The organism is Marinomonas ushuaiensis DSM 15871, assembly GCF_000521805.1.
Lineage (GTDB): Bacteria > Pseudomonadota > Gammaproteobacteria > Pseudomonadales > Marinomonadaceae > Marinomonas > Marinomonas ushuaiensis.
The window spans coordinates 1-49,580 of record NZ_JAMB01000018.1; the positions used below are offsets into that span (position 1 = coordinate 1).

A 49,580-nucleotide genomic window follows, 5' to 3' on the forward strand; every position below is an offset into this window, starting at 1 on the left:
CAATGTTCTTTAACATTGAGGCTTTGTTTATTTTGACCATCTAACCTTTGAATGATCTTCATCCACCAAACACACTCACATCTTCTCAACCTTAACCCCTTCATAGTCACTAGTTAAAATCAGACATCCCGAACGTCTTGTTTTTTTCTTTATTTATACTGATCATTTATTGATCCATGTCTACAGTATTAAACTCCAGAAACGATAAAATCTAACTTTCAGGATCCGTCCTTTCGACAGTTCAACTTCAATAAGTAAGGAGTACATTATGTCATTACAAGGTAAAGTCGCATTAGTCACAGGTTCAGGGCAAGGTATCGGTCGAGGCATTGCACTACGTTTAGCAAAAGATGGAGCAGACATTGCCATTGTTGATCTAAACGAAGACAAAATGCGCAAAGTGGCTCATGAAATAGAGGCACTTGGTCGCAAAGCCACTATATTCAAAGCGGATATCAGCGATCAGAAACAAGTCTATGCAGCTATTGATCATGCCGAACAAGTCTTAGGTGGATTCGATATCATGGTCAACAACGCGGGTATTGCACAGGTTCAAGCTCTTGCCGATGTCACTCCAGAAGAACTGGACAGAATCCAGAAAATCAATGTTGGTGGTACCTTATGGGGAATCCAAGCGGCAGCAAAAAAATTCATCGCTCGCAAACAAAAAGGCAAAATCATCAACGCCTCTTCTATTGCAGGCCATAATGGTTTTGGCTTACTTGGTGTTTATTCATCAACTAAGTTTGCGGTGCGCGCCTTAACTCAAGCCGCAGCACAAGAATATGCAAGCGCTGGCATCACAGTGAATGCTTATTGCCCGGGTGTTGTAGGGACTGATATGTGGACAGACATCGACAAACGCTTCTCTGAAATCACAGGCGCGGCTATTGGTGAAACCTACGACAAATACGTTGGCGGAATTGCCCTTGGTCGAGCGGAAACACCAGATGACGTTGCCGGCTTTGTCTCTTACCTAGCAGGACCAGATGCAGACTACATGACAGGCCAAGCACCGCTCATTGATGGCGGCATGGTTTACCGTTAATTCATCGAATAAAGCAGTTCTCGATAAGAATCCTAATACTGAACAATCAGATTAGGGTTCTTTTTTATGTTTGCTTAAAGTAAACGCATATAATCCTCAAACCGCATCAAAACAAACCACACTGAGCGGTTTAACACACCAATTCGTACTACCTCCATTGCCATCCACATATTGGATTTCGACACGCTTTTAGGTATATGCCAACCATGGAAAACACTTCAAGATAGATAAACATTAATAGCAAGTCAGATAACCCGACATGCATGGATTTTATCATTGCCAAAATCTCAACGCCCATTGCAAAAATGGTTGCTAAAGCAATAATAATCAATCCCAGTTTTTCTACCAAACCCAAGAGTTTGTAACTATGGGTATTTAAATTACTCATAAAAGCACCCTAATTTCATGTATGTTACTCCGGTAAAGATCGTTGATATTTGATCCATGCTGTTCAAAAACGTCACCTTGGAGAAACTTTTTATACTCATTATTACAAGCACAAAAAGTACACGGTCACTTGATCTTAGGGCGATTTATTATTTTTTAACAGCGCAAAAAAAGCCGCTTACCTTTCGATAAGCGACTTTAGATCTTTACTGATTTTTTTAAGGTAATTTATACCTTAAAGCTGCCTACTTGATGATCAAGTTCTTGATAGAGTTTAGATATGTCTTTCGATTGCTGTTGGATCAGATCAGCAACGGTTTGCACTGAGTTTGTTTGCTCATTCAATGACACCATGTTTTGGTTCAGGTCGTTGGCAACTACAGATTGCTCTTGTGTTGCTTGGGCCGTTTGCGCGGCCATTTCCTGAACTTTACTGAAGGATTCACTTAATGCTGTGAATGTTTTAGTCACTTCGTCAAAGTTGCTGGCGGTGAATTCTGCATTATCATGACTGTTGCTAATCGCCTTGACAGATTCAGAAACATTCACGTTAAGCTTTTCAATCATGGATTCGATTTCATTTGTGCTGTCTTGTGTGCGAGTAGCAAGGGTTCGTACTTCGTCAGCAACAACGGCGAAACCTCGGCCTTGTTCACCAGCTCGTGCCGCTTCAATGGCCGCATTCAATGCCAATAAGTTGGTTTGCTGAGCAATGTTGCCAATCACTTCCAAAACAGAGGTAATGGCTTCTGAGCTCTTTTGCAATTCATTCGAGCGAGCAAGTGCTAATTGAATGTCTGCTACCAATTCTTGTATGGCTTTCTGCGAATTCGTTACTGCCAACATACCGGTTTTAGTCAGTACATTTGAATTATTCGCTTCATCAGCCGTATCACGAGCAACAGACGCCATTTGCTGGTTAGACATGTCCATTTCATGGCCTGCACTGACAATAAATTCAGAGGCATTGGCTAACGCAGAGGTAATGTCAGATGTTTTTACTGAAGCGTCTTTAAGGTTGGTGGTCATTTGACCCAATGCATCGGATTGTTGATGAATACTACTAATGATTCCTCTAAGTCGATCCATAAAGCCATTAAACTCATTGGCTAGGTCGCCCAGTTCATCTTTAGTAGAAAATACGATTTTTTGTGTTAAATCGCCATCGCCTTCGGATATCTCACGGATGCGCTGACCCAAATAACGAACTTGATTACAAAGAGTCTTTGGAACTTGGTAACTTAACCAAATTGAAATCAGCAAACCGATGATAATAACCACTAGGAAAAAATTTCCGAAGGTTTCAACATGTGTTGCTACTTCTTGCTGGGCTTCACGGGAGCGTTGATTAACCAATTCACCCGCTTTATCTAAAATGTCTCTTAGCGCTGAAAAATCTGCATCTGTTTTGTCTTTCGCTGCTTGGAATCCAGATGAATTAACATTCATTTCAACCAAGGCGTTTGAAGAGTTTAGCCAAGTAGAGAAAGCCGCGTCGAATGGCTCTATCATTTTATTAAGACTAGGTTCGTCTTTAAGGTAGGTACGATATTGTTCTACTCGATCTTTAACCTGTTGGGCATTTTCTAATCGATCTTTTTCTTCACTTTGAGCATCCCCTACACCAGAAGTGAGACTCTGCTCTGCTAGCTTCGCTTGATAGAGATCTCTATCTGCATTAAGAATTTCTGACACAGACACCGTGTATTTATCAACTTGGGCAATTAAAGCACCTTCTAGTCGATTAATAATATGAGTCATTGCTGACAAGGCAATAATAAAGGTGATTGTCATAATGACAATGGGGACAGAGCTCTTAACTCGAATGGAATTTAAACGCATATTTCAATCTCCAACAAAGCAGCTAGACACAGCATACATAGGTCATATTAAAGTTAATTGTTATTATCGATCAATCAAGCTTAACAATTACCTACATATTTTTTGCATATTTCAATCATTTAAATGACATTTGTCTAATTACCTTTAAAAAAAACATTGCTTGTACATTATTCGTTACTGCTTTTTTTAGATCGTAAGATACCACTAGCAAATACGACGCCCACGCCGACTAAAACTAAGCCAACAACGACTTCGAACGTGAGGCTTTCTCCTAACAATGGAATAGCCAGTAAAGACGTAAGTACTGGCGTAAGTGCGCCAACCGCTGACGTTCGCTCTGCACCCAATTGATTAATCGCAAAGCCATAGCTAAAACCTGCGACGATACCCACCAAAATAGACTGTACGAACATTTGTTTTACTATCACATCAAAACTGACCTGACTGATTCCTGAATCAACAACGCCAAACAAATATAAAGCCAAAAGCAGAATCAATGACACTAAGCCCAATAAACCACTGGCCGCTAACGGAGGTAAACCTGCTACTCGCAAGCTAATCGTATATAACGCCCAGCATAAGCTCCCGCCGAGTAAGAATAAATCACCTAACCAAACTTGCCCTTCTGTTACCAACAAAGACATTAATAACAACAAAACAATGCCCGAAAAAATACCGATCAAACCACATAAGCGTGAACGACTTAATGACTCTTTATAGAAGAAGTAAGCAATCGCACTTACAAATAAAGGGAAGGTACCGGGAAGCAGAAGACCAGCATGGGAAACAGGTGCAAGTGTCATCCCAATTGAGCTTAAAAAGACAAATGGCACACCTGCGCCGAAGGTAATGCCAAGTAAATATTTCAATGGTACGGCGAGTATTTGTTTTCGCGCCTGCCAAGCAAAAGGCAATAACACAAAACAAGGCACACCAAATCGAAATAGTGCTAAATCATAAGAGGTTAACGCGGTTTGTGTACCCAGCTTAATGACAACTAACCAACAAGCCCAAATACAGACAGTAAAAAACGCCGCGCCAATGCCTAAATACAAGGCCTTACCTCTGGCGATAGTGCGATAAGAAGGCTCTTCTATTGTCTTTACTTCAACCGCTCTTTCTTCGACAAGGTATGACATCTTCATTCCTTAATTAAACGAAGCAGTATTATGCTGATGAGGCGTCGAGCATGTCCTTGCCAATTACATCTTTAATTCGCTATATTTTGGCATATACCATCAATTAGCCATTAAAAACTTAACGGATATGCCAATACAATGTCAGATAATACAGATTCACTCATTTTACAGCGATTACAAAATGACGGCCGCTTAAGTAATGTTGATCTCGCAGAGCAAATTAATTTGTCTGCTTCACCTTGTTTACGTCGTGTAAAAGCATTAGAAGCTGCAGGCTATATCAAGGGCTACAGTGCCAAACTAGACCGTACAAAAGCGGGATTTTCGATGACAGTCTTTATTGAGGTGAGACTCAACAACCATACCACCGAAGGCATCAAAGAATTTGAGAGAGAAGTATTGGATTTAGACAATATCATTAGTGCGTATTTGGTGTCTGGCTTTGCCGATTATCGATTAGAAGCTGTAGCAAGAGATTTAACCGATTACGAACGAATCTTAAAAGAAGTACAAAACCTACCTTTCGTAAAAGGCATTCAAAGTAATTTTGCTATCCGAGCAATAAAAGCAGACGCCCCCTTACCTTTAGCAAACACATTTAGTAAAACAAACTGATCAACACTGTGGCAAACTATCGTCACGACTTGGTATTGATAACGCTTAAAAGAGTAATGCGATAATATGGTTTTTCCTACACAACGTGCCAAACTTGCCCTTGCCGCTTGGTTAGAAATGCATACTAAGTTTCGGCTACCAACTCATGCAAAGGATCTAACGTCTGCATTAGAAGCGCTTGATACATCGCCTCACCCCATCAGCTATTCAATGCAATTATCTCTGTTAAAGCGCTACTTCAATCGCGTTATTTTAGGTATTTTGACTGTTTCTTTTTTGTTAGGGCTCATCGCAGTCCCTTCTGCTTTTGCAACCAGCCAATCAAATCAAGTTAATATTTTTTGGTTATTTATCGTTTTATTAGGCTTTAACTTACTAAACCTTACCACTTGGTTCATTACTATGATTGGAACCATGAAGCACAGATCCGAAAATAAAGGTATTTTGTTAAGTTCTCTGATTTTTCTGAACAAAAAAATAAGTAAACATTCACAGTTAGATGAAGCGACCTCCGAGGCCTACTTACATTGGCAATGCCCTGCTTTGTCAAACAAATGGTTAGTCAGTAGTATTTCGCATGGTGCATGGGGATGTTACTTATTCGCAGGTTGGCTTATGACGTTATTGTTATTGCTGACCAATCAAGTCAACTTTGTCTGGGAAACAACCTTACTAAGTGATGAGACATTTATTCAGCTCACGCAAACATTAAGCATGATTCCGCACTGGTTTGGCCTCTCACTCCCTGATCAACTGGATATTCTGGCAAGTCGAATCGATCTTACTTCCCAGAGTTCATCAACCAGACAACATTGGGCGAACTTTCTACTCGCTAGCATTATGGTTTATGGTGTGCTTCCAAGACTCATACTCACGTTAATTAGCATGAGTATGTATTATTTAAAACGTTCAACACAGTCGTTTAGTACTCAAGAACGTCTTATTAAAAACCGTTATCAACACAAAGAAGACCACAGCAAAACCATTATTGACCACGATTCAAATAAAGCCGCCACAGTCAAAAACACATCGAACCAAGAACCTATAGAAACACTCGATGACAGTGCTTTTTCACAGCCTTGGGCCTTGTTTGAATGGAGCGCACCTCAACCCAGTTACTTGTGTACAGCAAGCGCCTTATGTTTATTAAACAGTCGAGAAGAGCAAGCACGATTTTTAAGTGAGGCGAATTCAACACCTGTATATATTTTAGTGGATGCGACACAAAGCCCAGATCGTGGCAGCAGACGATTTTTCACTCAAGTAAGCGCCTCTTATTCTTCTCCATGTATGGCGATATCTGACGATGACAAGGCTAACTTTATTGAAGACTGGCAACGCCTTGCAAAAGAAACTCAACTACCCTTTACCCGAATCATAAAAAAGGATTAACCCGTGCCAATTTCTCTTCTTGTCGTTGGTCACGCCAATACAGGTAAAACGTCACTGATTCGTACTTTGTTACGCAGGCACGATTTTGGCGAAATTAACGATAGAGCGGGAATCACTCGTCATGTAGAAAGTGTCGAGGTCAACATTGGTCAGCAAACTGTTGTTATGCTCACCGACACACCAGGGTTTGAAGATTCAACCGGCTTATGGGAGGTTCGTCATTCTAACGAGTTTCGCTCGTTACAAGGTTCTCAGTGGATACAGCCTTTTTGTGACAGCCACTTTGCACAGAATGAGTTTGAGCAAGAAGCCAAAATAATTAAACAGCTAACCAATACCGACATCATTCTCTATGTGATTGATATACGACAAGCACCTCTCGGTAAATTTTTAGACGAACTGGCATTACTCGCCAGCGCTAAAAAACCTATTATCCCAATATTAAATTTCAGCGCTGAACCAAGCGACCATTTAAAAGCGTGGCGAGATGTATTAGCAGAACGACACTTACATGCGGTGGTAAAATACGACTCTGTGGCGTTTTATTTTGAAGATGAAAAGCGTTTGTATCAAAGCATACAGAGTTTAATGCCAGAGTATTACGACACCATTAACCAATTAATTGAATCCCGCGAAGTCGCTGCTCAACTACGCCTAACCATGGCAACCAACCAACTGGCTGAACTCCTTATCAAAACCGCCAGCTCTCGTTTTGAATGCACTCAATATCCGCCAAACCAAACAGAAGCTCATTTATTTGAAGACAAAATACGTCAAATGGAACAAAGCCATATAGCCGAATTACTGCACCTTTATGAATTTCAAAAAGAAGACTTAACTGCCTCTCCATTGCCCATCAACAACAACCAATGGCAACAAGATATTTTTGATACTGAAACGCTAAAAGAATGGGGGATTGAAACAGGAACAAGTGCATTAAAGGGCGCTGCAATTGGAGCAGGAATTGACGTCATATCAGCGGGTTTAACGTTAGGAACAGCAACCACTATTGGGGCACTTTTAGGCGCAACATGGAAAACCGGACAACACTATAAAGATACCTTAAAAAGTAAACTGACTAACCATCATTACTTATGTCTAGACACGGCAACATCGACACTCTTGTGTTTACGAGGCTTAACCGCCATTCAGCATTTACATCAACGAGGACACGCTTCACAGCAAGCTTTTCAGCTTGTCACACCTTCCAAACATAACGAGATCATTGAACAAATAAAACCTTTCTGGAAACAGGCACAACAACATCCAGAATGGGAAACGAAAACTTTATCCGACTCCCATCCGGTTAAATTAGGGTTGCAAAAAATCCTGGAAACGTCTCTTGCTCTCAGAAACTAAAGGCTATTTCTGGGAAAGCTCTTGATCCAAACGTGCTTGAGTTTTACGCATTACTTTCTCACAAGTTTCGATAAGATGAACAACATCTGTTTCGCTCAAGCCTGTCGTATCGATTGGATCGAGCATTTCTACGATGACTTTACCATTATGTAAACGATTCAAATTTACTTGTCCGTGGGTACTGCTGCAGATAACAGGAACAATAGGCACACCGGCCTGAATAGCCGCATGGAAAGCACCTCGTTTGAACGGCAACATACCTCGTCCACGGCTACGAGTTCCTTCGGGAAACATCCAAATAGAAAGCCCAGTCTTCTTCATACTGGACACCACTTGGTCAATCGTCTTTATCGCTTTTTTTCGATTATCGCGATTAATTAATATATTGCCGCTTACCCAATAGAGCACACCGAAGAAAGGAATCCACAACAAACTAGACTTACCCACAGTAACAACGCTTTTCGGAAAAATAGCAGCCAGTGTGAATAAGTCGAAATTATTTTGATGATTCGCAATATAAACAGCTTGAGGTGAATCTTGCGATAACGAAGTAACGCGTGCTTCAACCGATAAGCCAAAAAGTGGCGCCACTTTGGCAAAGACTTGGCCAAGGTGGTAAACCCGATTGTTAGAACCAAAAGTAAACAGACAAAAAAGAATACCGAACAAAGTAACGGCAATAATTAAGCAGAAAAGCAATAAAATTCGTATTAAAAACAACATAGTAGACACACCTAGACAATACAGCGCATAGATTCAATTAGGTTTTATGAAAGCCTTCACGCCAATGAAAGAACTCATCAGCAACCAAGGGTTTAGAGAAAAAATAGCCCTGTATTTTATCACAGCCATGCTGTTTCAGTAGTTCAACGCCTTCTAGGTTCTCAGCCCCTTCTGCGGTTACTTTAAAGCCTAATGCATGGGATAAATTAATAGATGCTTTCGCAATAAACTCGTCACATTTGTTGGTTTCTATGTGCTGAATGAAAGCACGATCTATTTTTACTTCATTAACAGGTAATTGGCGTAAATAGGCTAATGACGATTGTCCTGTACCAAAGTCATCAATCGCTAAATGAATTCCCATCGCCTGTAAGTCCTTCAATACACGAATGACCTTCTCTCTATCCTTCATAACCGCGCTTTCAGTAACTTCTAATGCCAATGCTTGATTGGGTAGATTATTCTCACGCAAAGCTCGCTCAACCATGTTAGGCAAAGACTCATCCGTCAAATCATGAGCGGAAAGGTTTACCGCCACTCGAATCTTATGTCCTTGTGTCCACCATTCACTAAGCTGAGATAATACTGTGTTTAATACCCACTTGGTCAGCTCTTGAATACTTCCAGCGTGTTCGAGCAAAACAATAAATTCATCTGGTGGAATAAAGCCCAATTCAGGATGCACCCAACGTATTAGTGCTTCTGCTTCTTGGCAATCATTGTCCGCTACGCCTACTTTCGGTTGATAAACCACAAACAACTGATTCGTTTCCAAGGCAATAGGCAAGTCACGAATAATGACAAGTTGACGTTGGTGGTCTTCGTCTTGACCTTGCTCATAGAAAACACATAAATTACTTTCTGCTCTGGCCTTGTCGGAAATAATTTCTAGACGTCTCATGGCACTTTGAACATTATCTGTTGCATGTTCAAAGTGCAGCACAGCAATACTGACCTCTAAGCGCATACAAGATCTAGCACCAAAGAAGGCTTCCGTCTCAAATTCTGTACTAAACAAACTATTCAATTCAAGACAGTTTTCATAAGAAATATTTTGTTTGGTTATTAATAAAAATTTGTCATCTCCTAACCGAGCCAACATTTCTATGTTTTGATCCCAAGCTCTTAATCTATCAGCCACTTTAGATAGAAGTAGAGTTCCTACATCTGTCCCAAGCATATTATTAATATTCTTAAAGTGACGAATATTGAGCAATACTAAACTACCTTGTTTTTTAGGTAGACTGCCCATCAGGTGTGATTCGATAGCATTTCGGTTAAACAAACCAGTCAACGCATCATGGGAAGACTGGTAAGTCAGCTCTTCTTCGCGGCTTTTAATGGAGTTTTGCATGGTTTCCATCGTACTTGATAAAGTACAAAATTCACCGTTCAAAGCAGGAGCCTTTACTTTCTCTTCACCTGACCCAATCTGATTGGCGTATTCCACTAGTCGATTAATAGGTCGCGTCATATTTCGCGCAAAAGCCACAGCGATGGCTAAAGCAACTACCAAAGCGATTGAAAAAATTATTAAGAGTTGATTACGAGTATTATTATAAGCTTCTAACCATGGTCCATAGGGCAAATGAATCACTCCCCATTGATTGGGTATGCCTAAATCAACGCTCAATGAAAGGTATTTATTATCATTAGAAAAAGCAGGGGAAAGTAGGTTTTCCAATCGACCAACCTCTTCTAAAAAAATCGCTTTTTCAGTAGGTATAAGCGTTGATCCACCGGAAAATATACGCATATTCGTATTTTCATAAACAAAACTGATATCTAAACCAGTAACATTTTTAATTTGTTCCGCTAACGCTTGGTTTAGAGAAAAAGCCATACCAACCCATGCAACTAAATTCGGTGCTTTTACTGGAACAAAAACAAGCTGATAAGCACCGTCTTCAAGCGCCATCATGGTACTAATTGATGCGTTTCCCGACTGCCCTTCGGTGACAACTAATTCAGATATTTGAGAAATGAAAGGTAATTCTTGAGTCGTTGAAATGATATCTCCACTTGGAGAGACTAAAAGAGAAATATCCGCATCAATCCGATCGCCTTGATTCTGCAACGCCGTCTCGACCATGCCCATTTCATGGGTTACAAGAGCGGTCTTGAAAACAAAGTCTGACGCCAGAATTTCAACATTTTGAGTAAGCTGCTCGGCCCGAGATTCTAAGAAAAGGTCAAAGACTTTTCGTGATACATCAATGGCATCCACACCTTGAGCATAATTGTCTTTTTTTAATGAAGATAAAACAGCGACGGCGGTCCCTAACTGAACCAAGGCTAATAACACTAAGAGCAATACTATCAGTCGTGCTTGAAAGCTTTTCAACATGCTAAAATCTCTACAAAAAACAATCTAAAAACTTAACAACATAGATAATTAAGTTAGAAAAACATGCCCATAACGCAGAATGCTAATTCTTAGCCTAAATTAAATGACGAATAAAGTCCCTTAATTTTGCCAGTAGTTATCTCTCCAATAATCAGCCTGACTATCTTCGAGGAAGCTCCAAGCAACAAACCGGCTTATTTTCTGCCCTTGAGCCATCTCTATGGTTTTTACTTGGCGAGCACCCGCTTGCTTTAATGTGCGATATATTGCCTCTAAATTCCCCTGACGGGCAACCAAAGACGTAAACCAAAAACAACGATCACCATATTGAACGCTTTCTTTGATCATTCGCGCGATAAAGCCAGCTTCGCCACCATCACACCATAATTCTGGCGCTGTCCCGCCAAAGTTCAAAACAGGTTTAGCATTGCTACTTAATTTACCTTTTACACCACGCCATTTACGCTGTGACTCATCATTCATAGCGGATTCGCTTGCATGAAAAGGAGGATTACACAAGGTCACATCAAAGCGCTCGTTGTCTTTCCAAACGCCTTCGAATACTTTGGTTGGTTGTGATTGCAAGCGAGCAGAAATCACACCTTTTAAGCAGGCATTCGACTTAATAATGGTTTCACACGTTGCCACAGCGATAGGATTTACATCGGAGCCAACAAACTGCCAGCCATATTCTTGATGACCAATAATTGGATAAACACAGTTTGCCCCCACTCCAACATCCAATACATTTATACTTTTTCCTCGAGGAATAACACCTTGATTAGAAGTCGCTAATAAATCAGCCAAATAATGGATGTAGTCGGCTCGCCCAGGAATAGGAGGACAAAGATAACCAGGGGGAATATCCCAGAAAGAAACGCCATAAAAATGGCTAAGCAAGGCACGGTTTAAAGTTTTAACCGCTTCTGGATTGGAAAAATCAACTGATTCATTACCGTACTGATTCAACTGAATAAAAGCAGTTAGCTCAGGGCAAGAATCCGCCAGCAAGGCAAAATCATAACGCGCACGATGCGGGTTACGAGAGTGAAGCTCTAGTTTATTTGTCCGTTTACTTTTCGTGTTCTTATTTTTTAAAACCACTGTGATGCCGTTGCTTGAAACTGAAACGCGAGTATAACTGAATTCCCTTGCGTGGACTAAATAAGCCTTAGAACCACATCATAAAGGGTCCGATAGAAATCCCAAGAATAAGCGCAACAGCAAATAAAGTGAAAAGTGCTTCGACTGGATTCTGACGAGCATGCTGTAAATAGCCTAATATCCACTGTCCAAATGACGGCGGAACCATGTCTCTCGCTCGTTCTATTTGATCCGCTTTGATTAAGGTCCGAGCCTGTAAAGCTTGCGCCTTGTCTTTGACCCATAAACCCGCCATCGACACTTGCCAACGCCCAGCGCTGGTTTCATAGAAGGGAATATCGTTATCGTTTAGTAATTGACGAATGTCATCTGCTTCTTCATCAGGTACGTATTTTAATCGAAAAACCAATGTCGCCATGGAGTAGAAAACCTTGAAGAGGGAAAATAAGACGGTAAAGGGTAAGAGAAGCCAGCTAGGAATACAATCTTCAGAATGTAATCTTAAAAATACACTCTCGTGCTGGCCTCTATTTATTTAGCATCATTATCTTCAATCCAAGTGAGAACTTGTTCTGGAGGAAGTGGTGCACAGAAATAATAACCTTGCACACTGTCTATACCTAAGGCTTTCACGGCGTCTAGCTGCTCTTTGTCTTCCACACCTTCAGCAACGATTTTCATATTGAGCTCTTTTGCCAGTTTAGTAATAGACGTTAATATTTTTTGAGTACATTGATCGTCTTTCAAGTTAGCAATAAAAACGCGGTCGAGCTTAAGTGTGTCGTATGAGAAACGTCGCAGAAAATCCAGCCCTGAGTAACCTGTGCCAAAATCATCCACAGAAAGACGAACACCCAATGCTTTTATATGTTCAAAACGACTCACCATTAAAGATAATTCTGTTTCCGTTAATGCGCTAGTCTCTGTTACTTCTAGGCACAAGCGCTCTTTTAACTCTGGATACTCTTCAAGAATTTTCACGAGCATCGCAATAAAACCGTCATTTAATAAACAATATCGATCAACATTAACGGCCGTCGTAATATTATTAAGCGATTTTGAGTTTTCTCGATAAAACTTCCCAACGTTACGAACCACCATCCAAGTAAGCTCACTGAGGAGATTTAAACGTCCTGAAAGTTCAACGGTAGACAGCGCTGACACTTGACCATGGTGAGGCGATCGCCATCGAATTAAAGCTTCTATAGCATGAACCTTATTATCCACCAGCGAAACAATTGGTTGGTAATAAACCTCCATACCGTTGTTTTTTATCGCTTTTCTTAGCCCTCTAGGTAAAGAACGGCAGTAATATAAACAACAACTGTGAAGTAAATAAAAGACAGCCCAAAGTACAACCCATAACGTAACGACAAACGGTAATAAAGCCATGGCTTTATTAAAGTAAACGTTTAAAGGTAAATAGACATCTAACCTCATAGACCAATGATCAAGAGAGACTACTTTTTTATCTAATATTTTTCCCTTCACGCTAAAGTCATTTGATACTAATGATCTTTTACCTATCATTAACTCATAAGGATAATCGGGTAATAAAAGGTGATCAAGATTAATTGATAAACTTCTGGGAGGTGCTAATCCATTGACTCCAATACCATTTTCACCAAGATAAAAAGCCAAAAAAGTTTGTTCGCCAAGCGTATGGGATTCAACTAAAGATACGGTTTTTTTATCTTTACTTTGTTTTATTCGGTCTTTAATTGTAGCGAAAATAGTAAATTCTTTAGGCCCGAAATTCGTACAATAGATTTGGAAGTTATCATTAAAAAGGCCAAATTCTTTAAAAATAGGAGAGTAAAAAGTTCTGTGACGTAACTTCTTCACATCTTCCTTGTTACAAGATAAAGATGCCTCATCAACAGTTTGTTTGAGACTTTTAAAAATATTATCCATTTGATGAATTAAGATTTGTTCTGCTGTCTCAGATTTTCCATATAGATCTTTTAATAGATGAAAATAAAGTCCAGAAGAAAAAACAAGCACACTTAAAAGTAATGAAAAAATACCGTAATAAAACACACTCTTTTTAAACGGTGTGAATGCTATATTTTTTACAAACATAAAATGCCTTATGAATACTGCTAATGTTTCAACCATTACCCTATAAATAAAAATACTAAACTAGTACAATAATTACACACTACGGTTTTTTTACCAATAAAAAAAGACCGCCGTAAAGGCAGTCTTTTTAAGTAACGTAAGAATAGATGCCATATTTTATAAAGCGTATTCGTCCTCATTATATTTGACGGTTAAAACATTTCTTAGCTCGGCATTAAAATCCAGAATCTATTTTTTGAATGACAATAGACAAATAGCCGACTTCGAAACCAAATTTCGTCATTACAGATTCATTCATTACAACGCCTTCCTTTACCATATACATCCGATCATCTACGTTCACTTCCAATAAATCACCGTTGTAAGGAACTTGCAAAACATAATTCATAAACAAAGCATTGCCTGATACTTTTACTTCACCAAAACCAATAACATCATTTGCCGTTGCAATGTATTGTCTATTTTCATCTGGCGTCATGGTCCAAGTTCGATTCTGGATTTCACCATCATCAAATAGAAATTCTTCCGCAAGTGTCCCGATTCCGTTTTCCCAACTGCCTTCTAACGTGGCATTAAAGTAGCGAATCACTTCACCACTTCGATTTTTAAGAATGCCATGGGCGGTTAATGAGCCAGAGAAAAACTCTTGCAGTTCAAACCTCGGTTCATTTTTAGCATATAAAGACACATCTGACGTTGAACAGGCAGAAAGCATTAATAAACACATTAAAGCCAGCACGTTGATTTTTGTTACTTGCCATACATTATTCATACTTCTCCTTTGAATTAAGCCGTTTTGAATTGCATTACTTTAAAAGAATCGAAAAACCAAAATGCCTAAAAGTAACGATACTGAATGTCTACACTTTCATACTTACCTTTAGTGTTAGCTATATTGCCTCGTCCCGTAAAACGTAGAAGTTTTTTTTCTACTGTATCGTAAGCAACAACGATTGGATCTACCGCCAGTTTCACAACCCAAGAAATAGGTGATAAGGAAAAGCACATCGCATCATTTTTTGTTCCGTCAATACAAGCGGTGCGACTAACACGAAAACCAAATGTGTCTTGTTCGCTTGGCACTAAATAATCAACATCAAGTTTCTTACCCGACTCCAATACAGACCAATATTGTTTAATGAAACCATCAAAGCCTGCATCAATAACCATGCCTGCATCGACTTTCAAACGTTCTGTTTTTTGTTTAAATGCCGTGTTTCCTTTGTAACTGACAACGAAATCACCACCTTCTTGTGTAACTTGAATATCTTCGCCATTACGTTCATTTATCTGAGTAAAACTTGGTGCGACCCGTGACTGAGAGAAATCAATGGTTTTACGCCCAAAGACGTTTCCATCAGGTTCTGCATACTCTACTTCATGAAGAACATCGCTGATTTCTTTATAAGTTTCTCGATACAACAAAGACCCTGTTTTTAAGCTATAGGCACTGCCTACAATATTGCTGCCTATTGTATTGCTGTCTTCTGCCTGAACTTGGCTAATAGAGCCAGATGACAAGATAAAAATAGCCACCCCGGCTGTAATTTTTTGTTTTAAATCGATCAAATAAACCATTTAATAATCTCCCTTATAGCATTTGATTTTTTACTTCCAACCTTCATTACTTGATCTTTAGCTCTTGATCATCAAACAAACCCCATTTCTCACTGAGCCAAAAACCAAATGGGAGCACTATGGCCCAAATAGCGGAAACGACGAACAAAGACATTAAAATAGGTTCAGCTAACGTAATGCCAGCGAGTTTGGCGCCTGCAAAATAACTCATGGTTGGTCCAATCATGCCGATTAATGCACTCAAAAAATATCGAGAACGTAGAAACGCCAAGCTATGAACAAACAAGGTTCCTGTACTTACCCAAAGACACAGCAACCACACAGGTGGTATGGCGACAAGACCATTTTCATCCCCGTTTGAAAAGACGCCTAACTGAAATAAAGTGCCATCAATGACTATTCCAAACACAACAAATACAAGCAACAACCGCCATTCTCGACCTGTCGTCATAAAATAGCGGTCATGTAAAAACAAATACAATACGGTGACAGCAAGTCCCCAGCCACTGCCAGCAAGTAAACACACAAACCAAACGATTTGAAACAAAATGGCATTGAGGAAGCGCTTCATATTGTCAGCCAGCTTATGTTCGTTCAGTCGAAACAGGTTGCTCGATAGACAAACGATGCTCAGGTTTTGCAAACACAAACTGCCCAGTGCTGATTGCTCGTTCTTTAAAGCCTCCTTCGCAATAGGCTAGGTAAAAATCCCACATACGACAGAAAACATCATCAAACCCCATATCCATGACATGGTGACGGGCGGCATGGAAACGTGTGCGCCAGTCAGCAAGCGTTTTAGCATAATGCTCAGTAATGTCTTCTAAGCCGACAATTTGCATGTCTGTTTTAGACGCAATTTTATGAGCGATGACTTGGTTAGAGGGCAGGCAGCCGCCAGGGAAAATATAACGTTGAATGAAATCAACAGAACGACGTGCATAGTCATAACGTTGATCAGCAATGGTAATCGCCTGAATCACCATCACGCCATGAGACTTTAATAAGTCACTGCATTTAGAAAAATAACTGTCATAGTATTTGTGACCAACGGCCTCAATCATTTCGATCGAAACAAGCTTGTCATATTGGCCTTCTAAGTCGCGATAGTCTTCAAGTAGCAAGGTAATTTTATCTTCTAAGCCTTCCGCTTTTACTCGCTCTTTGGCAAATTCATATTGTTCTTTAGAAATAGTCGTTGTTGTGACTTGGCAGCCATAATATTTTGCCGCATGAATCGCCATGCCGCCCCAACCTGTACCAATTTCTAGAAGATGATCATTTTTACTTAACTGTAATTTCTGACAAATACGATCCAATTTATGAACAGAAGCTTGTTCTAATGAGGCTTCTTTTTGAGGATAAATCGCAGAGGAATACATCATGGTTGGATCAAGAAACAAGGAGAAAAAATCATTACCAAGATCATAATGCGCAGAGATGTTATCTTTCGATCCCTTCTTAGTATTGGCATTCATACGATGTATTATTTTGGCACCAATACGGCTCCAAATAGGACGTTTAGCGTCCATTTGATTAATCAAATTTAAGTTCGCGACCATCAATCGAATAACAGCGACGACATCAGGCGATGTCCACCAGCCTTTCATATAAGCTTCGCCAGCACCAATACTGCTGTTTAAGAAAATATCTCGATAGGCATTTATGTTGTGTATGTGAACATGCGCGATGTATTGCGCACTCTCTTTTTCTTCACCAAATAAGTAGATGTTGCCATTTTCTTCTAGCGTTAAATGTCCGACCTCTAACCGTTCTAACATAGCAAAAACCATTTTACGGGCTAAACTATCGAACCATGTCGCTGTGTTGTTTTTTCTCACTTTTTGATTATCCATGCTTACGGAGTTCATAATTTTTAATCTCCTTAATGAGTTAACTCGTTTTTAGTAAACGATTAATGACTAGGGTGTGAATAAAAAGGTACTTTTTTTGCCCACAATTTTAATGCTTGCCAGTAAATACCAAACGCCACTTGCATCGTCATCACCGGATAGCTAAAAATCACTCTGGCCATTGATGAAGATGTCATTGGTATACGTGCCAAAGATAACGTGGCGTCAAACACACGTTGTTCACCAAGCAGTTCTTTATTCTGCATATGAACCGCTAACTTCTTAGCTGGAATATTGCTATGCCATTCATAAAAATGATCCATTGGGTGAAACGGCGACACATGCATTTCCTTATTAAATTTAATACGTTGCGTCTGCTGATTTGGATCACATTTCAAAACGTAGGCAATTTTCTCACCCCAAGGCGTATTCGTTACTTCAAGCAACATAGCTTGTAATTGCGCGTTTTCATCAAAGCAGTAATAGATGGTGATAGGATTAATAATAAAACCAAAATAACGACAGTTCGTTAGCATACGAACTGGGCCAGAAAGCGCTAAACCTAGGCGTTTATTTACTTCATCAAGAACCGCTGCTTTGATCGATATAGAAGCATCGCCAAAATAGTCTTTGCGAGAAAATCGCGCTAAAGACCAAAGCTTCTTTGACCACCAAGAACTTAACGTTAAGGCTGTGTCTAGTTCATCTAAGTCAAAATACATCATAAAAATGCGATACTTAAACGAATGGGATCGAGGCGAAAAACGACGGTGTCGCACTGTACCTTGATAAATAGCACTGTGTTTCATTGCACCGTTTTCTGTCATCATGCCAGCGGATGGGCTCACCATGTCACACCCAATCCATTCGCCACTCGAACGCCGCTCCAACAACCATCTTCATGGAAACCATTGCGCCAATAGGCACCACAAAACCAAGTGTTATTCACACCATTGATTTCTGACCAACGATCTTGAGCCTTGATGCCTTCTAGCGTGAAAGTAGGATGCGCGTATTTAAAGCGACCAATAATTTTATCTGGCGCAATCATGTCGGTCTGATTCAGCGTCACAACATAGGTTGTATCACTTGAAAAATGTTGCAGGATATTCATGTTGTAACTGAGAGTTGCGGGCTTATTTTGGTCTGCGCCAAGATGATAATTCCAACTCGACCAAGCTAATGTGGCCTTTGGCAGCAAACTCGTGTCTGTGTGTAAAACTACATCGTTGTTTCGATAGGGAAGAGCGGACAATATGTCTTTTTCGTCTTGGCTTGAATCAGCAAGCAATGATAATGCTTGGTCACTGTGGCAGGCAAAAACCACTTGATCGAATATTTCTTCGGTGCCATCTTCTAATTGAATAACCACACTATCAGCCGAGCGTTGCACTTGTTTGATCTGAACACCTAAACGAATGTCGTCATTAAAGCTCGCAACTAAAGGCTGTAAATACGCAGAAGAACCTCCTTCGATAACTCGCCACTGTGGACGATCACTCACACTTAATAAACCATGATTCTTGAAAAAACGAACAAAAAATACCAAGGGGAATTCCATCATTTCATCGAGCGTAGATGACCAGATAGCACTGCCCATTGGAATCAAATAATGACTCGCAAAGCGTTTCTCGTAACCTTTCTCTTTGAGGTATTCGCCTAATGTAACGCCTTCCCTTAACTCACCACCCTCTAAGTCTTGGATGGCTTCTTTATTAAAGCGAAGAATATCCTTCAACATACCAAGGAAAGGGAAATTGAAAAGGTTACGACGTTGAGCAAACAAAGTATTTAGGTTGTTTCCACCATATTCCAATCCTGTACGCTGACAACTCACACTAAAGCTCATTTCTGTCGCGCGAGAAGAAACACCAATCTCGTCCATCAGTCGAATAAAGTTAGGGTAGGTCCAGTCATTAAAGACAATAAATCCGGTATCAATGGCTCTGGTACGGCCTTCTTCTTGCACTTCTACTGTTGCGGTATGACCACCAATACGCTGAGCTGATTCAAATACGGTAACCTCGTGTGTTCGCTGCAAAAGATATGCGCTGGTTAACCCTGAAATCCCTGATCCTATAATGGCTATTTTCACTTACTTTCTCCTTGACTGTCTATTTTTGATTGTCGGTTTTCGGTGCCAGCATAGACAACCATAATTTAGGAAAATGACGTCCAATCCAAAGCATGGCAGACAGCCGTTTCGGAAAAGCGAATTCGTATGGTCGAGATTCCAATGCGGTATGCATACGTTTTGCAGCGTCATCTGCAGACATTAGAAAAGGCATAGAGAAGGTATTTTTTTGCGTGAGAGGCGTATCGACAAAACCTGGCAGCAAACAAGTAACATCAATATTAAATTGTTTTAGGTCCATTCTAAGAGAGGATAAGAAATATCGCGTTGCTGCCTTACTGGCTCCATAGGCTTCCGCTTGAGTGAAGGCTGCTTGCACCGCTTGAGAACTCACACCAACAAGATGAGGGCGAGACGCTTTTTTTAGTAATGGCAAACAAACATCGACACTATTTACCATGCCAAAAAAGTTAACTGACATAACTCGATCCATCATTTTCCAATCAGGATTTTCATCGGTCATATCTAAATATTCACACGTTCCTGCATTTAAAACAGCGCAGTCTAGATGTGAGGTTAAGGCACTAAGCGTCTCTTTCATTGCATCTATCTGGTTGCCAGCAGATACATCAAAAGGGACAAAGGTCAAATGTTCATAGGCGTCAAGAAGTGGTGCAAGTTCACCTTGTGTTCTTGCACTTGCCAATACTTTCCAACCACCATCTAAATAACGCTTAGTCAGTGAAAGGCCAATGCCAGAGCTGGCACCCGTTATCCAAACAACTCGCTGATTCGCATCCTTCATTAGGCTATCCTTAGGTTAAACCGCTAAACGTTTTTTTAATTTTCTCACCACAGACCCCAACAAAGGCACATGCTCATAAATAAGCTGACCTAAGTCGTAAACATCTTCGTGAAAATAGATGCGTCCATTGAATTGCACCTGACTGACACCACGTACTGTAATGGTTTCTTTACCAAGCTTAGGATGCTTAAAGTGCATATTCCATTTTATGTAAGCGGTATCTTCTGAAACCACTTGGTCTAAGTATTCAAAACGACCACTTTGTACATTCACACTCATATCTGAAAGATAAGCATGAAGAGATTCCGCACCACGTAATTCATGCACAGGATCTTTGAACACAACATTTTCTGTGTATATTTCAGAGATTTTATCTAACTGCGGATGCTTAACATCATGATAAAATGCTTTGAAACGCTCAATTAACAAATAATTAGCATCCATTTTAGAATCCGCCATACGCTTCACTTACCTTAAAATAGGAAATCAATCCATTTTGATTTATCCTGCTTAAACGTTCGGATTTGTGTATCGGATCACATTTATTATGTGGTAATTATCTCCACTAAAAAATCATTACCCTAACGTACTGCCATTTACGTACTGGCTCTATTATCTCGCTGTATTTTTTCCATTCTCTTTTTTTATTTAGGTAAATAGAAAAAAGTGATCCACACTTATCTTTCATGCGTAAATGAATTAAACGCAAACAAAGCGTGATAACAGCCTTCCTTTCTTTACGGAGTTACAAATGGAGCGCGCAACACAATTACAATCTGACGAGCAGCGCATAGATGATATGTTTGCGATTGCTGAGCATAGGGACCAAGCCGCTTTAGCTCGCTTGTTTGATCACTATGTTCCGAAGGTAAGAGCGTTTTGCCTCGCCAAGCAACCGGGTGCCAATTTGATGGCCGATGATATTGCTCAGGAAGTGATGATCCGAATATGGAATAAGGCTCACACATACAAACAAGAGTCGGCTTCTCTCAATACATGGGTTTTTACCCTAGCAAGAAATGCACGTATTGATTATCTGCGTAAGAATAGCCGTCATCAGTCCAACATTGATCCTGAATATCTTTGGCAAAATGTGGTCGATGAAAATGCCGATCCATTTAAAGACGCACAGCAGAAAAAAGACCAAGAACGCATCCAACAAGGTTTAGATAAATTACCGGCTGACCAAAAGCAGGTGTTGGCAAAGGTCTATTTAGAAGGCAAAACACACAAGGAAGCAGCGGAAGAGCTATCTCTTCCCCTAGGCACCATTAAGTCTAGAGTCCGTCTTGCTTTGCACAAACTCACTATTTACGTTAAGAGGTAGTATTCGATGACTAACTACCATCCATCGATTGAAATGTTAACTGATTACGCCGCTGGCTCATTACCTTTGGCTCATTCCCTGTGCGTGTCTACACATTTAGAACATTGCCATGAATGCCAGCAGCAGATTAGAAAACTTGAGATGCTCGGTTCGCATCTGTTTGATCAGACGCCAGTAGAAGAACGTCAGTTAAGCAGTTTGAAGGACAGCTTTTTCGATACACTGATGAAACAGCCGAAAGTAGAAACTCACGTTAAACAATCACATATAGAAAAAAACACACCGCACTGGGATGAATACAAAATCCCTAGCAGTTTACGTCAATTTATTACCAAAAGTTATGACGATCTGACTTGGATGCGTTTATCGCCTTCTTTTAAAATCGCCACACTTTATAATGAAGATGGCGGCGCTCAGATTGCGCTGACTCGAGTAAAAGCAGGCGCACATATGCCAACGCACACTCATACTGGCGATGAAATAACATTGGTATTGGAAGGTGCGTTTTCCGATGAAAGTGGAGTTTATCGCCAAGGCGATTTTATCAATCGTGATGCGAGCCATAAACATAAACCTATCGTCACCAAAGACGCAGAATGCATTTGCTTAACCGTCTTAGATGCACCGATTGAATTTACAGGTTGGTTTACTAGATTATTGAATCCCATTATTCGCCGTTATCACCCGCATTCTCATGCATAGGAAAGAGGCAGTGGATACTTTGTTCATGAATAGTCGTAAGCGAATATGGACGCACGATTCCAGACGTTAGCCAATAACAAGCAAAGTTTATGAAATTCTGGTATAGTCCTTGTTCAATTAAATAACAAGGACTATTTATCATGGCAACTAAGAAGAAACAGCCAGCTGCTTCGGAAACGTCGGAATCCATTGAAAAGCAGATGCAAGAGTTTCTTGCTCGCGGTGGACAGATAGATAAAATTGATTCAGGAGTTAGTGGACAATCTCAACTAACAGGATCTCGTCATATTTCTTTAGGTAATAGCAAAACAAAAGCACAAGCTTAATACGATACAACTTATGTTGTAAGCTTTACGCATAATGCTATGACTCTTTGTACGCCAACCCTATGTTTATGTGTTTTTACTAAAACGAAGCTAGGTTGGCAAAGCAAACTTACTCTACAGCGCTTACCTTGTTAAAAGAGAAAGGCGAAAAATAGAGTTAACTAAACAGGTACATTAATGCTTTCTGATTCTGATCGTGCATTTTTCCTTCCCAAATGGCGCCGAGTTGCCGTTACCCTATTTTGCATCGCTTGGTCTATTCTTGAATGGGTATCTAATGAACCTATTTGGGCAGTTATTGCAGCAGGCATTACAGTGTATTGTTTTTGGCATTTTTTCTATAAGTTCGACGAAAACGAAGACTCCTCTGTCGATTAAGCCTCACTCTTCTCGTTCTAATCATCAAACTTTCACTATTTATGACGCCATATCAGGTCATATTTTCGCCATAGAAATGTCACGACACTGTCACATGTTCACTCTACTCTCACTAATAAGATAACTAAAAACTTATAAGAGCGGAGCGCCACTGTGATACAAGTCGAGCAAATGATTGCCAATAAATCACCTCAATTTTTCGACAAAAGCCCACTAATAACACGCCCTACGTTAAGCTTACTAAAACGCTTATTCCACGAAAGTGAAGTAAACCAATTCCTGGAAACCAACAACGGCTGTGTCGGCTTCGAATTTATTGATCGTGTGCTGGATCATTTCAACTTTAGCTATCAAGTGAGCCAGGTGGATAGGCGCAACATTCCCGCCAACGGCCGTACGATGATCATAGCAAATCACCCTCTCGGTGCTCTAGATGGTTTAGCATTACTTCGTCTCATTGGCGAAATCCGACCTGATGTAAAAATTGTTGCCAATGATTTACTGATGGGCTTTGATGGGCTCAAGAATCTTGTCCTTCCGGTTGATAATCTAGGCGGTAAAACGGGACGACAACAGCTCAAAGCCATTATGAGCTGCTTACACAATGAAGAAGCAGTAATTATTTTTCCTGCAGGAGAAGTGTCTAGAATGTCGCCCAGTGGCGTCAAAGATCAGCAATGGAATCAGAATTATTTAAAAATAGCGCAAAAGACAAATAGTCCATTGTTACCTGTGCATATTGGTGGCCGCAACTCGATGTTGTTTTATACCAGCTCTCTTTTATACCGACCTCTTTCAACGATACAGCTTGCTAATGAAATGTTTCGCCAGAAGAACCGAAAAATTCCCATGCAAGTCGGACAAGCCATTCCTATCCAAGAATTAGCAAAACTACCATTGAGTGATAAAGAGAAAAATAAACTGGTAAAACGTCATCTATATCGCATTGCAAAAGGTAAAAAACCGCTCTTAAAAACAGAGAAAACCGTTGAACACCCGCAAAACAGACAATTAATTAAAAACGAGCTCAAGCAAGCTCAGCACCTTGGCAGCACAAAAGACAACAAACAGATTTATCTATTTGACTACGACCCAACCTCCATCACCATAAAAGAGATTGGCCGCTTACGTGAAATTGCCTTTCGTAAAGTAGGCGAAGGAACTGGTGAGCGTTCTGATTTGGATAAATTTGACCAACATTACCGCCATTTAATTTTGTGGGATGAAGACGAATTAGAAATTGTTGGCGCGTATCGTATCGGTGAAGTCGCTCGCTATATGAAGGAAGACACACCAAACAAAATTTACAGCGCTGAACTGTTTCAATACTCCTGTGACATGGAGCCATATTTCGAACAAGGCATTGAGTTGGGTCGCAGTTTTATTCAACCTAAATATTGGGGAAAACGCAGCTTAGATTATTTATGGTATGGCATTGGTGCTTACTTAGATCGCCACCCAGAAATACGCTATATGTTTGGCCCAGTTAGTCTTAGTAACAGTTACCCTCAAGTAGCAAAAGACTTTATTGTGTCTTTCTACAAGTTGTATTTTTCAGACGCTGAACATCTTGCTAGTTCCTTCACTCCATATCAAGTGAATCCAGAACATACCAAGATCATTTCAGATCTTTTCTGCGGTAATAATTACGACGAAGATTTTAAAGTATTGAAAGAGCAATTGAGCCACTTTGGCGCAAGCGTTCCAACATTATTTAAACAATACAGTGAGCTATGTGAACCTGGTGGCGTCCGTTTTTTAGACTTTGGTGTCGATGCTGACTTTGGCTATTGCGTAGATGGATTAGTTCTTGTCGATTTGGAAACCATTAAAGAAGCAAAAAATAAGCGCTACCGAGGAAACAACCTACTAAGTTAATTGCAGCCAGTATTGTTAAATAGTGCCCACAACGTTCTACGGCGGCTCTCATCAATCATTCCGTTATCGTATTAATGAGAGCCGCCAGCCTTGATCTTTTGGCCGTAAACCATTTCCGTCTTCCTCTTTTCTTAACACCTTACTTCCAAGTCCCCCTGACATTACTAGCCAAAAATGTGTACAATTGACGCTTTATTAAACGCTCGTTTAATAAAAAACCAAGTAATTGATACATGTCGATTGTTCAACAAAGAGCATCGTAAAACAAACGAATTAAAGAGGTTTACCATGGCACATCAGCAGCAATACATTCACGGCCGCTACCATGCATCCACCAGCGGAGAACACTTTGAAACCATTAACCCTGCAACAGGGGAAGTGATTGCAACCGTTGAGCACGCAGGCCAAGCTGAACTCGATGCTGCCATTGAATCCGCAAAAAAAGGTCAACAAGTTTGGGCTGCTATGACAGCAGTAGAACGTGGCCGTATTCTTAAAAAAGCGGCAGAGCTACTTCGTGAAAACAACGAAGAACTGGCTCGCCTAGAAGTATTAGACACAGGTAAACCTCTACAAGAAGCCATTTGCGTAGACATAGAGACCGGTGCTGATGTCATTGAATATTACGCAGGCCTTGCAGACAAAATTCAAGGTGAATACCAAGACCTTGGCAACGGCAACTTCTTCTATACTCGCCGCGAACCACTCGGTATCTGTGCTGGCATCGGCGCATGGAACTACCCTATTCAAATCGCCATGTGGAAATCAGGCCCGGCACTTGCTGCAGGTAACGCGATGATTTTCAAACCGTCTGAAGAAACGCCATTAACCGCACTTAAACTGGCTGAAATTTACACTCAAGCAGGTTTGCCAGATGGTGTTTTCAATGTCATTCAAGGTGATGGTCGTACGGGGCAAATGATTACCGCGCACCCAGAAATTGATAAAGTTTCTTTCACTGGTGAAGTAGGAACAGGTAAAAAAGTCATGGCCGCTTCCGCTCAGTCTTTAAAAGATGTGACTATGGAACTTGGTGGTAAGTCGCCAATGATCATCTTCCCTGACATGCCAGTTGACCAAGCTGTTTCTGCAGCCATGCTGGCTAACTTCTACACTCAAGGAGAAGTTTGTACAAATGGCACGCGTGTATTTGTTCACGCAGATATGATGGATGCTTTCACAAAAGAATTAAAAACACGTACTGAAGCCATGATTATTGGCGACCCGATGGACATGAATACACAAGTTGGCGCTTTGATTTCCAAAGATCATATGAGCAAGGTATTAGGTTATATTCAAGCAGCAAAAGACGCAGGCGCAACTTTGCTTTGTGGCGGTTATCAAGTCACAGAAAACGGTTTAGACAAAGGGGCGTTTGTTGCTCCAACGGTTTTCACAAATTGCACCGATGACATGCCACAGGTACAAGAGGAAATTTTCGGCCCTGTAATGTCAGTATTGAGTTTTACCGATGAAGATGAAGTCATTAAACGTGCAAACGCGACTAAATTTGGCTTAGCGGCTGGCGTTTTCACAAAAGACTTTGCTCGTGCACATCGCGTTATCAACCAAATGCAGGCGGGTATTTGCTGGATTAATGCTTGGGGCTCTTCCCCTGCAGAAATGCCTGTTGGTGGTTACAAAGAGTCTGGTATTGGCCGTGAAAATGGCATCGACACTTTATATCACTACACACAAACTAAGAGCGTATTTGTCGATCTTAACGACATCCAAAACCCTTATTAAACGGAAAGCATTATGGCAAACGAAATATACGATTACATCATCGTTGGTGCTGGCTCCGCAGGTTGTGTGTTAGCCGATCGACTGACAGAAAGTGGCGAGAACAAGGTTCTTCTACTCGAAATGGGCGGCTCAGATAAAAGTATTTTTATCCAAATGCCAACCGCCTTGTCTTATCCAATGAATACAGAAAAATACGCTTGGCAGTTCCATTCTGACAAAGAACCAGGATTAGACAACCGCGAAATGCATTGTCCACGCGGTAAAGTGTTAGGCGGCTCATCTTCTATCAACGGCATGGTATATGTTCGTGGTCACGCGTGCGACTTTGACCAATGGGAAGAAAACGGCGCCAAAGGTTGGAATTACCAAACCTGTCTACCTTATTTCAAAAAAGCAGAATCTTGGAAAGGTGGTACAGATTTGTATCGCGGTGGTGAAGGCCCATTGTCGACCAATAATGGTAACGACATGACGTACAACCCTCTGTATCAAGCTTTTATTGATGCAGGTAATCAAGCGGGTTACGGCGAAACAGCAGATTACAACGGCCATCGCCAAGAAGGCTTTGGACCAATGCACATGACGGTAAAAAATGGCGTTCGCGCGTCTACGTCTAATGCCTATTTACGTCGTGCGATGACGCGTTCAAATCTGACTTTAAAAACAGGTGTTCTTAGCCACAAAGTCCTTTTTGATGGCAAAAAAGCCGTTGGCATTGAATTGAGTAAAAATGGTCAAACAAGCCAAGTAAACGCCAGCAAAGAAGTCATTCTTTCAGCGGGTTCTGTTGGTTCGCCACAGTTATTACAACTGTCTGGTATTGGACCAAAAGACGTATTAGAAAAAGCAGGCGTACCACTCATTCATGAATTGCCAGGAGTGGGTGAAAACTTACAAGATCACTTGGAAGTGTATTTCCAATATAAGTGTAAAACACCTGTCACCCTAAACGGCAAATTGGGTTTGATCAACAAAGGGCTTATTGGTACCCGTTGGATCTTGTTCAAAAGTGGCTTGGGTGCGACCAATCATTTCGAATCTTGCGGTTTCATTCGTTCACGTGCGGGTTTGAAATCGCCAAATATTCAATACCATTTCTTACCAGCGGCCATGCGTTACGATGGTCAAGCGGCATTTGAAGGTCACGGCTTCCAAGTTCACGTTGGACCAAATAAACCAGAAAGCCGCGGAAAACTGTGGATTGAATCAGCAGATCCTACTGCGAAACCTCGCATCTTGTTCAACTACATTTCAACCGAACAAGACAAACAAGACTGGCGCGATACGATTCGCCTAACCCGTGAAGTACTTCAGCAATCTGCATTAGATATATACCGTGGCGATGAAATTCAACCAGGCATGAATATTCAGAGTGATGAAGAAATAGACCAATGGGTAAAAGAGAACGTAGAGAGCGCTTACCACCCGTCTTGTACTTGTAAGATGGGTGACGATAACGACCCAATGGCGGTTTTGAACGAAGCTTGCGAGGTCCGTGGTATTGAAAACCTACGTGTTGTGGATTCATCTATCTTCCCAACGATCACCAACGGCAACTTGAATGCACCGACTATCATGGTGGCGGAAAAAGCGGCAGATATGATCTTAGGAAAAGATGCGTTACCAAGTCTAAATGCACCCGTTTGGATTCATCCAGAGTTCGAAAACAAACAGCGCTAACGATCGTCCTATTACCTTATTTGATGACAAAAAAAACACCAAACTGAATCAGTTTGGTGTTTTTTATTTTAAGCAATAATTATCTATTTAAAGAAATGGCTATTTCACCATTTATTATTTGTAAGTAGATAGATATTTATCCAACGTTTCTTGGCTTGCCGCTTTAACCGTCATGCCATTTGGGCCTGTGCCAATACTAGTAAATTGTTTTGCTGGTTCGCCATGCTCTTCAAAGAACGCTAAGTTTTCAGAACCTTCTTCAAACACCCAAAGACGGCCATCTTCCACTTTTGTTTTAAAGCCTTCAATATCGAAATCAGAACCACCAGAGATCGCTTCTAGATATTTATCTAAAGACTCTTGGCTTGCGGCTTTAAGTGTCATACCTTCTGGACCAGCACCAATGTTAGTGAACTGTTTTGCTGGCTCACCATGCTCTTTAAAGAAAGCCAATTCTTCAGAACCTTCTTCAAACACCCAAAGGCGACCGTCTTCTAATTCGGTTTTAAAGCCGTCAACATCGAACTTAGAGGCTATAGAAGACTCAGAAGAAAGAGAAGCGCAAGCACTTAGAGTGCCGCCCAACAACATAGCAATAACGAGTTTACTTTTATTCACAATAGTACCCTTCCAGATGGATTATTTAAAATTTATAAACCCATAATGAAAGACTTACATTACAAAAAGATGACACAAACCATAAACTCTTAATAAGAAAAAGTAGAAAGGAAAAAGAAAAATTCAGTAAATCAATACAGAACCAAGAAGACACGTCTTGCAGCAGTCTTCTTGATCCTATACTAAAACAGGCGTTAGCCTTATTTTATCTCAAAAACAGCAAAACCATTTTCGTCTAAAGACTGATACGACATATTGTCGCTTGCCATTTCTCTTGCTTTCGGAGACGTCACAAACTGCACCTTCGCTTTGCCGAAGTCCGTAAATGACCAATTATTATCCGCCGCTGGATTAATGATTTCCTGGCTTAACAAATAGTTCGCCACCACGTCACGATTTTTATCAGGTGCATCAATCACAATAGTGTCGCCTGACAAGTTAGGAAAATTACCTCCGCCAGTTGAGCGATAGTTATTGGTTGCCACCAAGAAATTGCCTTGTAAATCGATCGGTTTGCCTTCAAACATCACCTTATTAATTCGATGCGCATTTGGTTGCACAACATCGCCATTGTCGTTGTAACGAGCCGGCTGCGTTACGTCGATTTGATAAGAAATACCGTCGATCACATCGAAGTTATACGTTGGATACACGCCATTGATTAAGTTTTGTGGCGCGCTAGAAGCAGGGTCGATTTGATTAAATTGTCCCGCTGACACTTCTAGCCATTCGATAATTTGAGCGCCTGTTAATTTCACCACTTTCAAATCATTCGGGTAAATATACAAATCGCTCACGTTTTTGAGTGCGATATCACCCTTTGGCACATCCGTATAATAATCAGGGCCGCCTCGTCCACCGGCTTTGAAAGGTGCACCTGCGGATAAAATAGGCATGCCTTCATAAGACGTACCGCGCACTATGTTTTCTACATACCAAATTTGGGCGTTATTCACGACTTGAATAGAAGGGTCATCTTGAACCAAGGCGAAGAAGCTGTTGATGTCCGCCGTTGACTCACCGACTTTTCGACGCATGAACGCCAAGGTGCCTTCGTGTTCTGAATCAACCGCGTTATTTATGCGCTCATCGGCTTCGACAAGAGGAATCGTTTTACGGCCTTCTCGACGCGCAATCGCACGCACAGACGCTTTACCGTCCGCCACTTTCCAACCGTTACCAGATTCTTCAAGAATCAAATCCACAATGCCAAGGTGAGAACCCCAAAATCCTGGCATGGTCGCCGGCTTGCCAAATACCGTGCCTTTTTCGCCATCTACGCCTTCAAACGCATTCAGCTCTTTGTCGCCAGGGAAAATACGGTGGGAATGGCCAAACAAAATCGCATCAATACCATCGACTTTCGCAAGGTGATAAGACGCATTCTCTTCGCCTTTCAGGTAAGGCGAATTCATCATGCCACTGTGAGGAATCGCAATAATCACGTCTGCACCTTTGGCTTTCATTTCTGGCACATAATGATTGGCGGTTTCTAGAATGTCTTTGGCGATGACTTTGTGTGTCAGGTTGTCTTTATCCCACGTCATGATTTGTGGCGGAACAAAGCCAATGTAACCGATGTTAACCGTTTGCTGTTTACCTTCGGAATCGACAAAGGTTTTTTCTTTAATCAAGTAAGGTTGAAAATAAGGCTGGTCGTTTGAGGCGTCATTATCGCCATCGTCTACGTAAACATTGGCGTTCACATAAGGGAAGTTTGCGCCGCTCAAACTCTTCATCAAGAAATCTAAGCCGTAGTTGAATTCGTGGTTACCAATGTTACCCACATCGTAATTCAATAAGTTCATCGCCTTAAAAGCCGGGTGCGTTTCGCCAAAGCGCAATACACGACCTTTCGCCACGTAATCGCCTAAAGGCGTGCCTTGCAATAAATCACCGTTATCGACCAATACTGAGTTGGTCACTTCCGCACGAGCGGCTTTAATCAAGGTGGCTACGCGAGATAAGCCAACGCTGTCGCTTTGCTTATCGCCATAATAATCGTAATCCACCAAGTTCATGTGGATATCTGTGGTTTCCATGACTCGTAGCTCAATAGTGGCAGCTTGAGCAAGCGATGCAAAAAGAAGAGAAGAAGCTAAAACAGACGCCTTCCTAGGAAAAAACAATGTCATGACATTACTCCATAAAGCAAAATAGTTTTCGATGATAAATACTAACCAAAAAGTCAGTTTTTATAGTAAAGCGATTTTATGCGAACTTCATGCCTTTTTTGTGACAAGAGTGAAGAGCAACAAAAAGAGAAAAAGCTTACTTAGATTTAGCGCTTAAACCAACGCCAAACGAATAGAACTCTCACCAAAGCCGCTGCGACGTATGTCATAGCGCAGGCAGTTAGAATTTTCTTTATTTTGGGGAGATCTTCCTGGGAAATGTAATTACCTTCTGCCAAGATCGGCAAGGCTTTTTTGAAGCTCGCGTCCCATTCTTCTGGCAAGATTGCCAACTGAACCACAACAGCTAAAAAACCAGACAAACCAACGACTAAAGCATGCAATGCCACGGCATAAGGTAGATGTAACAACGCAGAAATGACCGGCCAACCAATTAACAAACCTGCGGTAATTCGTCGCACAAAATGAGCAAAGGGCAAATATCTTGAACTCAAGTGCGAGATTTTCTGTTTTTTCTCATGAGCTATCGCGTGACCGATCTCGTGAGTGGCTACAGCGACTGCGGTCAAAGAGCGACCATTCAGAACGCTTGGGCTAAGACGAATCACATGTTGACCAAAGTCGAAATGATCATGGCCTTCCTGCGCAGCTTCAATTTTGACGTCGCTCAATTCAAAGCGTTCTACAAAATGCGTCGCAAGCTCACCACCCGTTCCCGGTAAATCGTCACGATTCGTTGCATAACGCTTTAAGGTGTACTTAACCCACGCGCTTGGTCCAACGAACAATAAGAGAGCAACTGTAATACCTATAATCCATAACATATTTTTTCTTTTTCTTGCCCTTAATAAATAAAAAACACTGACTCAACTTTGACCCTTTTCTGTTTCATCACATACACTATGACCATCATTACATCATAAGAGCCAGATATGAAGAATCCTTTGGTTGGCCTAATTCTAGCGGTTATAAAAAATCACCCGAATGGCATGAGCGAATTTGATATTCTGAAAGAACTGAGAGATCAGTTACCAGAATTCAAAATGCTTGCCGAAGACGCGAACCTATTATTATTTCGCCAACACTTTCTTATCATGAACGCCTTGTATCAATTGCAAAGCAGCCTCTGGCAAGAAGACAATCTGATGCTTAGCATATGTTCTACTCGTATTCATTTACTCAGAAAAAACCAAGTACAATTGTCCGAGGCGACCACATTAAGCAACAGTGTAGACGCGAAACTGGCTGCCTATTATTTAGATTGGGATGAATACGAGAAAACCGATATCGATGAGGTTTCTCGTTTGTTAAACAGCTTTTATAAAGGTATCAGCCTAAACGGTGATCGAGATGCGGCATTAAAAACGCTCGAAATAAACGACAGCAACCCAAGCAAAACCGATATCAAACAACAGTACCGTAAACTGGCTCAACAACATCATCCAGATAGAGGGGGTGACCAAGATGTTTTTATCGATCTACGTCAGGCTTACGAATACCTCATATTCTAAACATCTAATAACAAAAAAATATCGTTGATGAATACCTACCTCTTATCCTCTATAAAGAGCCATAAAGATACTTTTTATGATTGCCCCACGCGCCAGCGCGAGAAGTCGCTGAACTGTATTTTTGTTTCTTGTTAGATTCAGGGGTAATTGTAAAACGCTTTAAGAAGGCGTAGTTTAAAAACTATGTTTTGAAGGAATTACATGGATAAAACAGGAAGGGAGATTCCTATGAATGCCATAATCGAAGAAGAATTAAGCGTAAATTTAGATAACATACTCGACAAGGTAAACGAAGAACATAAGCCTGTCTTCATTACTCGCTCAGAAGGAAAAACCGCGGTATTAATTGATCTTGAAGACTTCCAAGCCTATAAAGAAACGCTTCATTTAATGGCGAGCGAGAAAAACGAAAAACGCCTCAATGACGCAATTCAAGAAATAGAAGAAAGCCGTAACTAAGTCGCGTTGATCGACTTTAGCAAAGCTCTTGCATTAGCCATAACCTCTTCAGCAGGAATGGCTTTTACAACACCATTATCTAACTCTTCAGCTCGGCGTTTAGCTTCTTCAAGCCAATCTTTTTCGATTTTCTGTAAGTCCATAGGAAAGACCTATCAATAAATTCTACTCTCAGACAAACAAAACAAATTAGCTAACCTTATCAAAAGTACTTAAGTCATATTCACCATCATAATTTGGCAACTCACTCAGTACTTCTCTCGGCTCAACATAGAAGAACTCTTTTCGTCCGTTCACCATATTCACACGATGATCAGAAAACTTATTATGAAGGTATTTTTCTAGTGTCGGTGCATCCTCAGTAAACGCAAATGCATGCACATCAAAAAATTCAGGAACAGATGCATCACCTAGTTCTTTAACGCGCTCATTTGGATCTGCACGACGAGTCATTCCAATTTTAACAACACCGTCACCAAACGATGTTTTATTTGAAATAACATATACATACCCTGCACGAGTGGTTTGTGCTAAAGATATCGCTCGTTTCTCCTTGTCTTTTAATTCACCAAGTTGTTGCTTATGAAGTTCATATAATGCTTTCTGCTCTTCAGTGCTCGACTCGAGTTTAGCCAATTCATCTGCGACTAGCTTTTCCATTATTTTTCGCTCTTTTTCAGCTTTTACTACAGCATCTTTAATGCGTTTCTCTTCTCGTTCGGCTTCTCGTATTACGAGTGCTTCTTCTCGCTCAGCTTCTTTTAAATCTTGTTTAGCTTGATCTAATTCGTACGATAGCCTTAGTTCTTCAATTTTGAGCTTCAAATACGGCTCTTCAAGATAAGTTTTAACGGTAATACCTGAAGCATTGATTTCATTGAACGTATCTGTAGCTCTTTGGATAAGGCGATTAATATTATTCCAATCTACCAACGCTGCTGCGGACTTGAACTCATTATCTAAGCAGCGAAGACGTAACTTAATCTCTCGGTTGAATAGCTTTTTAGCCTCCGACTTTTTGCCATTAACAACCACTTCATTACCCATGTTACATACACAAGCTTTCTTTTCACTGACTAAACGCTTTATAGAGGCTTTTGTTTCCTGAAGCTGATACTCAATCTCATCTATAACTTTACCCTTTACCAAGTAGCCGTACGAGACAGAGTCAGTAGTTCCTACACCTAGGTAGTATTGAGATAGTCTTTTTTCACTTTTTCTTAATGCGGCAAGCTTTTCTTGATAATCAGACTGTAATTCACTGTAGTCATTCGAAAGTTCAAGCAGCTTCTTCTCTTCAATTGAAGCTGGCTCATAAATTTTTTCAATTTTTGCATATTTAGCTTTGAGCTCATTAAGCTTTGAACGCGAAGTCAAAAACAAATATATCGACATGAAAAAGAGTATCGATAAAGCCATCGTAATATACATTTTCTACTCCTTTAGATTGACTCTGGCAGTTTGCTAGAAATAGTTTGAGCATGAGAACTCTCTTGTTTGAGTGCTTCACGTATAAGTAGGCTTTCTCTGTATTCCTTAGCCTCAACATCAAAATACCAATCACACTCAATACCAAGTTCATCCATTGCAGCGGATACTTGCTGTGGTGTCACTTTAAAAAATTCCTTTCGATAGTTATCGTCATTTACACGTCTATCATCAAATTTTCGGTGCAATATTTTTTCTATTTTAGGAGCATCATCAACAAAAGTTAGTGTGTGAACATCAAACTTAAAAGGTACGCTAGCGTCACCCAATTCATTAACACGATCCATGGGTTCGAGTCGACGAGTCATCCCAATTTTTACAACACCTTCACCAAAACTACCAATGTTAGATATCACATAAATATAACCAGCTTTAGTAAGCTGAGCTTGGGAAGTGGCGCGTTCAAACTTAGTCTCAAGTCTCTCAATTTCCTTTTGCATGAGGCTAATTTTAAGTTCCATATCTGCTGCACTTGCACCATACATTTGCTGAGCAATTTTTTGCGCTTTGTTCAAATCCGATTTACGGAAATAAATATCGTCTTCAAGTTCTTCAGTATCCCCACCTAATTGTTTCGCTTGTTCTCTTAAGAGAGCTTGCTGCCTTTTCTTTTCCTGTTTCTGCTCTTCTTTGTGCTCTAATTCACTATGCCAGCTGCGAAGCTCTTGCTCTTTCAAATTCATATATTCATGTGAAATAGAAACATTTGCAGTCTCTCCGAGACTTCTTAATTGTTCTTCAAGTCGATAGAGTTTTTTAATTGCTGTGTCAAAACTTGAATGACGCATTTGTTTTCTAATAACGTCAAATTCGGCATTGAATGCTTTAAGTAACAAGCCTTGGTAAGCATTCACCATTTGGCTGCCTTTACTTTTACTTCCGAACCATTCCCAATTGGAATACGCACTTGTCGCTCTACCATCGTTTATTACTTTAAATTGCTTCTCTAAATGCTCGCTGATTTGTTCCTTTAAAAACTCACGGTCATCAAACTTAAAAGTCGGAGGTAATAAACCAACATCAATATATTTAAGCTGATTACTATTATGTTTTAGAGGTTCTGTTAATTGATCTAAGGTTGGTTTACCAGCACATATTTTCTTCTCAATGTCTTGATAAGATTGCTTTAAATCGCTCACTATTTCATTCACGGATTTACTTTCAAGCAAAGTTTCTCTACGCCCAATTTCATTAGAAAGTTTCTTTCGCTTCTGTGAAATTGAGTAAATAAAAAAAACAATTAAAGCTGTAGAAAGACATAGTAGTAATGAAGTTAATTGATATGGGGTTAATTCTTGAAGCATGGTTCCCTCCATGGTGAGTTGCAGTAATAACTAGAAAAATCAATACTACTAAAATGTAGTAACTTTAATCTTCCTGTTAGTTTTTTTAAATTATTTTATATATCGATTTTAATCATAGGCTTTTTTAAAAAAATCTCATAAAAATATATAAAATAGTTTTTCTCACAACCCATATCTCTCTATCTTCTTAATCAGCCCTTGTCGCGATATGCCGAGTTGTTTGGCGGCTTGGGTTCGGTTGTTTTGGCTGTTTTCCAATGCATGGTGAATTAGGCGGATTTCGAGGTCTTTGACTTGTTCGTCGAGCGTGCCTTGGTTGGCGGTTGCTGTGGTTATGGTTTGGTTCGCGCTTGTACTTTGTACATTAGGATAAAGCAGTTGAATGTCTTCCATGGTGATTCGCCCTGCGGGACAAATTGAGGCGACGCTTTCTATGGCGTTTTTGAGTTCGCGTACGTTGCCTTGCCATGTTTGTTCACGGAACCATTGCAAGGCTTCTGGCGTGAGCTGTAGGCTTTTCGATTGCTGTGTTTGTATGTTTTGTAGGAAGACTTGCAGTAAGACGGGAACGTCTTCTAATCGCGCGGCGAGTGCTTGCGTTTCGATGTTGACGCCTTTGATTCGGTAGTACAAATCTTCTCGGAATTCGCCTGTTTCAACTTTGTTTAGCAAGTCGGCGTTTGTGGCAGAAATTACGCGAATGTCGATGTGTTTTTGCTCTCTTCCGCCGACAGGAAAAAACGTCCCTTCTTGTAATACACGCAACAATTTCACTTGCATTGCCAATGGCATTTCGCCAATTTCATCTAAAAATAACGTACCGCCGTCGGCGAGACTGAGTAAGCCTTCTTTGTCTTTTTCCGCGCCAGTAAACGCGCCTTTCATGTAGCCAAACAATTCACTTTCCAATAACTCGGCGGGTATCGCGCCACAATGCACCGAGACAAAAGGTTTAGCAGCACGATGACTTAGGTTGTGTAATGTGTGAGATATCACTTCTTTTCCCGTTCCAGAAGGCCCAGTGACTAAGACACGCACATCGGTTGGCGCGATGCGCTCTATCAAGGCGCGGATTTTCTGGGCACTGTCGGAATGCCCAATATACGAGGCGGCGTCTTGTGGCGTAGTCGCTTTTTTAAGTTGTGTTATTTCACGCTCTAGTTTGGTTTTGGTAATCGCGCGACGCACGACAACGGCAAGCATATCAGGATCAATCGGTTTGGCGATGAAGTCCCACGCGCCAAGGGAAACCGCTTTTAACGCTAAGTCTCGATCTGCGTGACCGGTAATGATAATCACGGGGCGACCATCGAAGTCTGACAAAGAATCCAAGGTCACTTGAGGATCAAAATGCGGCGGCATGGAAAGGTCGAGCAAGACTAAATCCGCATCAAATTTGCCAATCACGTCACGGGCTTCTTCTAAGCTGCCAGCGGTTTTGACATGGTAATCTTGGTTCGCCAACCAACGACTAGCGAGTTCACGAAAGGCAGGTTCGTCGTCCACTAAGAGGATTTTATTTTGCGTCATTTGTGTTCTCTCCTAGAGGAAATGGATTCGATATTTTTTGAAATAAAGTCAGTTCAAAGGTCACTGGCCAGTTTGAGTTTTCTACGTGTCGAATAGTACCTTTGTGCGCATCCACAATGCGTCGAACAATCGCCAAACCTAAACCACTTCCACCAGCGCGTTTGGTCATGAATGGTTGAAATAGCACCTCGCCTTTCAAGCTGGATTCGATTGCTGGGCCATTATTATGAACCTGAATGATGACGCGATTCTGTTCCGTTTTTTCTTCTATACCATTTGTGTCTTCTGTACAAAGAGCTGCTTCAATGAAAAGCTTGGCGTTGGACTGGTTTTGCAAAAACGCCACGGCGTTATCGATGAGGTTGATAAAGACTTGCTGTAGGCGTTGCGCGTCTGCTTCAAGCTCAAGCGATTCATCAATAGAAACCTCGTATTCAATGTCACCCAATTGCGCTTGTGCCAAGATGCTCATGACTAAGGCGCGCAAGGGCGTTTTGCTGATTTGTAGATTGAGTCCACCGGAATACACCAACATGTCGCTGACCAATCGATCGGCGCGCTGCAATTGAGTTTGAATATGCTGGCGTGTTTCTGGTGGCGTATCGTAAGCGGCCATAGCGATGATATTGAGCGGGTTACGCAATTCGTGCGCCATCGCAGCGGACAGGCTTCCCAACTCCACAAGGTGCTTTTCATCAAGGCGTTTTCGTTCTGCGGCGGCCAAGGCCAAAGAGCGATCTAACAAGCCACAACTTGTCGAAAATAGTGACGCGAAAACGTCGGCAGTTAATCGCATTCCGGGGCTGGCGTCTTCCCAACCAAATAATGAAAAATGCCAACCAGATTCGGTTCTAAAAACCTGTAACGCCAGTTTCGTATTTTCTTCTTTATCCGTGTTGCTTAACGTTATCCTGACTTTTTGTCGTATTTGAGACGAAAGTAAGTGCTCACCTTTGGTAATCAACTGCGGCCAATCTTGTGCTTCTTTTAATTGGCTCGACCATGTTTCCAGTACGGTTTCATTCAACGCGGCACCGGGATAAATCAGTTTTGAAATCAATCGATTCAAAGGCTGATAAATCAAGGCTGACATCACTAGCATCAAGGAAGAATACAACCACAACTGCCAACTCGGAACGTCTGCCAAGGCTTGCAAACCTAATCGCCCAGATACCACACTGATCACCGCGATTAAGCTGAGAATTACCAACATCATCGCGAGCCAAAGCAAGGCGCGATTGGCGAAAGCATTCACCGATAAGATTTGATAGCGCACTACACCATAAACTAACAGCAGCAAATAACTTGGCAATAACAACATTGGATACGGAAACCAACTGATCCCAAAGGATGGAAAGACAAAACTGGTTGCCAGTAAAAGCCCCCACGCGCCGACACCAAACATCGCCAAGATAGAACGTTTTTTATTACCTGTGTGGCGATACCAACCGAAGAGTAAAACCCCGTGCGCTAACATGCCGACTAAAACGGTGTAGGCCAAATTCCACGTACCGGCATCGGTGAAAACAAAGAAAGAACGTGTATCAAACGTGCTGATGGCGCCGCCTGCGCCAATCCACCAGCTGTGTAATACCACGGCGAAACTGGTGGCATAAAACCAAGGAACCGCTTTTTGAAGTCGGTCGAGCATGGCTTCTTTCGCGGCGCCAGAATTCACAAACAAAATAGCAAAATGCAGGAAGAAGGTTGGCATAAGCGGATTAGCTAAAATGATGTGTATACCAAGGTCTTCGTACCCTTGAAATAAGGCAACGTGGCCAAAACACCAAATTGCCATCATGATGGCAAAACCTGCGAGCGCCTGTAATTCACCTTGTTTTTTGGCACGCCAAAGCAGCCAAACCGCGACAAAAACACCACAGACGCTGGACACCAACATGGCAATTTCAAACATCAATGAAAGAGTCAAACCGTAAACCTCGTTTACACCTAAAAGTACGAAAATCGTAAACCTATTTTACAACTCACGCAAAGATAAATTATATTCCTTTAAAATCAATAAGATAAAAACCATAAAAACTTGGCCTGTCGATTGCTATAAGCATTGTTAATAGATTGATATAGATCAAACCTTACCTAAATAACACTTCTTAATGGGGCAGACATTATGAATATGAGTTTTTTACTGACAGAAATCATCGCACTTTTTAGCATTGTAGGTTTAGCCATTTTCCCTTTGGCGTTTCAGCAAATGCGTACCATCCGGATAAAAAACGACGATTAATCATCACTTTCATTTTTTAATTTTTAGCAGGAATGGTTATGGATCTCGACGTTGCTATTTTATCTCGTATTCAATTTGCGTTTACGGTGAGTTTTCACATTATCTTTCCCAGCATCACAATTGGTCTTGCAACCTTAATTGCGATTTGGGAAGGCATGTGGCTAAAAACACACAATCCGTATTATCTTCAATTAGCGAAATTTTGGATTAAACCTTTCGCTATCACCTTCGGTATGGGCGTAGTGTCTGGGATTGTTTTGTCCTATGAATTTGGCACCAATTTTTCTAAATTCTCCGAAATGACGGGCGCGATTTTAGGACCACTCATGGCGTACGAAGTGTTAACCGCCTTCTTTATGGAAGCGGGCTTTCTTGGCGTCATGTTATTCGGTTGGCAACGGGTTGGTCGCAAGCTGCATTTCTTCGCGACCCTTGTTGTTATGACAGGTACGTGGATTTCCGCGTTTTGGATTATCGTGGCGAATTCTTGGATGCAAACGCCTGCAGGCTACAAAATCATCGACGGTAAGTTCGAAGTAGAAAGTTGGATGGCGGTGATATTTAACCCGTCTATGCCCTACCGATTCACTCACATGTTGATGGCGTCGTTTATCACCGCGACTTTTGTTGTCGCTGGTATTTGCGCCTATTACTTGTTGAAAAAACAGCACATTCCTTTTGCGAAAAAAGGCCTGTCCATGTGCATGTGGTTCGCCTTGGTATTGACGCCAATGCAAGCGTGGATTGGTGATATGCACGGCTTGAACGTACAGCATCACCAACCAACCAAACTCGCGGCGATGGAAGGTATTTGGCCAGCAGAAGAAGAGAACGTGCCTTTATTGCTGTTCGCAATGCCAAATATGGAAACCGAATCGAATGACTACGAAGTCGGCATTCCAAACCTTGGCAGCTTAATTCTGACCCATTCTTGGGATGGCGCGGTTCAAGGTTTAAAAGCCGTTCCACCAGAAGACAGACCGAATGTGCCCCTGGTGTTTTGGTCATTTCGCGTGATGGTTGGTATTGGTTTCGGCATGATCGGCATTGCGTTTTTGGCCTTGTTATTACGCCGTAAAGGTCGCTTGTTCGAGAACAAACCTTTCCTCGCCTTAGTGACCTTGTTTACACCAATGGGTGTCATTGCAGTCTTAGCGGGTTGGTACGTGGTGGAAATTGGGCGTCAGCCTTGGATTGTTTATAACTTGGTGCGAACATCGGAAATCGTCTCGCCATTGCCGCCAGAACGTGTGCTGTTTACGTTAATCGTATTCGTGATTATTTATACCTTGTTACTCGGCGTTTATATCTACTTTATGCGCAAACTCATTAAGAAAGGCCCGCCAAGTATGAAAGCGCTTGAACAACAGTTAATCGGTATGAAAGCACCTGGATACGCCTTGGCGTGGGTGAAGCTTTTACAAAATAAAAAAGTACAAAACAAAGAAGGAGAAAAATAATGGACTTGGCATTTTTCTACTTCCTCGTTTTAGGCTTCGCCATCTTTATGTACGTCTTGCTAGACGGCTTCGACTTGGGCATTGGCATTCTTTATCCTTGGTTTCATCAAGACGGCGAGCGAGATCATTTAATGCGCTCTATCTCACACGTTTGGGATGGTAACGAAACATGGTTGGTATTTGGTGGCGTGATTCTGTTTGCGGCTTTTCCTGCCGCTTATGGCGATATTCTCTCCATCTTCTATTTGCCGATTATGCTGATGCTGTTCGCGTTGATTTTCCGAGGTGTGGCATTTGAGTATCGTTTTAAATCCGATACTTCTCGGCCTTATTGGGATTTGGCGTTTAGTTCAGGTTCGGCCATTGCGGCATTTTGCCAAGGCTTGTTGTTAGGTTCTTTGGTACAAGGCGTGCCAGCCCTGACTAGTAACCTAGGCACTAACAGCTTATCCAGCTTGCATTGGTTAACGCCTTTTTCAATCTTGACTGGATTTTCTGTGATGGCCGGCTATGCGTTATTAGCAGCCTGTTATTTGTTCATGAAAAGCCGAGGACGCATTCAGCAACATGCAGCGTATTTAGGTAAACGTTTGTTGATCATCACTGTTTTGGCGATGGTTGCGGTGAGCTTATGGACAGTGATCAATGAGACCGAAATACGTGAGCGCTGGTTCAGCGGATATAACTTCTTGCTTCTGTCTCCATTGCCAATCCTAAGTTTAGTCGCTGCTGCGTTTGTGTGGAAAGACTTACATTCACACACAGATTATGAAGATCATTCAAATGAAAGCCGTCCATTTTGGGCCGCAGCATCCTTATTTTTATTAGGCTTCGCGGGATTGGTTGTTGGATTATTCCCTTATCTTATTCCAAGACAATTAACCTTTATGGAAGCGGCTTCGCCAGATTCTAGCTTGCTCTTCTTGCTACCCGGTGTGTGTATTTTCGTGCCGCTGATTTGCGCTTACACCTTTTGGGGTTATCGCGTGTTTGCAGGAAAAGTGGAAGATTATCAGGAGGGTTATTAATGTTCTTTAAAACCATCAAAGAAAAAATGTCGTACCTAAAGTCATGGCAATGGTTTTTGTTGCTTTATTTAGGTGGCTCCATTGCGCTCATTTTAACGTCTTATGGAATTAAGTTACTCATGACGGGCTTACCATAAACCCTTACACATCAATGAAACCCAAAAGGTCGCTACGTTGGCGGCCTTTTTTATCTGTATTGCCCATTAATTTCTTATTTGTGTATAGGCAGAGTCAAAGAAAGCTCGTACAGTGACTGCTTTCATATTTTCCGTCGGCTCATCATACATTTAAGAAAGGCACTCTCATGACTCCAAAGGATATGTTACTCGGTCTCGCTATTATATTTGCTTGGGGGTTTAATTTTGTGGCAATTCGTTGGGGGTTGGATGAACTAACGCCAATGATGTTAGGTGGCTTACGATTTCTAATTATCGCCGTTATCGGTTCCTTCTTCTTTAAACGGCCTAATACCCCTTGGTTCTGGTTACTTGGCTATGCAATGTCGCTTAATTTTGGACAATTCGCCTTTTTGTTTACGGCAATGAAATTCGGCATGCCTGCAGGATTAGCGTCTTTGGTGATACAGTCTCAAGCTATTTTCACAATGCTCTTCGCTGTCTTATTTTTGAAGGAATACGTTCGACCTTATCAATTACTATCTATTGGTGTCGCCGCCAGCGGACTCGCGGTAATTGGTTTAAATGGCGACGATACAACAATGACAGTATTAGGGTTCGCCATTACACTTGCAGCAGCTTCAAGCTGGGCGCTAGGCAATGTCATTACTAAAACGATTAGTAAAAAAGGCTATGACGCAAATTTGAATTTGATTATTTGGTCTTGCTGGATCACTCCTATTCCTTTCTTTCTCAGCGCTTATTTTATCGATGGTGCTGATGTTATGTGGCAGAACATTATTAACATCAACTGGAAAACAGCAGCAACTTTGGCATATTTATCGATTATAGCAACAGGCCTTGGCTATGGTTTATGGAGTTATTTAATGTCACGCTATCCGGCAGGAAGTGTGGCACCATTAGCATTAGGCGTCCCGGTTGTTGGCCTAACTTCCGCTTCGCTAGTATTAGATGAACAAATTAGCCACATTCAATGGATAGGTGTTTTAATTGTGCTGGTTGGTTTAATCATGAATACAATAGGCGGGCGCTGGTTAGCTCGTCGAGCTAACCAGAAAATATAAGTCTATTCTTTTTTGTTTTGTGATGGCGTATGAGAAGCATCAATTTTATCTGATAAACGCGCCACTTGAGCTTGTAACTCAGCAATCTGATGAACTAACTCTTTATGGTGGTTTTCTTGATTTTCATGCTCTTCTTGTGCTGTTTCCCGTGTCATCACATCAAGCACGACACCAACCATCATATTTAGAAAAACAAACGCGGTTAAGAAAATGAAGATGATGTAGAAGATCCAACTCATTGGATACACTTCCATCGTTTCATACATTACATCGGTCCAGTCCTCAAATGTTGCGACACGGAATAATGTCAGCATTGAAATGGCGATATCACCCCACAGTGTTTCATTCACTCCACTGAAGAAAATCGAGCCAACTGCGGCAAAAAGATAAAAGATAATAAACATGAGCAAAGCAATGTAGCCCATTTTGGGAATCGCTTTGAGTAAGGCATTGATCAGGTAGCGTAAATCTGGAATAACAGACACTAAACGCAGAACACGAAAAACCCGTAATAATCGTGCAACTAAAATCATGTCGGTATCTGATATCGGAACCAAGCTACCAATCACAATAATGCTATCAAAAAGGTTCCAAGGGTCTTTCAAGAATCTACGTTTGTCATCGCAAGCAATAAAACGCAGTGAAAGTTCAACGAGAAAAAAGACGGTGATGAAGTTGTCTAAGTAGTTAATGCTTAACTCAACACCATAAGGTAAAGAGTAGGTTTTTGCGCCTACGGTTAACGCAGCAACAATGATGATACCGATGATAAAACCTTGAAACCAAACACTGCTTTCAACTTGTTTCATTACAGCTAACAAACGCCCAGAACGCCTAATTTCCATTATTCTTTACACCTAATATAAAAAAATAGCCTATCTAAAAGACAAGGTGACGCCATATTAAGTTCATATCATCCAAAATAAAAGTAGAAGACGATTTAGGTATAGAGTTTGTTTCTTAGGTTCGTTTTACACGCACTACTTTCATGATTTCGACAGGAATACCAGCCACTATTTCTTGTGTTGGATAATAAGTCAAATTAACGCGGGCTCCACGTAATGTGCGGTATTTACCTTGTCGTTTAAAGCGGAATGGGACGTCATAACCTTCGATCATTAAGGTATGAAGTACCCAATCTTCTTGAGGCCGTTGCGCATGAGATTTTACTTTCATTGCATCAGAATGAATAAGCGCATCGTTATTTTTTAATAGAGATTCTGGATCCGACTTCACAAGACTTTCCCTTCAATAAGATGAAAGTCTCTTAGTATGACATAAGTAAACGAGATCTCGAAAAGTTGATTGTTTTTTGTTCAAAATCAGGATGCGTTACTTTCTTCAGTTTTATTTGGTTTCTCTGTAAATTGACTCATTGCTTGTGCTTCTTCTTTATTTGCAAAACGCACAACCGCTTTTTGAAGAATGAGGCTATTAGGATAAGTTACCACATCACCAGACAGTCGCTGAATAATCACATGGAATGTCGATATCTCTAAGATCTGTCCTAAAATCTCATCGTCTTTATCGACAACTTTCACCCAATCACCTACTCGATAAGGAAAGCTGAAAAAGATAATCAAACTTGCTGTGATGTTGCTCAATATTGACCACTGGGCAAATAAAGCCACACCCACGACAGCAAACACAGACGAGAAGAAAATCGCCAATTGACCGTATCCCACACCTAAAACCAAACAAACTAATAAAACAAAAATAGCCGTAAAGCCAAGGTTCAACATTTTAGACACGTAAGTGACACGAACTTCATTAACCGATTTTTTGTGCCCTAAAAGAACGATAAAGGACTTAAGGAAACGAGAGGTGAAAACATACCCCACAACCAATAAAATGATTAAGCCAACTTGTATCATCATGTTTATTTCCTGTGACTAATTTATAAAGCACAATCCAAGATATAAGACACTATACCTGAGTTTGCTAGATTACCAATATCTATTAAATCATCAATACATCTCTCTCAACACCATAATGTTAAACTACAGAGCATAAATACATGGAGAAAATATTATGGAGACAAACCGTATCTATCTCACTTTTATAGACTCTGAAAAGTATCTTTCAGTGAGCCCAACTGAAACAGTGCTCACTGCTTTAATAGACAATGACATACCTATCAAACAAGCTTGTACCAATGGTGCTTGTGGCATTTGCCTTACACCCTTACTTGCCGGTGAAATCGACTATGCAGAAAAAACGCCACGCGGTCTGAACCAAAAAGAAAAGCAAGGCAGTTACTTTTTACCTTGTATCGCAACGTGTAAGACAGATATTTATATTGGCCATCCCAAAGTGCCGCTGCGTTAATTCATCAAAACAGCTATGATAGACACAGCACACTAACGAGCCATTTTATGCCTAGCCAACTGCCCATTTATCAATTGATTCCCGACTTAAAACGTCAGCTTAATCAACGTCATGAAGCCATTTTAGAAGCAGCGCCAGGTGCGGGTAAAACCACCGTGGTTCCCATCGCTTTAATGGAAGAACCTTGGTTAAAAGGTCGTAAGATCATTATGTTGGAGCCAAGACGTTTGGCGGCTAAAACTGCAGCAAAACGTCTTGCTGATACATTGCAAGAACCGCTCGGGGAACGTGTCGGTTATCGCATTCGCCATGAAGGCAAAGAAAGTGCTCGTACTCAAGTATTGGTTGTTACTGAAGGCGTCTTAACACGCATGTTGCATGATGATCCTAGCTTAAATGATATCGCCTTGGTCATTTTCGACGAATTTCACGAGCGAAATCTTCATTCTGATTTGGCTTTTGCTTTGTGTTTACAAGCCAGAGATTTGTACCGCGACGAAGACCCACTCAAATTACTCGTTATGTCAGCAACACTCGACACCGAATTACTTCAATCTCGATTACATTGCCCTACGCTAACGAGCCACGGTCGCAGCTTTCCAATAGACACACGCTATTCGAATAAATCATTAAAAACCGATGACGTAACAGATGAAGTGGTTCGCCTGACCTGCCAAGCCTTCCAAGAAGAATCGGGGAGTTTGTTAGTGTTTCTTCCAGGTCAAAGAGAAATTCGCCGCGCAGCCACTCAACTCCAGCAACGATTAGCCAATGAAACTCACGTGAGTATTCTTCCTCTTTATGGCGAATTAAGCCTAAAAGAACAAGAAACCGTGATTCAACCAGCCATTGCACCCATGCGTAAGATTGTTCTTGCAACCGCGATTGCTCAAACCAGTTTAACCATCGAAGGCATTCGCGTCGTGATCGACAGTGGTTTAAGCCGAGAAGCGCGTTTTGACGCAAATACAGCCACCACTCGCCTTCACACTCGCCGAGTGACTCAAGCCGAAAGTATTCAACGCATGGGACGATCAGGCCGAACCGAAGCTGGCGTTTGTTATCGTTGGTGGAGTGAAGAACAACAATCTCGCCTCGCGATACAAGCTCAGCCTCAGATTGAAATAAGTAACTTGAGTAATGTTGTAATGGATTTGGCGCAATGGGGCGCACAAGAGCGTTTGGAATTGGATTGGATTACAGAACCACCGAAAAGCCATTGGCAACAAGCGGTGGACTTACTGACCAATCTTGACGCCTTAGAGAAGCAAACGACATTACAGCTCACGCCTCAAGGTGAACAAATGAGTTCATTAGGCATTGAACCTCGTTTAGCCCGCATTCTGATTGAAGGAAGACGCCAGAATAACAGTAATCTTGCCAGTGCGATTTGCACTATTTTGTCTGAAGGCGATCCTTTCACTCAGCACCACAGCGACCTTTCAGATCGGTTGGCATGGTTAGAAGGCGAGCTCACTATAAAGAGTAAACGCCCTCGCCAAGTCTATTTAAAAACACAACAACAATGGCAAAGACGCAGTCAGAAATTAAATGTCGATATCGCATATAGTCCCAATTTAAAAAATGAGATCGCTCCACTTTTGGTTGCTGCCTTTACAGATCGTATTGCTCAACGAACACATCAAGACCAAGAAAAAATATTCTATAAGCTCTCCAATGGCCGAAGAGCCTCATTGCCTATTCACGATCCTTGCGCACAAAGTGACTGGATCATCGCGTTAGATGTTGGCGGACATAAAACGGCGAATGAAGATCGAATATTTCTGAGCACGCCTGTTGAGTTTGCAGTATTAAGCAAACTGGCGATTACTCAAGAACACACCGCTTGGTCAAAAAAAGATGGTCGCATAATCAGTGAATCACAACGCTGGATTGGCAAACTCAAAATAGATTCTAAAAAGCTGCCTTCGCCTTCATCTTCAGCTATTTGCGACGCGGTGTGCCAATATATTCGTGAAGAAGGAATAAACGCCTTACCTTGGGACGATGCCAGCCAGCAAGTACGAGCACGTATGCAACTTGCCTTTCATTATTATTCATCTCAGAAAGGTGCTGATATGAATTGGCCTGATTGCTCTGACGATAATTTATTAGCTCGACTAGACAATTGGCTGGCGCCATATCTAAACAAGGTAAGCAATCAACAAATCTTGAATAAATTACCGCTCGCTGAGATTTTATTAAACCAGCTAGATTGGCAACAGCAGCAGCTATTAAACAAGCAAGTACCTGCAAGAATTACAGCCCCATCAGGTTCTAGTCATGCTGTTGATTATTGCGAATTGGTTCCAACCATGAGAGTGAAGTTGCAAGAAATGTTTGGCTGTACAAGTAGCCCAACAGTATTTCATCAAAGCATCCGCATTGAGCTCTTGTCTCCGGGAAAAAGGCCATTAGCGGTGACTCAAGATTTGGCATTTTTCTGGTGTGAGGCTTATCCAGAAGTGCGTAAAGAGATGCGTGGCCGATATCCTAAACATCCATGGCCAGAAAACCCCTTAGAGGCACAGGCAACAGCGAAAACAAACCGAGCGCTACGCTCCTCTTAATTGAGAAAGGGCTTGCTCTGTCATCTTGCGACTAAACAGTGTGTTCTTTTTATGAGTGGGTGACCAACCTAGAATAAATCGATGGAAATCAGCCCATGCGATAGAAAACAATCCATGCCATTCAGCGGCAACAGCTTCTGCTGTATCTGGAGATTCACCTGTCGCAAGAATACATCGGGACAATTCCGAAAAATACAGTTCAAGCAGATAATCAAGATGTTCATTTAACTCAGATTCAGAGAAACAGCTACCAAGAAAATAAGCTAGATCCTGCACGCCAATACCCCGTCCAACATATTGAAAATCAACCGCAGCGACCGAAGTCAAATCATCGCCGAAACAAAAGTTCGCTAATTTTGCATCACCATGAACCAAGGTTTGGTAACACGCTTGATCAATACTCTTATCTATACTTTCAGCGCTCTCTTTTAAATCCCCCTCAGGCATAGAGCTCCATTCATCAGGGCGAGTAGCCAAATGCCAATAAGTTCCTCTAGGCCATAAGCCTTCGGGCCAATCGTCCCGCACTTCAGACTGTAAAAAATGAGCATGAAAACTCGCCAGCCAATTAATCACAACCGTGGACTCTTCCACAGAAAGGAAATCGCAACGATGCCCGAAGCCTGCCGAGTCTAAATCTTCTAATAAAAGATAGGTTTCATCTTCCTGATAAAAAGAAGCAAGTAACTTAGGCAGCCGCTCATTTTCAGTACAACCAGAAGACCAATCTTGATACCAATTCGCTTCAACTTTATAAGAATTAACTTTGCGATCATGAGCAAACGAAGACTGCCAACCCCGAGGATGATTTTGAATTTGTCCAAATTGAATAGCTTTAAGAACAACACTCTTAGCAATATCAGAACCTTCAACAGAGAAACGAATGATTTCTCCATAACCACTCCATAAACCCTGAATTGTCTCTGTACGAGCCACTAAAGAAGCATTAAGAGCACGTTTAATAAATATCTCAGGAGTCATAGGGCCGAACCAAATGAAAATAAACGTTCATCATAACTTAAATAGAACTAGAGTCATAAAACTAGAAACTTAGAGTTAAGTATCGAAGTGGGCTGGAGGAAATTAAATAAAAAGGAGTTTTTCTGCTGCATCCTTGCAGCTCTGAATCATCATGAAAGGAGACAGGGCCTCCACCTTGGAGGCTTGGGCAATCCATTGCCCCCTGTCTGTAAATAACATTATCAAATAGTGAATCTATAGTGCAAGAAGAAAAATCAACTTTTTCTTGTAAATGAAACAATATTCTAATTTCTTAACAGAGGATCTTTCTTCGTTGGCATTTACTCTGACACATCAA

47 protein-coding genes are annotated in these 49,580 nt (G+C 41.2%); 19 read left to right on the top strand and 28 right to left on the bottom strand.

The window, feature by feature from the left end; genetic code table 11:
* Window positions 1–268 precede the first annotated feature (268 nt).
* Window positions 269–1,048 carry an acetoin reductase gene (locus MUS1_RS14295; protein ID WP_036163643.1) on the top strand — a complete coding sequence of 260 codons (780 nt, stop codon included), beginning with the start codon at window positions 269–271 and terminating at the stop codon, window positions 1,046–1,048.
* A gap of 148 nt (window positions 1,049–1,196) precedes the next feature.
* Here the strand turns inward: MUS1_RS14295 and MUS1_RS14300 are convergent, their stop codons facing one another.
* The 3 genes from MUS1_RS14300 to MUS1_RS14310 form a co-directional block, all read right to left on the bottom strand.
* Window positions 1,197–1,436: a phosphate-starvation-inducible PsiE family protein gene (locus tag MUS1_RS14300; protein WP_051436355.1), complete on the bottom strand. Its 240-nt coding sequence runs from the start codon at window positions 1,434–1,436 to the stop codon at window positions 1,197–1,199.
* Window positions 1,437–1,663: 227 nt separating this feature from the next.
* Window positions 1,664–3,277, bottom strand: coding sequence for a methyl-accepting chemotaxis protein (locus MUS1_RS14305; protein WP_036163645.1), 1,614 nt, complete (start codon window positions 3,275–3,277; stop codon window positions 1,664–1,666).
* A gap of 167 nt (window positions 3,278–3,444) precedes the next feature.
* Entirely contained in the window at window positions 3,445–4,416 is a 972-nt protein-coding gene (locus MUS1_RS14310; RefSeq protein ID WP_051436357.1) for a DMT family transporter, read from the bottom strand.
* 138 nt (window positions 4,417–4,554) lie between these two features.
* On the opposite strand from MUS1_RS14310, the gene MUS1_RS14315 reads away from it, so the two are divergent.
* From MUS1_RS14315 to MUS1_RS14325, 3 genes are all read left to right on the top strand, one after another.
* On the top strand, window positions 4,555–5,031 hold the full coding sequence (locus MUS1_RS14315; RefSeq protein WP_036163647.1) for an Lrp/AsnC family transcriptional regulator: 477 nt from the start codon (window positions 4,555–4,557) through the stop codon (window positions 5,029–5,031).
* Window positions 5,032–5,097: 66 nt separating this feature from the next.
* Window positions 5,098–6,423, top strand: a complete 1,326-nt coding sequence (locus tag MUS1_RS14320; protein WP_036163649.1) for a DUF2868 domain-containing protein — start codon at window positions 5,098–5,100, stop codon at window positions 6,421–6,423.
* A 3-nt stretch (window positions 6,424–6,426) separates the two neighbouring features.
* A complete protein-coding gene (locus MUS1_RS14325; RefSeq protein WP_036163651.1) occupies window positions 6,427–7,782 on the top strand; it encodes a DUF3482 domain-containing protein in 1,356 nt (451 codons plus the stop codon).
* Window positions 7,783–7,785: 3 nt separating this feature from the next.
* Here the strand turns inward: MUS1_RS14325 and MUS1_RS14330 are convergent, their stop codons facing one another.
* The 13 genes from MUS1_RS14330 to MUS1_RS14390 form a co-directional block, all read right to left on the bottom strand.
* Complete coding sequence (locus MUS1_RS14330; protein WP_036163652.1) at window positions 7,786–8,505, bottom strand: 1-acylglycerol-3-phosphate O-acyltransferase; 720 nt, start codon at window positions 8,503–8,505, stop codon at window positions 7,786–7,788.
* Window positions 8,506–8,542: 37 nt separating this feature from the next.
* Entirely contained in the window at window positions 8,543–10,852 is a 2,310-nt protein-coding gene (locus MUS1_RS14335) for a putative bifunctional diguanylate cyclase/phosphodiesterase (RefSeq protein ID WP_036163653.1), read from the bottom strand.
* A 120-nt stretch (window positions 10,853–10,972) separates the two neighbouring features.
* Window positions 10,973–11,956: a 23S rRNA (adenine(1618)-N(6))-methyltransferase RlmF gene (gene rlmF, locus MUS1_RS14340; protein ID WP_036163655.1), complete on the bottom strand. Its 984-nt coding sequence runs from the start codon at window positions 11,954–11,956 to the stop codon at window positions 10,973–10,975.
* Window positions 11,957–12,023: 67 nt separating this feature from the next.
* On the bottom strand, window positions 12,024–12,374 hold the full coding sequence (locus MUS1_RS14345; RefSeq protein WP_036163656.1) for a DUF6164 family protein: 351 nt from the start codon (window positions 12,372–12,374) through the stop codon (window positions 12,024–12,026).
* Between the two features lie 113 nt (window positions 12,375–12,487).
* Complete coding sequence (locus tag MUS1_RS14350) at window positions 12,488–14,038, bottom strand: EAL domain-containing protein (RefSeq protein WP_036163658.1); 1,551 nt, start codon at window positions 14,036–14,038, stop codon at window positions 12,488–12,490.
* Window positions 14,039–14,252: 214 nt separating this feature from the next.
* Window positions 14,253–14,810, bottom strand: coding sequence for a DUF3833 domain-containing protein (locus MUS1_RS14355; protein ID WP_036163660.1), 558 nt, complete (start codon window positions 14,808–14,810; stop codon window positions 14,253–14,255).
* 65 nt (window positions 14,811–14,875) lie between these two features.
* Window positions 14,876–15,616 carry a hypothetical protein gene (locus MUS1_RS14360; protein WP_051436359.1) on the bottom strand — a complete coding sequence of 247 codons (741 nt, stop codon included), beginning with the start codon at window positions 15,614–15,616 and terminating at the stop codon, window positions 14,876–14,878.
* Window positions 15,617–15,662: 46 nt separating this feature from the next.
* Entirely contained in the window at window positions 15,663–16,187 is a 525-nt protein-coding gene (locus MUS1_RS14365; protein WP_036163662.1) for a DUF2878 domain-containing protein, read from the bottom strand.
* A 13-nt stretch (window positions 16,188–16,200) separates the two neighbouring features.
* Window positions 16,201–17,487, bottom strand: coding sequence for an SAM-dependent methyltransferase (locus MUS1_RS14370; RefSeq protein WP_036163665.1), 1,287 nt, complete (start codon window positions 17,485–17,487; stop codon window positions 16,201–16,203).
* 44 nt (window positions 17,488–17,531) lie between these two features.
* On the bottom strand, window positions 17,532–18,320 hold the full coding sequence (locus MUS1_RS14375) for a DUF1365 domain-containing protein (protein ID WP_245595822.1): 789 nt from the start codon (window positions 18,318–18,320) through the stop codon (window positions 17,532–17,534).
* Window positions 18,314–19,564 (bottom strand): NAD(P)/FAD-dependent oxidoreductase, encoded by a 1,251-nt coding sequence (locus MUS1_RS14380; protein ID WP_036163667.1) that lies wholly within the window; start codon window positions 19,562–19,564, stop codon window positions 18,314–18,316. Before MUS1_RS14380 ends, MUS1_RS14375 begins: the two co-directional genes overlap by 7 nt.
* Window positions 19,565–19,583: 19 nt before the next feature.
* Entirely contained in the window at window positions 19,584–20,348 is a 765-nt protein-coding gene (locus MUS1_RS14385) for an SDR family NAD(P)-dependent oxidoreductase (RefSeq protein WP_036163669.1), read from the bottom strand.
* A gap of 15 nt (window positions 20,349–20,363) precedes the next feature.
* Window positions 20,364–20,807 carry a nuclear transport factor 2 family protein gene (locus MUS1_RS14390; protein ID WP_084035634.1) on the bottom strand — a complete coding sequence of 148 codons (444 nt, stop codon included), beginning with the start codon at window positions 20,805–20,807 and terminating at the stop codon, window positions 20,364–20,366.
* Between the two features lie 292 nt (window positions 20,808–21,099).
* Between MUS1_RS14390 and MUS1_RS14395 the strand changes: the two genes are divergently transcribed.
* The 7 genes from MUS1_RS14395 (at window position 21,100) to betA (ending at window position 28,385) form a co-directional block, all read left to right on the top strand.
* Window positions 21,100–21,675: a sigma-70 family RNA polymerase sigma factor gene (locus MUS1_RS14395; RefSeq protein ID WP_036163671.1), complete on the top strand. Its 576-nt coding sequence runs from the start codon at window positions 21,100–21,102 to the stop codon at window positions 21,673–21,675.
* A 6-nt stretch (window positions 21,676–21,681) separates the two neighbouring features.
* On the top strand, window positions 21,682–22,377 hold the full coding sequence (locus MUS1_RS14400; RefSeq protein WP_036163674.1) for a ChrR family anti-sigma-E factor: 696 nt from the start codon (window positions 21,682–21,684) through the stop codon (window positions 22,375–22,377).
* Between the two features lie 140 nt (window positions 22,378–22,517).
* Entirely contained in the window at window positions 22,518–22,703 is a 186-nt protein-coding gene (locus MUS1_RS14405; protein WP_036163676.1) for a hypothetical protein, read from the top strand.
* 177 nt (window positions 22,704–22,880) lie between these two features.
* Window positions 22,881–23,081, top strand: a complete 201-nt coding sequence (locus MUS1_RS14410; protein ID WP_036163678.1) for a hypothetical protein — start codon at window positions 22,881–22,883, stop codon at window positions 23,079–23,081.
* Window positions 23,082–23,234: 153 nt separating this feature from the next.
* Window positions 23,235–24,959, top strand: coding sequence for a bifunctional ornithine lipid synthase OlsF (gene olsF, locus MUS1_RS14415; RefSeq protein ID WP_036163681.1), 1,725 nt, complete (start codon window positions 23,235–23,237; stop codon window positions 24,957–24,959).
* 288 nt (window positions 24,960–25,247) lie between these two features.
* Window positions 25,248–26,705: a betaine-aldehyde dehydrogenase gene (betB, locus tag MUS1_RS14420; RefSeq protein ID WP_036163684.1), complete on the top strand. Its 1,458-nt coding sequence runs from the start codon at window positions 25,248–25,250 to the stop codon at window positions 26,703–26,705.
* Window positions 26,706–26,717: 12 nt separating this feature from the next.
* Entirely contained in the window at window positions 26,718–28,385 is a 1,668-nt protein-coding gene (gene betA / locus MUS1_RS14425) for a choline dehydrogenase (RefSeq protein ID WP_036163685.1), read from the top strand.
* Window positions 28,386–28,499: 114 nt separating this feature from the next.
* On the opposite strand, the gene MUS1_RS16285 is transcribed toward betA, so the two are convergent.
* The 3 genes from MUS1_RS16285 to MUS1_RS14445 form a co-directional block, all read right to left on the bottom strand.
* On the bottom strand, window positions 28,500–29,003 hold the full coding sequence (locus MUS1_RS16285) for a hypothetical protein (RefSeq protein WP_245595823.1): 504 nt from the start codon (window positions 29,001–29,003) through the stop codon (window positions 28,500–28,502).
* Between the two features lie 200 nt (window positions 29,004–29,203).
* Window positions 29,204–31,138 (bottom strand): bifunctional 2',3'-cyclic-nucleotide 2'-phosphodiesterase/3'-nucleotidase, encoded by a 1,935-nt coding sequence (locus tag MUS1_RS14440; protein WP_036163691.1) that lies wholly within the window; start codon window positions 31,136–31,138, stop codon window positions 29,204–29,206.
* Between the two features lie 146 nt (window positions 31,139–31,284).
* Entirely contained in the window at window positions 31,285–31,962 is a 678-nt protein-coding gene (locus MUS1_RS14445) for a zinc metallopeptidase (RefSeq protein WP_036163692.1), read from the bottom strand.
* A 108-nt stretch (window positions 31,963–32,070) separates the two neighbouring features.
* Here MUS1_RS14445 and MUS1_RS14450 point away from each other — a divergent pair, with 108 nt between their 5' ends.
* Together MUS1_RS14450 and MUS1_RS14455 are read left to right on the top strand one after the other, a co-directional pair.
* The gene (locus MUS1_RS14450) at window positions 32,071–32,649 is read left to right on the top strand and encodes a DNA-J related domain-containing protein (RefSeq protein ID WP_036163693.1); all 579 of its coding nucleotides are present in this window, start codon (window positions 32,071–32,073) and stop codon (window positions 32,647–32,649) included.
* A gap of 228 nt (window positions 32,650–32,877) precedes the next feature.
* Window positions 32,878–33,108 carry a type II toxin-antitoxin system Phd/YefM family antitoxin gene (locus tag MUS1_RS14455; RefSeq protein WP_036163732.1) on the top strand — a complete coding sequence of 77 codons (231 nt, stop codon included), beginning with the start codon at window positions 32,878–32,880 and terminating at the stop codon, window positions 33,106–33,108.
* Here MUS1_RS14455 and MUS1_RS15975 read toward each other — a convergent pair.
* From MUS1_RS15975 to MUS1_RS14475, 5 genes are all read right to left on the bottom strand, one after another.
* A complete protein-coding gene (locus MUS1_RS15975; protein ID WP_084035635.1) occupies window positions 33,105–33,251 on the bottom strand; it encodes an addiction module protein in 147 nt (48 codons plus the stop codon). The genes MUS1_RS14455 and MUS1_RS15975 overlap by 4 nt on opposite strands.
* Window positions 33,252–33,297: 46 nt before the next feature.
* A complete protein-coding gene (locus MUS1_RS14460; RefSeq protein WP_051436363.1) occupies window positions 33,298–34,539 on the bottom strand; it encodes a GIY-YIG nuclease family protein in 1,242 nt (413 codons plus the stop codon).
* An 11-nt stretch (window positions 34,540–34,550) separates the two neighbouring features.
* Window positions 34,551–35,900, bottom strand: coding sequence for an SNIPE associated domain-containing protein (locus MUS1_RS16190; RefSeq protein ID WP_036163694.1), 1,350 nt, complete (start codon window positions 35,898–35,900; stop codon window positions 34,551–34,553).
* Window positions 35,901–36,062: 162 nt separating this feature from the next.
* Window positions 36,063–37,430 (bottom strand): sigma-54-dependent transcriptional regulator, encoded by a 1,368-nt coding sequence (locus MUS1_RS14470; protein ID WP_036163696.1) that lies wholly within the window; start codon window positions 37,428–37,430, stop codon window positions 36,063–36,065.
* A complete protein-coding gene (locus tag MUS1_RS14475; protein ID WP_245595824.1) occupies window positions 37,417–39,360 on the bottom strand; it encodes a sensor histidine kinase in 1,944 nt (647 codons plus the stop codon). The genes MUS1_RS14470 and MUS1_RS14475 overlap by 14 nt, the downstream gene beginning before the upstream one ends.
* Window positions 39,361–39,713: 353 nt before the next feature.
* Between MUS1_RS14475 and MUS1_RS14480 the strand changes: the two genes are divergently transcribed.
* The 4 genes from MUS1_RS14480 to MUS1_RS14490 all read left to right on the top strand — a co-directional run bounded on the left by MUS1_RS14480 (window position 39,714) and on the right by MUS1_RS14490 (window position 43,364).
* Window positions 39,714–41,135 carry a cytochrome ubiquinol oxidase subunit I gene (locus MUS1_RS14480; protein ID WP_036163699.1) on the top strand — a complete coding sequence of 474 codons (1,422 nt, stop codon included), beginning with the start codon at window positions 39,714–39,716 and terminating at the stop codon, window positions 41,133–41,135.
* Window positions 41,135–42,163, top strand: coding sequence for a cytochrome d ubiquinol oxidase subunit II (gene cydB / locus MUS1_RS14485; RefSeq protein ID WP_036163700.1), 1,029 nt, complete (start codon window positions 41,135–41,137; stop codon window positions 42,161–42,163). Before MUS1_RS14480 ends, cydB begins: the two co-directional genes overlap by 1 nt.
* On the top strand, window positions 42,163–42,300 hold the full coding sequence (locus MUS1_RS16100) for a hypothetical protein (RefSeq protein ID WP_156924897.1): 138 nt from the start codon (window positions 42,163–42,165) through the stop codon (window positions 42,298–42,300). Before cydB ends, MUS1_RS16100 begins: the two co-directional genes overlap by 1 nt.
* Before the next feature lie 167 nt (window positions 42,301–42,467).
* Window positions 42,468–43,364, top strand: coding sequence for an EamA family transporter (locus tag MUS1_RS14490; protein ID WP_036163702.1), 897 nt, complete (start codon window positions 42,468–42,470; stop codon window positions 43,362–43,364).
* Window positions 43,365–43,366: 2 nt separating this feature from the next.
* Here MUS1_RS14490 and MUS1_RS14495 read toward each other — a convergent pair whose 3' ends face one another.
* The 3 genes from MUS1_RS14495 to MUS1_RS14505 all read right to left on the bottom strand — a co-directional run bounded on the left by MUS1_RS14495 (window position 43,367) and on the right by MUS1_RS14505 (window position 45,241).
* Window positions 43,367–44,209, bottom strand: coding sequence for an ion transporter (locus MUS1_RS14495; protein WP_036163704.1), 843 nt, complete (start codon window positions 44,207–44,209; stop codon window positions 43,367–43,369).
* 115 nt (window positions 44,210–44,324) lie between these two features.
* Complete coding sequence (locus tag MUS1_RS14500; RefSeq protein WP_036163707.1) at window positions 44,325–44,600, bottom strand: hypothetical protein; 276 nt, start codon at window positions 44,598–44,600, stop codon at window positions 44,325–44,327.
* 86 nt (window positions 44,601–44,686) lie between these two features.
* Window positions 44,687–45,241, bottom strand: a complete 555-nt coding sequence (locus MUS1_RS14505) for a mechanosensitive ion channel domain-containing protein (RefSeq protein WP_036163710.1) — start codon at window positions 45,239–45,241, stop codon at window positions 44,687–44,689.
* 154 nt (window positions 45,242–45,395) lie between these two features.
* On the opposite strand from MUS1_RS14505, the gene MUS1_RS14510 reads away from it, so the two are divergent.
* Window positions 45,396–45,692: a 2Fe-2S iron-sulfur cluster-binding protein gene (locus tag MUS1_RS14510; RefSeq protein WP_036163712.1), complete on the top strand. Its 297-nt coding sequence runs from the start codon at window positions 45,396–45,398 to the stop codon at window positions 45,690–45,692.
* A 47-nt stretch (window positions 45,693–45,739) separates the two neighbouring features.
* The gene (hrpB, locus tag MUS1_RS14515; RefSeq protein ID WP_036163714.1) at window positions 45,740–48,262 is read left to right on the top strand and encodes an ATP-dependent helicase HrpB; all 2,523 of its coding nucleotides are present in this window, start codon (window positions 45,740–45,742) and stop codon (window positions 48,260–48,262) included.
* Here hrpB and MUS1_RS14520 read toward each other — a convergent pair.
* Complete coding sequence (locus tag MUS1_RS14520) at window positions 48,248–49,243, bottom strand: phosphotransferase (RefSeq protein WP_036163715.1); 996 nt, start codon at window positions 49,241–49,243, stop codon at window positions 48,248–48,250. The genes hrpB and MUS1_RS14520 overlap by 15 nt on opposite strands.
* Window positions 49,244–49,580: the final 337 nt, after the last annotated feature.

What these genes read in the sequence shown, in the direction of transcription:
- MUS1_RS14395 (WP_036163671.1), top strand. Translation starts at nt 21,100, where the DNA reads ATGGAGCGCGCAACACAATTACAATCTGACGAGCAGCGCATAGATGAT.
- MUS1_RS14460 (WP_051436363.1), bottom strand. Translation starts at nt 34,539, where the DNA reads ATGTATATTACGATGGCTTTATCGATACTCTTTTTCATGTCGATATAT.
- MUS1_RS15975 (WP_084035635.1), bottom strand. Translation starts at nt 33,251, where the DNA reads ATGGACTTACAGAAAATCGAAAAAGATTGGCTTGAAGAAGCTAAACGC.
- betA (WP_036163685.1), top strand. Translation starts at nt 26,718, where the DNA reads ATGGCAAACGAAATATACGATTACATCATCGTTGGTGCTGGCTCCGCA.
- MUS1_RS16100 (WP_156924897.1), top strand. Translation starts at nt 42,163, where the DNA reads ATGTTCTTTAAAACCATCAAAGAAAAAATGTCGTACCTAAAGTCATGG.
- MUS1_RS14385 (WP_036163669.1), bottom strand. Translation starts at nt 20,348, where the DNA reads ATGAAGGATGCGAATCAGCGAGTTGTTTGGATAACGGGTGCCAGCTCT.
- MUS1_RS14450 (WP_036163693.1), top strand. Translation starts at nt 32,071, where the DNA reads ATGAAGAATCCTTTGGTTGGCCTAATTCTAGCGGTTATAAAAAATCAC.
- MUS1_RS14375 (WP_245595822.1), bottom strand. Translation starts at nt 18,320, where the DNA reads ATGGTGAGCCCATCCGCTGGCATGATGACAGAAAACGGTGCAATGAAA.
- betB (WP_036163684.1), top strand. Translation starts at nt 25,248, where the DNA reads ATGGCACATCAGCAGCAATACATTCACGGCCGCTACCATGCATCCACC.
- MUS1_RS14330 (WP_036163652.1), bottom strand. Translation starts at nt 8,505, where the DNA reads ATGTTGTTTTTAATACGAATTTTATTGCTTTTCTGCTTAATTATTGCC.
- MUS1_RS14405 (WP_036163676.1), top strand. Translation starts at nt 22,518, where the DNA reads ATGGCAACTAAGAAGAAACAGCCAGCTGCTTCGGAAACGTCGGAATCC.
- MUS1_RS14390 (WP_084035634.1), bottom strand. Translation starts at nt 20,807, where the DNA reads ATGGCGGATTCTAAAATGGATGCTAATTATTTGTTAATTGAGCGTTTC.
- MUS1_RS14455 (WP_036163732.1), top strand. Translation starts at nt 32,878, where the DNA reads ATGAATGCCATAATCGAAGAAGAATTAAGCGTAAATTTAGATAACATA.
- MUS1_RS14480 (WP_036163699.1), top strand. Translation starts at nt 39,714, where the DNA reads ATGGATCTCGACGTTGCTATTTTATCTCGTATTCAATTTGCGTTTACG.
- MUS1_RS14305 (WP_036163645.1), bottom strand. Translation starts at nt 3,277, where the DNA reads ATGCGTTTAAATTCCATTCGAGTTAAGAGCTCTGTCCCCATTGTCATT.
- MUS1_RS14315 (WP_036163647.1), top strand. Translation starts at nt 4,555, where the DNA reads ATGTCAGATAATACAGATTCACTCATTTTACAGCGATTACAAAATGAC.
- MUS1_RS14310 (WP_051436357.1), bottom strand. Translation starts at nt 4,416, where the DNA reads ATGTCATACCTTGTCGAAGAAAGAGCGGTTGAAGTAAAGACAATAGAA.
- MUS1_RS14335 (WP_036163653.1), bottom strand. Translation starts at nt 10,852, where the DNA reads ATGTTGAAAAGCTTTCAAGCACGACTGATAGTATTGCTCTTAGTGTTA.
- MUS1_RS14300 (WP_051436355.1), bottom strand. Translation starts at nt 1,436, where the DNA reads ATGAGTAATTTAAATACCCATAGTTACAAACTCTTGGGTTTGGTAGAA.
- MUS1_RS14295 (WP_036163643.1), top strand. Translation starts at nt 269, where the DNA reads ATGTCATTACAAGGTAAAGTCGCATTAGTCACAGGTTCAGGGCAAGGT.
- MUS1_RS14445 (WP_036163692.1), bottom strand. Translation starts at nt 31,962, where the DNA reads ATGTTATGGATTATAGGTATTACAGTTGCTCTCTTATTGTTCGTTGGA.
- MUS1_RS14520 (WP_036163715.1), bottom strand. Translation starts at nt 49,243, where the DNA reads ATGACTCCTGAGATATTTATTAAACGTGCTCTTAATGCTTCTTTAGTG.
- MUS1_RS14510 (WP_036163712.1), top strand. Translation starts at nt 45,396, where the DNA reads ATGGAGACAAACCGTATCTATCTCACTTTTATAGACTCTGAAAAGTAT.
- MUS1_RS14495 (WP_036163704.1), bottom strand. Translation starts at nt 44,209, where the DNA reads ATGGAAATTAGGCGTTCTGGGCGTTTGTTAGCTGTAATGAAACAAGTT.
- MUS1_RS14355 (WP_036163660.1), bottom strand. Translation starts at nt 14,810, where the DNA reads ATGAATAATGTATGGCAAGTAACAAAAATCAACGTGCTGGCTTTAATG.
- MUS1_RS14365 (WP_036163662.1), bottom strand. Translation starts at nt 16,187, where the DNA reads ATGAAGCGCTTCCTCAATGCCATTTTGTTTCAAATCGTTTGGTTTGTG.
- MUS1_RS14400 (WP_036163674.1), top strand. Translation starts at nt 21,682, where the DNA reads ATGACTAACTACCATCCATCGATTGAAATGTTAACTGATTACGCCGCT.
- cydB (WP_036163700.1), top strand. Translation starts at nt 41,135, where the DNA reads ATGGACTTGGCATTTTTCTACTTCCTCGTTTTAGGCTTCGCCATCTTT.
- MUS1_RS14320 (WP_036163649.1), top strand. Translation starts at nt 5,098, where the DNA reads ATGGTTTTTCCTACACAACGTGCCAAACTTGCCCTTGCCGCTTGGTTA.
- MUS1_RS14350 (WP_036163658.1), bottom strand. Translation starts at nt 14,038, where the DNA reads ATGTTTGTAAAAAATATAGCATTCACACCGTTTAAAAAGAGTGTGTTT.
- MUS1_RS14440 (WP_036163691.1), bottom strand. Translation starts at nt 31,138, where the DNA reads ATGACATTGTTTTTTCCTAGGAAGGCGTCTGTTTTAGCTTCTTCTCTT.
- MUS1_RS14345 (WP_036163656.1), bottom strand. Translation starts at nt 12,374, where the DNA reads ATGGCGACATTGGTTTTTCGATTAAAATACGTACCTGATGAAGAAGCA.
- MUS1_RS14505 (WP_036163710.1), bottom strand. Translation starts at nt 45,241, where the DNA reads ATGATGATACAAGTTGGCTTAATCATTTTATTGGTTGTGGGGTATGTT.
- hrpB (WP_036163714.1), top strand. Translation starts at nt 45,740, where the DNA reads ATGCCTAGCCAACTGCCCATTTATCAATTGATTCCCGACTTAAAACGT.
- MUS1_RS14410 (WP_036163678.1), top strand. Translation starts at nt 22,881, where the DNA reads ATGCTTTCTGATTCTGATCGTGCATTTTTCCTTCCCAAATGGCGCCGA.
- MUS1_RS14470 (WP_036163696.1), bottom strand. Translation starts at nt 37,430, where the DNA reads ATGACGCAAAATAAAATCCTCTTAGTGGACGACGAACCTGCCTTTCGT.
- MUS1_RS16190 (WP_036163694.1), bottom strand. Translation starts at nt 35,900, where the DNA reads ATGCTTCAAGAATTAACCCCATATCAATTAACTTCATTACTACTATGT.
- MUS1_RS14360 (WP_051436359.1), bottom strand. Translation starts at nt 15,616, where the DNA reads ATGGTTTATTTGATCGATTTAAAACAAAAAATTACAGCCGGGGTGGCT.
- MUS1_RS14490 (WP_036163702.1), top strand. Translation starts at nt 42,468, where the DNA reads ATGACTCCAAAGGATATGTTACTCGGTCTCGCTATTATATTTGCTTGG.
- MUS1_RS14370 (WP_036163665.1), bottom strand. Translation starts at nt 17,487, where the DNA reads ATGAACTCCGTAAGCATGGATAATCAAAAAGTGAGAAAAAACAACACA.